Below are 56,726 nucleotides of genomic sequence, written 5' to 3' on the forward strand. Positions count from 1 at the left end.
AAGAAGTGAAACGTCGAATTATGCTTGGAACTTATAGCCTTTCAGCTGGTTTTTATGATGCTTACTTCAAGAAAGCTGGACAAGTTCGGACATTGATTGCTGATGATTTTGCTAAAGTCTTTGAAAAATATGACTTAATCTTAGGCCCAACAGCACCAACGGTTGCCTTTGATTTAGGAAGCCGTAATAATGACCCTGTCGCAATGTACTTGGCAGATATTTTGACAATTCCAGTTAATTTGGCCGGTTTGCCAGGAATTTCAATCCCTGCAGGTCAAGCAGATGGCCTTCCAGTAGGTATGCAACTTATCGGAAAACGTTATTCAGAAGAAACAATCTATCAAGTTGCAGCTGCCTTTGAAGCAACAACTGATTGGCATAAAAAACAACCTGTCATTTTCGGAGGTGCGAAATAATATGAATTTTGAAACAGTCATTGGACTTGAAGTTCACGTTGAGTTGAACACGAATTCCAAAATTTTCAGCCCAGGAAAAATTGCTTATGGAGCTGAACAAAATACATCAACATATCTCATTGATTGGGGCTTGCCAGGAGTACTTCCAACCTTGAACAAAGGCGTTGTGGAAGCAGGAATGAAAGCAGCTTTAGCGCTCAATATGCAAATCAGTCAAGACATGCATTTTGACCGCAAACACTATTTCTATCCTGATAATCCCAAAGCATATCAAATTTCTCAACAAGATACGCCAATTGGTCACGATGGTTGGATTGAAATTGAGTTGGAAGATGGAACAAAGAAAAAAATTGGTATCGAGCGTGGTCACATTGAAGAAGACGCTGGAAAGAACACACACGGAACAGACGGCTATTCTTATGTCGATTTGAACCGTCAAGGTGTGCCATTGATTGAAATTGTTTCTCATGCCGAAATGCGTTCTGCTGAAGAAGCATACGCTTATTTGACTGCTTTACGCGAAACTATTCTTTACACAGGCATTTCTGATGTCAAGATGGAAGAAGGATCAATGCGTTGTGACGCTAATATTTCGCTCCGTCCTTACGGACAAGAAGAATTTGGCGTGAAAACTGAAGTCAAGAACATGAACTCATTTAGCAATGTTAAAAAGGCGCTTGCTTTTGAAGCAGCCCGTCAAGAAAAAATCTTGCGTGCTGGTGGTGTCATTCGTCAAGAAACACGCCGTTTTGATGATAAAACAGGTGAAACAATCTTGATGCGTGTCAAAGAAGGTTCAGCTGACTATCGTTATTTCCCAGAACCAGATCTGCCTTCACACATGATTGTTGAAGACGCTTGGATTGAAGAAGTGCGTGGTCAAATGCCTGAATTTGCTAAAGCACGTCGTACGCGCTACATCAATGATTTGGGACTCTCAGAAGCAGATGCCAAACAATTGACAGTTGCTAAAGAAACTTCAGATTTCTTGGACGCTGCTGTTGCACTTGGTGCAGACGCTAAATTGATTTCAAACTGGTTGCAAGGCGAAATTGCACAATATTTGAATGCTGAAAAATTAACTTTGAATGAGATTAAACTCAGTCCAGAAAACTTAACAGAAATGTTGAGCTTGATTGCTGACGGCACAATTTCATCAAAAATTGCCAAAAAAGTCTTTATTGAACTTGCCAAAAATGGTGGTTCTGCCGAAGCCTTTGTTAAAAAAGCTGGTTTGGTTCAAATTTCAGATCCAGCAGTTTTAATTCCAATTATTCATGACGTGTTTGCCAAAAATGAACAATCAGTTGCCGACTATCGCGGTGGAAAACAAAATGCTGCCAAAGCACTTGTTGGACAGTTGATGAAAGCAACAAAGGGTCAAGCCAATCCAGCTGTCGCCCAAAAATTGCTCTACCAAGAATTAGACAAAGATTGATCTATCAAAAAGCAAGCATTCGCTTGCTTTTTTTGAAAGGATAATTCCAAGGATGACGAATAAAATAAAAGACGCGACATACTGGGCGGATAAAATCCGTCACAATGAAATCACGCCAGAAGCCTTGCTCAAATTGACAGAAGAAAAAATTGAATTGCTCAATCCAAAATACAATGCTGTCATTGCTTACGATCGTAAAAAAGCGCTAGCGGATTTGGAAAAAACGAAATCAGGATTTTTTGCGGGCGTTCCATTTGCCTTGAAAATGCTTGGGCAAAGTCATGCAGGTTTGCCAGATACAGCCAGTTCTCTCCTTTTTAAAGATAGTGTTTCCAGAACTGACAGCAATTACGTTACTAAATTGATGGAAGCTGGACTGACACCATTTGGGCAAACGGCAGCCCCAGAATTTGGCTTTAAAAATATAACAGACTCCAAACTGTATGGCGATACAAGAAACGTTTGGAACCAGGATTATTACTCAGGTGGTTCCTCAGGAGGCGCAGCTTCAGCAGTCGCTTCTGGTATGTTCTCTATGGCCGGGGCGTCTGATGGTGGCGGTTCAATTCGAATTCCTGCCAGCTTTTCAGGTCTCATTGGCTTGAAGATGACTAGAGGTAGAATGCCTCAAGGGCCCGGAGCATATCGTTCATGGCAGGGGGCGTCCATTTCTGGAAGTTTGACGGTCTCTGTGCGTGATACGGCTCGATTTGTGATGGCCATGCAAGTGGTTCAAGAAGCAGCTCCTTATCAGACGTCCTTATTGGACGTACAGGCGCTGTCAGCTCTGACAGAGGGTAAATCCAGTGAACATGATAAACGGCTTAAAATCGCTTATTCTTTAGCTTCTCCGATTGATGCAATCCCTTTATCAGCTGATGCTGTGAATGCCGTCAAAAAAGCGGTGGCTTTTCTTGAAAAACAAGGGCATGAATTGGTCGAAGTTGCATTTCCAATGAATGCGCGTAGCTTGATACAATCCTACTACGAAATGAATGCTGCGGAAACCCTTGCTATGCTTGAACCTTGGGAGCTTGCAAATGGACGTCAGTTGACTCCTGATGATGTCGAACTTTTGACGTTTGCATTGCTAGAAGCAGGACGGAAAGCTCCTGTCAGTAGTTATATCAATGCGCTAGATCAGTGGGATAATGCAAGTGCTATTTTTGAAGAAAAAATCTTCAGCCAATACGATCTCTTTTTGACACCGACGACGGCTAAGACAGCTCCAAAAATTGGCGAAGAACTTGTCAGTGCTGACACGCAAGAAAAAATGCGTCGGATTAAAAATTATGATTTTACGGAACAACTTCGGATTATCGAAACCGCATTTGAGCGCTCGCTTGCTTATACGCCTTACAATTTTATCAGCAATTTGACAGGACAGCCTGCGCTTTCGCTGCCCGTTTATGTATCTGAAGAAAGCAATTTACCGCTAGGCATTCAACTTTGGGGCAGGAAGAACTCAGAGCTTGAGCTTTTAGCCTTAGCCTTAGAATTTGAAAACGAAGGGCAATTAATCTTACCTGAGTATTATCGAAAATAAAAAAGGCCCTGGGCCTTTTTTATTTTACAGCAAGAAGTTCTAGGTCTCCTTTTTTCTTGAATTCTCGAACCATTTTTAAGGTTGTCGGAATGAGAATGGCGGTTGACCCAATCCAAGCAGCAGGATTGGAAGAAATAATCACCGTATAATTGAGCAAAAGAACACCGAAAATTGCAACGCCTGCACGCATGAATAATTCCATGAAGCCACAAATGGTTGGGATTTTCGCATTTCCCAGTCCCTGAATGGTTGAACGTGTCACAAACAAAATGGCAAGCAGCCAGTAGAAACTGCCGTTGACAACATAATAATGTCTTGCCATATCGATAACAGCCGTTTGACTTGGTGAAATGAAAGCTGTTGTGAAGTAGTAATTGAGCGAAATCAAGACAGCGGCAAACAGGATTGACCAGCCCACAGCAATCGCAAGTGAGCGAAGCAGACCTTGATTGATTCGTTTGTACTGCTGGGCGCCGTAGTTTTGGGCAGCGAAAGTCGCCATTGCAAGTCCCATTGAAATCATTGGAAGCATAGCAAATTGGTCGATTTTGCTGACGATTGCTTGAGTTGCTACCGCATTGGTTCCCATCTTATTGAGCGCAATTTGGAGCGTGATAGAACCGATAGCAATGATTGAGGACTGAAAGCCCATTGGCAATCCTAGACGGACGTGAGCATTGATTTCTTGCCGGCTCACTTTGAGCATTGAGCGGTCGATATGGAAATCTGGCACTTTCTTCTTGATATACCAAAAGAGGAACAAGACCGAGATGGCTTGTGCCAAAATAGTTGCGGCACTTGAACCAAACAAGCCCAGATGAAAGACTAAAATAGCAACATATTCCATGATAATATTGAGAATACTGGCAACAATCAAGGCGTAGAGTGGCGTTTTTGAGTTTCCTAAAGCCCGCAAGGCATTTGACAAATAGGCATATAAGTTTGAGGCAATCATTCCGCCCAGCATGACAGTTAAGAAGGTTTTAGAACCTTCAAAAATATCCGCGGGTGTTTGCATGATTTGAAGCAATTCTCCCACAAAAATGACCGAAATAACGCTCAAAACAATGGAAATGGCAATCGTAAAATAAAGTCCTGTGACAAAGGACTTCTTTACGCCTAATTTATCCTTTCCACCAAAACGTTGCGCCGTCAAAATGGTCAAACCACCCGTCATTCCTTGAGCAAATCCGACAATTAAAAAGTTAATGGATCCTGTTGCACCAACGGAAGCTAGCGCGTCCTTCCCCAACGTTTGCCCCACAATCAGCGTATCTGCTGTGTTGTAAAGCACCTGAAAAAAATTGCCCATCAAAAGTGGCAAGGTGAAAGCAATCAATCCTTTGAGGATATTGCCTTTGGTTAAATCTTTCATTTTTTCCCTAATAACATTCTAAAATTTGTTTAATTGCTTTCATTTTAGACTATTTTATACCTTTTGACAAGATAATTGTGCGGTTTTTGGCAATAAAAAAACTGTCAGAGCTGACATTTCGACTAATCGCTTTAGCGACCTATCGAGAATGTACAACTGAGTGACAGCTTCATGGAGTCATTATTATTTTGTAACGTTAACTGCTTGAGGACCACGTGGGCCTTCTTCAAGGTCAAAGTTTACTTTTTGTCCTTCATCAAGAGTTTTGAATCCGTCAGTGTTGATTGCTGAGAAGTGTACGAATACATCTTTTCCGTCTTCAGCTGTGATAAAACCAAAACCTTTAGTAGCGTTAAACCATTTAACAGTTCCTTGTGCCATTTTGAAATACTTCCTTAATATATATTTTTTTGTAAATTGTAAATCTTAATAAGGAGTGAACAAAATGTTACAGAACTAATCTTAAGACAAAAACTTACAGATTTATGATAACATAGTTATCATGGAAAGTAAAGCGGAAACAAGAAAAAATATTATAAATTTTCTGATTAAAATGTCAGAAAATGACAAAAGAATACAAACAACAAGCATTTTATCCAATCTTGTCAGCTCTGACAGCTGGAAAAAGGCCCGAGTTGTCGGACTTTATCTGCCAATGCCAATGGAATTTGATCTGACTCAACTTTTCAATATTGCAAAAAATGAAGGCAAACGTATTCTAATTCCGAAAACATTGCCCCAGCGTCAAATGATTTTTGCCGAGTATGACAAGTTGCATCTCAAAAAATCAAGTTTTGGTGTTTTGGAACCCGATGGATTGCCAGAAGAAATTCCCGATTTCATTTTGGTGCCAGGTGTTGCATGGAATTCACAAGGACATCGCATTGGCTTTGGAGGAGGCTATTACGATCGGTATTTGGCCAGTTTCAAAGGAAAGACGGCATCGGTTTATTATGATTTGCAATCAGTAGAGTTTGAAAGTGAAAGTCATGATATAATGGTAGAAGAACGTTTTACTTACACAAAAAATCAAGCAAAGACTTGAAATGGAGAACTCATGGATCATTTTGATTTAAAAAAAGATTTTTCAGAATTTAAAGCCACTTATGTCATCACAATCGTTACGATTTTGGTCTGGATTGGTCAACTTTTGGCATTTGGTAACCAAGCAACGACAGGGATTAACCTGCTCAATTCGGGCGCATTATGGGGACCAAACATTCTTGCTGATCCGACTCAACTATGGCGATTAGTGACGCCGATTTTCCTTCATATTGGCTGGACACATCTGTTATTTAATATGTTTACGCTCTTTTTTATCGGCAGACAGGTTGAAGCAGTATTTGGCTGGAAAAGTTTCACACTGATTTATTTCATTTCAGGAATTTTTGGAAATGCCATGAGTTTTCTCTTTTCACCACAAAGCTTGTCAGCGGGTGCTTCAGGTGCCATATTTGGACTTTTTGGTGCCGTCGTTGGTTTAGGCTATTTCACAGAAATGCCTGTTTTAAAACAAATCGGAAAGACCTTTGCTGTGCTGATTGTCATAAATCTTTTGCTCAATGTGTTTAATATTGGTGCGATTGGTTCACTTGGAAGCACGCAGGTCAACATCTGGGCCCATATCGGTGGCGCTATCGGCGGTCTCTTGCTCTCAGCTATCTTCCCACCTAAATCGCTCAAACGAGCAATTCCGGCACACTATAAAATCATTACAAGCATTGTTTTTGTCGGCCTACTCCTTGCTTTTATCATTTTGCCCTTTATGACCAATTAAAAAGAAATATATTTCCTATAAAAAAACGAAAAAACCTTGCAAACGTTTTCTGAACTTGCTAAAATAAATTAAAAGATTTAAATGAAAGTGTACAAAGAATGCAGATTAACAAAACAATTGACGTCCCACGCGAATTTATTTTTGAAAAAATTATTGAATCAAGCCTTTATGATATTCAGAAACAAACTGGAAAACGTCCAAAAGTGATGAATATGACAGGTTTTTCATACGTCAAAACATTTGGCAAGAATCAAAAAGGAACCATCAAATTTGACGAAGTAACTGGCCCATCAGTCTATGCTTTCACGACTTCCACACAACGTAATACTTTCCACACACGCTGGGAATTGCACAAGATTGATGACCGTTCAACAACGATTATTATTACAGAAGATCGCGTATCAAACGGCTTTATTCAAAAAATGAATGACATGGTTGTTGGTTTCGCATTGGGACGCTTCAAAAAACGCCAAATCATCGCAATTATTGATTCAATCCAAAAATCTTACATCGGGAAATAAGAGGACATCTGAATGAAAATTGATCACGTTGGTCTAATGGTTCACGACTTAGAAGGCATGCGTTCATTTTATGAAACGTATTTTAATGCGGTGGCTGGGGAAAAATATCATAATCCCAAAACGACCTTTCAATCTTACTTTCTGAGCTTTGCTGACGATACCCGATTGGAAATCGGTACAAAAGAAAGCCTGTCAGTACTGACAAAGGCCGATTTTGGCTATGCGCATTTAGCGATTGCTGTTGGAAGTAAAGAAACGGTTGATGCCATGGCTGCGCGTTTCACAAAAGACGGTTTTACGGTTAAATCTGGCCCTCGTGTGACAGGAGATGGTTACTATGAAGCAGTTGTTCTTGACCCTGAAAATAATGAAATCGAGATTACGATATGAAACAAACAAAAAACATTTCTCTCAAATGAAATGTTTTTTATTTACCAAAAATATGCTAGAATAAAAGCATGAATACGCATCAAAAACTAAATGAAGAACTTCTTGAACTGGCAAAATACGCCTTTCATAAACCTGTAACAGGTGGCGATGAAGCATTCTATGCGCTTCTTGATTTTGCGAAACCTTATTATGATAAAAATCAGCAACAACTGACATCGATGGTGATTGACATTCCTTTTGATATTCATTGGAAGGAGAACCGCTTAAAAATGGCAGGTATTGGCTACGTTGCGAGCTATCCCGAGTTTAGAGGCAATGGCGCTATCCGTCAACTGATGACAAAACTTTTGCACGATGAATATGAAAAAGGAACGGCCCTGAGTTATCTGGCACCCTTTTCTTATGAATTTTACGCCAAATTTGGTTATGCTTATAGTTTTAACCGCAAAAAATATGAAATTCCAGCTCTTCAATTTCCAAAAGGAAAGAAAACAAGCGGAAACATTAAGCGCGTCAGCCTAAAAGACGGGCAAACACAGATGCAAAAAATCCATGAACAAGCCTATAATCAAGGGAGCATAGCTCGAAATGAACAGATTTGGGACTATTATTTCAGCTTCAAATCAAAGCCAAACTTTGCGATTTATGAAGAAAATGATGAAAAAATGGGCTATCTGATTTATGAATTTGATGGTGCTGATTTTGTCATTCGTGAGCTGATTTGTTTGACGGCTTCGGCAAAAGATGCCCTTTATCGTTTCATCTACAGCCACGCCAGTTCATTTGATAAAATAATTTGGATTGCGCCAAGCCATGAAAAGCTGGAAGAAGATCTTGCTGAACCAAGTCAAGCAAATATTCAAATTCAGCCATATATGATGGCAAGAATTGTCAACCTGTCTGCCTTTTTAGAAGTCAATGGACAACCCAATTTTGCTGCACGCATTTGTGATGACCTCATTCAAGAAAACAACCAAACGGTCGGACAAGGAGAGCCAGTAGAAATGACTATCGGCGAATTTACCGCGCGTGTACTGAAAGAGCAGTCTGCTATTCTCAGAGAATACTTTTAATCAAGAAGAAACAAAGATGAAAAATGTTCCTAAATTTAGGAATATTTTTTTATTTCCAGAAATCGCTTGCATTTTAAAAATGAAAACCTTATCATAGAATAAGGCTTAAATTTGAGAAGGTCTAAAAATGGAAAGGAAAAAACAAGTTTAGCAATAAATTTGTTAGAGAAAAATGGGAAAATTAGGAATTTCAGTTTATCCAGAACGTTCAACTTTTGAAAAGGACAAAGCATATCTTGATTTAGCACATCAATATGGATTTAAACGGGTCTTTACTTCGCTTTTAGAAATCAAAGGAAACAAAGAGGAAGTCTTGTCAGGATTTAAAAAAGTTGTTGACTACGCCAACAGTTTAGATATGGAAGTCATGATTGACATCAATCCCGGACTTTTTGGACAATTAGAAATCAGCTATGATGACCTATCATTCTTCCACGAATTAGGTGCGGACGGTATTCGTCTTGATCTCGGATTTACAGGGGCAGAAGAAGCCCGAATGACTCGAAATCCATATGGACTCAAAGTTGAAATCAATATGAGTCAAGGAACAACTTATGTCGATAGTATCATGGATTATTCACCAGATACAGAAAAATTGCTAGGCAGTCATAATTTCTATCCTCATCGTTATTCTGGTTTGGATTACGAATTCTTCTTGGAGTGTACAGCAAAATTCAAAAAATACAACTTGAATACAATGGCTTTTGTTAATGCTCATGAAGCCACATTTGGCCCTTGGCCAACACAAGACGGCCTTTGCACGCTAGAAGATCACCGAGATTTAGATATTGCGACTCAAGTCAAGCATTACAAGATGATTGGTGGTATTGATGACATTACGATTGGTAATGCCTATGCGAGTGAAGCAGAATTGAAAGCAATGTCAGAAGCATTTCACGCGACAATGCCAGAAATCAAAGTGGTTCCACGTCCAACAATTTCAGAAGCGGAACGTAAATGTCTCTTTGAAGCAACGCATAGTTACCGTGGGGACCGCTCTGCTTATATTCTTCGTTCAACGATGACCCGTGTGATTTACAAAGATTTAGACTTCCCTGCTCATGATACAGACACGATTGAGGCAGGTGACATTGTGATTGACAACAATGGTTATGGTCAATATAAAGGCGAAACACAGATTGCGCTTAAAACAATGAAAAATGACGGGCGCGTGAATGTTGTTGGGCGTATTGCAGACGAAGAAGCCTTCCTGCTTGCATTCCTGAAGCCTTGGAGCAGTTTCAAAATGATCGAAAAATAAATAAAAAACAAGAAGCACTGTAAAAAGTACTTTTTGTTTTATTATCTGAAACATGTTTTTAAGATTCATTTATGTCTTGCTTTTTACTTTTGAAAGCATTATCATATAAATGTAAGCGATACAAAAAAGTTTGCTTAGAAAATTTAATAATATTTCCATTTTAATATTATTGAATTTTAAATTAATCACTTGTGTATGTGATTAGTATTTATTATTATATTTTTTTATAAGGAGGATTCCATGAACGGAATTACTGCGTGGATGGAGAAATATCTCGTCCCAGTTGCAGCGAAAATCGGGTCTCAAAAACACTTGGTTGCGTTGCGTGATGCCTTTATCGGTATGTTGCCAGCTACACTTGCTGGTGCGATGGCTGCCTTAATCTCAGCAATCGTTACAACATTCCCATCAGCTCTTCAACAAATGATTCAAGGACCAACAAAAGCAGCGGCTGCTGAAGCTGCTGGTACTGGTTGGACACTTGCAAACACACCTGTTTTCAAAGAGTTGAACAACATCTCAGGACTTGTTAACCAAGGTACTCTGACAGTTATCGGTCTTATCTTTGCCTTCTCTTGGGGTTACAACTTGGCTCGTGCTTACGGTGTCAATGACCTCGCTGGTGGTATCGTATCAACTGCCACTTTGATGATGGGATTGCCAAACCAATTTGCTCGTATTGCAACTTCACTTACTAACATCGGTGGAATGGACAAAACAACAGGTGTATCTAAAGCAAATGATGCTGTAAACACTGTTTTGTCAAATCAATTCATCGCAAGTTGGAAACCTGGATTTGCAGCAGGACAACTCGATGCTGGAGCATATTTCACAGTTATGATTATGGGTGCAGTTGCAGTCATCATCTATGCTAAATTGATGCTTGCTGACATCACAATTAAGATGCCAGAATCAGTTCCACCTGCAGTTGCTAAAGCTTTCTTGGCAATCATTCCTACAATCGCTTCACTTTACATTGTTGGTATTATCTACTACATTGTTAACACACTTTCAGGTGAATCACTTATCTTCTTGATTCAAAAATACTTGGCAGCACCATTCCAAGTGATGTCACAAAACATCTTCTCAGTATTGATTGCTACAGTCTTTGTATCTATCTTCTGGTTCTTTGGAATTCATGGTCCAAACGTATTGGCACCAGCACTCGATGGTATCTGGGGACCTCTTGGACTTGACAACATGAACTTGTGGAACAAAATCCACACTTCAGGAATTCAAGAATTGGTAGCAAAAGGCGCAACTTCTCGTGCACACGCCATTAACGGTGAATTCGTAAATATCTGGGTTCGTGGTTCTTGGGACGCATTTGCATGGTTCGGTGGTTCAGGTGGTACAATCACACTTGTCCTCGCAGTATTGATCTTCTCTAAACGTAAAGATTATAAGATTGTTGGTCGTCTTGGACTTGCACCAGGACTCTTCAACATCAATGAACCAGTTCTCTTTGGTATGCCAGTTGTCTTGAATGCAATCTTCTTCATTCCATTCCTTGTAGCTCCATTGGTAGCTGTTATCATTGCATATCTTGCAACAGCGCTTCAATTAGTTAACCCAGTCGTACTTCAAGTACCATGGGTAACACCTCCAATCATGAATGCCTTCATGGCGACAGGTTTTGACTGGCGTGCAATCGTCTTGTCAATCATTAACTTGGCTATTACATTCGTTATTTGGACTCCATTTGTTATCGCTGCTAACAAGATGGAAGAAACAGATTTTGACTGATTTTGATATAATGAAGACAAGGTTGGTTTCTCCACCTTGTTTTTATGTTTTATTTCAAAGATAGAAAGGGATAAATATTTTTTTATCTAACTGAGGTCACTAAATGAGTACATGGGGTGTTGCGTTCATCAGTTTGGGACTGCTCCTCCTTGCTTACAAAAACTGGTTCGGAATTTTGGTCATTGCATTGGGAATTGTCATGATGCTTGTGGCCAAGAAGAACAAGAAAAATGAGCAAGAAGCAGAACAAGAAAAAATTGATGCTGTAAAAAATCAAAAAATCAAATCTCGTAAATAGTTTCGTTTTTTGAAACAAAACGTTTACTTGAAAACGTTACAAAAATGATATAATAAAAAAGAAAAGTAATTGTCAGTACTGACAAAAAACTGAAATCGCGAAAGGAAATAAATATTATGCTTATCGTCAATCTTGCACAAAAACAAAAAGAAATCGTTGAACTTTTGGAAGCCAATGGCTACAAATTTGTTAAAAAACAAGCTTTGAAACACTATTTCGAAGTTCCAGAGGGCGCTGACATGAATGAAGAAGCGCAAAAAGTTAAAGCTTTGATCAAAGGAAGCGAATGGGGTCAAGTTCTATTCTTCAACGTTATCGTTGCCTAAAACAAAAGCCTGTCAGCACTGACAGGTTTTTTTATTTCGTTTATGATTTAAAAACATATTTCAAGGTATGTAACAGATAAGAGCGTTTCCATTTGATATAATAGAACTATACTAGTAAATGAAATATAAAATATAGAATGGTTCAGGAGAGTTATGGAACATAAACAATTAACATCATTTCCTAAAGATTTTCTTTGGGGATCTGCGTCAGCAGCTTATCAAATCGAAGGTGCTCCATTTGAAGATGGAAAAAAAGCGAGCGTTTGGGACAATTTTGTTCGTATTCCAGGAAAAACATTTAAGGGAACAAATGGCGATATTGCAGTAGATCACTATCATCGTTATAAAGAAGATGTTGCATTGATGAAAGAACTGGGACTTAAATCTTATCGCTTCTCAGTAGCTTGGACACGTATCTTGCCAGATGGCCGTGGAGAAGTCAACCAAGCAGGTTTGAAATTCTACGAAAACTTGATTGATGAATTGATTGCCAATGGAATTGAACCTATCGTGACGCTTTATCACTGGGATCTGCCACAAGCCTTGCAAGATTTGTATGGTGGCTGGGAATCTCGCGAAGTCATTGCGGATTTCGTGAACTACTCAGAAGTTTTATTCAATGCTTTCAAAGGCAAAGTAAAATATTGGGTTTCATTGAATGAACAAAATGTCTTTACTAATCAAGGTTGGGCAATCGCAACTCACCCACCTGGAAAGAAAAACATGAAGCTTTTCTATCAGGTCAATCACCATGCTAACCTTGCCAATGCAGCAGTAATCAACAAATTCCATGACATGAAAATGCCTGGACAAATTGGCCCAAGTTTTGCTTACACACCACAATATGCAAAAGACAGCGATCCAATGAACGTTCTTGCAGCAGAAAATGCAGAAGAAATGTATAGCCATTTCTGGATGGATGTTTACATGTATGGCGAATATCCAATCGCTGCAATGGCACTTCTTCGTGAACAGGGTCTTGCACCTGAATTTGCTGAAGGCGACGCTGAGCTTTTGAAATCAGCACACCCTGATTTCCTCGGAATCAACTATTACCAAACAGCAACAAATGCTTGGAATCCGATTGAGGGCGGTGTGGGTGCTGCTGGATTTAATACGACTGGTAAAAAAGGAACAACAAAAGAATCAGGTGTTCCTGGCTTGCATAAGAAAATCCAAAACCCATTTATCGAACGGACGAACTGGGATTGGGAAATCGACCCAGAAGGCTTACGTATTGCCCTTCGTCGTATCACTTCACGTTACCGTATTCCAGTTATGATTACAGAAAACGGCCTTGGCGAGTATGATAAATTGGAAGATGGAAAAATCCATGATGACTATCGTATTGCCTATCTTGAAAGTCACGTCAAAGCCATTAAAGAAGCAATGACAGATGGTGCAACAGTTATTGGTTATCATACTTGGTCATACACAGACCTATTGTCATGGCTCAATGGTTACCAAAAACGTTATGGTTTCGTCTATGTTGATCAAGATGAAACAATGGAAGGTAGCTTGAAGCGCATTCCAAAAGATTCATACTACTGGTACCAAAAATTGATTGCTACCAATGCTGAAGAACTATAAGCTGGGAATTTTTCTCAGAATAGCGGATTTAAATTTTACAAAAAAACGCCTTTGGGCGTTTTTTTTTATATCAAATTTAGGTGCTTGACATGAGAAATATAAAATAAGGTTTACTCCTCATTGAAAAAACGAAAGAAAAAGAATACAATGAATTTAATTAAGCAAGTGTTTGAATTGCTTCAATCTTATTAACAGAAGTAATGGAGAATGTTAATTGATATTGGTGCAGCGTGATGAAGTTCCGAGATTTCTCCACATTTAGTTATCAGAATATGACAAAATCTAGTCAGGAGAAGATTATGAAAATTTTTAAATTCGAATTAAAACGATTTATTTTAAATAAAAGAAACAGGTATTTACTAACACTTATTTCTGTTCTCGTTGTATTTTATGCCGCTTACTCGACTATTTCACTTCTTAATTTATTTAGTAGAAGTTATTTGACGGAGTTATCTCAAACGGCACAATCAAATGAAAAATCTCTCACGGATAGCATTAAAAGCTTTCAAGACTCTATACAAAGCTCAAAAAATCAATCAGAAATTTCTAACAATAATACTTCAATTTATTATATGAATAAACTAAAAATTTTGTATCATTCACAGGTTCAAGTATTAGAGACCAAAAATATCAATCGATATTATGACTTACAAAAGCAAATTGATATAATTACATTGAAGGAAAATCAAAATAGTATGCCGCAGTCGGGCCTAATTCAACAAAATTTTGAATTAAAGCAAGATATAAAATATATTCAGCTCGTTCAAAAACGACATTTAGACTTTGAAATCATGCCTTCGGTACAAGCACATGCTTTTGGAAACTTTCAGCAACAGTTTGTCCCAATCTTGTCAAGTGCATTATTTATCGTCCTTTTTGCTTCAATGGTATCAATCACGGTAGCAAGTGGCTATGAAGCAAATGAAAATAGATGGTATCGTTTTGCAGATATTGATTTAAAGAAAAATCTGATAGTCAAGGTCTTTGCAGGAACCGTCGCGACTTACGTATGGTTAGTAGTGGCAAGTATTGCTTATTTCATCGTGATTGCTACAGTTAATGGTGTAGGAAGTTGGAATTATCCAGCATATCTTGGAGATGTTAATGTTACAACTGGATTTATGTTGACGAACATTAGCATATCAAATGGAATTTTGGACATTGGTTGTGTTTTTTACCTGTTTTTTGTCTTACTATTTTTAGCATCACTAGGTGCTTTGATTTCTGTATTTGTTAAACGAAGTATGGTTGTTTTTGGTGTCATCTCACTTCTTGTTTTAGGATATTCAATGATTGAAAATATAAGTTGGCTTGTGCCTTTTCAGCCATATATTCCGATGAGCTACTTTTCTCCACTCAAACTTTTCGGAAATCCAACTAGTTTTGCAGGAAAATATTCCGTTTTAGTGGGAGTAGTGTATCTTACACTATTGAGTGTAATATTCATGCTTATTGCAGGTTTTGTTATAAAAAATCAGAGAATGAGGAAATTATAAATGGAACTTAAAATAGAAAATCTAAAGTTACCCGAAATTTCTGCTTTTGATTTTGAAATAATTGAGAATGGACTCTATGGAATAATTGGAAAAAACGGTATTGGTAAAAGTACGTTATTTTCTGTACTGTCCGATGAAGTTTCGATTTCACAAGGTAATATTAAAAAAGGTAGGGCCGCTTACTTAGCAGATATTGAAATTTTTGATAAAACACTTAAAATGGAAGATTATTTTAGTATTTTGAAGAAAAATGAGCGTGAAAATGCGGAGCAGTTATTAAAAAAATTTGAAGCAAATAAATTTGAAAAGAAAAAAATTGAAAAATTTTCTCTTGGCATGAAAGAACTTTTTGCAACAATCTTGTCCTTTTCGATTGATTGTGAGATTTTGATTATTGATGAACTTTTTAGCGGTCTTGATATTTCTAAAAAAGCAAAGGTTTACGAGGAAATTCAGAAAATTTCTAAAGAAAAAATTGTTCTTTTAACATCGCATAATTTAAAAGAAATTGAACATTTTTGTGATAAAACATATATACTAACAGAAAATGGTTTGAATTTAGTAACAGACTTTGATAAAGCCGCACGTGAAATTGGATATATGGATTTATTTTTTTAAAAAGGAGATATCGATGACAGTAATTACACCAGCACCCAAGCCAAGTAACGAATTTTTTAAGATAATCGCACAGGAGCAGGCTAGACTCAATCGTGAAGATAACAAAACTTTCGTTGATACAAATAAAGAATTTAAGCAACTAAAAGAGAAAAAGAACAAAGCAAGTGAACAAACTAAATGAAACGCCTTTGGGCAAGTCCGTTGGAACATAAAGTTTTGAAAGAAAAAGTAAATCAGTGATTTATAAATCAGCACCGAAAGGTGCTTTTTATATGGTATAATTAAACTAATTATTGAAAAGAAATGAGATAAAAATGAAATTACGTGGCTTTGAAATCGTATCAAAATATGCAGATGCAGGCTTAGAATTACCTTATCGTGCGACAGAACATGCTGCAGGTTATGACTTGGCAGCTAGCGAAAGCGTGAGTTTTGCTCCGAATGAAATTAAGTTGGTTTCAACAGGCTTAAAAGCTTACATGCAGGCGGGCGAAGTTTTGTATTTGTTTGATCGTTCATCAAATCCTCGCAAGAAAGGTCTGGTTTTAATCAACTCCGTTGGTGTCATTGATGGCGATTATTATGGAAATCCAGGAAATGAAGGCGAGATTTTTGCACAAATGATGAATATCACTGACCACGAGGTTGTGATTGAGGCTGGAGAACGTGTTGTTCAAGGCGTGTTCATGCCATTTTTAGTTGCTGATGGCGATGAAAATCGGCTCAAAGAAGTCCGTACTGGTGGTTTTGGATCTACTGGGAAATAATACAAAAAGTAGGCTGGTGGAATTGTGTGAAGCCTTGACAGGTGTGGTATAATGAAGCTATGAATAATCTGCGAATTTTGCACATCAATGATTTACACTCACATTTGGAAAATTTTCCAGTGATTGAGCGTTTTTTTGCTGATAAATCAGCTGAAATATCGCAATCTAACGATGTTTTTCGCTTTGATTTAGGCGATAATGTTGATCGTGCTCACCCTTTAACTGAAGCGACACATGGGCAATTCAATGTGTCTTTGATGAATCAGCTCTCTTTGACAGCTGCAACCATTGGCAATAATGAAGGCCTCGGCCTTACACATGACATGTTGAGTCATCTTTATGATGACGCTAATTTTCCTGTGCTTTTGTCCAATTTGAAGACGAATTTTGCCCATGAACCAATGGTTTTTACAACTTCCTTTGGACTACGAGTGGGGGTTCTTGGTCTCACAGCGCCTTATGCCTTGACCTATCCTTTGGCAGGATGGGAACTGTCGGATCCGTTTTCTGTTCTTGATGAGCTTTTGCCATTGGACTGTGATTTTATAATATTACTGTCACATCTGGGCAAAAATGTCGATGAGAAAATCGCTGAAAAATATGATATTGATTTGATTATTGGGGCACATACGCATCATTTATTTGAGCATGGGGCAAGAAGTCATGGTACTTTACTTGCTGCAGCAGGAAAATATGGTCAAAATGTTGGGCAGATTGATTTAGTCTTTAATGACGAAAAGCAACTGATTGATGCTCATATTGAGGCGCTTGCGACAAATACCCTACCCAAACATAAAACAGATGCGACACAAATCAATGGGTGGCGTGTGCAAGGTCGTCGCATGTTAGCAGGCGAAAAAATTGCAGATCTGGGGCGGAAAATTGAAAATCGCTTTCCGACTTTTGAAGCAAGTCACTTTGTGGCACAGTGTCTGCAAGAAGCCAGTCAAACGCAAGCTTGCGTTTTGAATTCTGGATCGATTGTTGGGGATGAATTACCTGCCGAAATCAGTTTGGATAGCCTCCATGAAATATTGCCACATTCGATGCGAATGATCCGATTTACTTTGTCAGGGCGTGACTTGAAGGAAGTATTAACGGAGATGATTGATGTTTCTGCTTATTTGACCACGCAGCAAATTCGTGGCATGGGCTTTCGTGGTAAATATTTCGGTCATCTGATTTTTCATCATTTGAAACTAGAAAATGGTGCGTTTTATTTGCAGGACGAAAAATCAAAGCAGTGGGCAGAAATTAAAGAAGATGATGAAGTAAAAGTGATGATGCCAGATCAGTATTTATTTACCTGGTATTTTCCACTCTTAAAGAAAGTAGCGAAGGCTGAGATTTTATTTCCGTACTTTTTACGTGAAGTAGTGGCCGATGCGCTAAAAAATGAGAAAGGACTTTGAGGCAGTATATTTACGCGTGCGATGGGGACTCATAGGAGTTACTACAGCAATCTGGTCAGCCGAGCTTGACAGATAAGGTAAATCTGCAAAAAGAAGAAGTAAATGCCAAAAGAGATAGATGAAACAAAGTTAAGTTACAACAAATATCCTGGAGAACACGTTGTGGAATTCGAAGGTGTTGTAACAATTGGTGGAGATAAAGTTTTTCACATTGTCCAAAATTTCCGTGAGGGGTTCAATGCTGAAAAATTGGAACAACGTTTTTCTGATGTTTTCGACAAATATGATTATATTGTAGGGGATTGGGGATTTGAACAACTTCGGTTGAAAGGATTTTTCTCAACCAGTCGTAAAAAAATGGATGCCGCATCAAAAATCGACCATCTGGAAGATTATTTGAATGAATTTTGTAATTTTGGTGCGCCGTACTTTGTTCTTCGTCGCATTCGTACAAAAGAAATGCGGAAGAAAGAGGCCTTCAAATCAGAACGTGCATTTGAAGATGGCGAACGTCAACCAAGACTTGATAAACCGCGCCGCCGTCGTAGTCGCAATCGAAATAAAAATCGTGAAACAGATAAAACTGAAAATGTGAACTACGAAATTCGCGAGAAAAAAGATACAAACGTCTCAAAAAATAAGCCAAATAAGCAAAATAGAACCTCGAATTCGCAGAAAAAAGGACAGGTTTTCCCTAAAGGGCCTAAAGCAGAAAAACAACCCGAAAAGAATGCGAACCGTAAGCCAAATAATAATGGCAAAGCACCGTTTAAACAAAAGCGGACAACGGATAAGGGGCTTGAAAAGACACATCAAAAAGCTGTCAGCACTGACAAAAACAAGCCAGCTAATAAACAAAAACAAACGAGACCAGACAAACAAGCAAAACAACAAACACAAACAAACAAGCCGCAAGGCTTTGTCATTCGTAAGCGCGACAATAATTAAGTCGCCAATTTCGCAGTACGAATGTTGACTTTTCATGATTGAACGACTACCTATTGGACAGAAACATGGAAAATTTTTGTTCCAATCAATTTGAAAAGAAGCAAAATAAATTTTAAGGAACGAAAATGACAACTCATACACAAACTGAATTAAGACCATCAATTTATGGCTTAACACAAGACAAACTCATCGAATGGGCGCTAGAAAATGGCGAGAAAAAATTCCGAGCTACACAAGTTTGGGATTGGCTTTATCGCAAACGCGTCCAATCATTTGAAGAAATGACCAATTTATCTAAAGATTTCATTGCTAAATTGAATGCGGATTTTATCATGAATCCGCTGGAACAAGTGGTGGTTCAAGAATCTGAAGACGGCACTGTTAAATATCTATTCATGTTGCCGGATCATATGATGATTGAGACCGTTTTGATGCGTCAGTCTTATGGACTGTCAGTATGTGTGACAACTCAAGTGGGTTGTAATATGGGCTGTACATTTTGTGCCTCTGGGATATTGAAAAAAGAGCGTGACGTAACTGCTGGAGAAATTGTATCGCAGATAATGCTCGTTCAGAAATATTTTGACGAACGTGGACTTGATGAACGTGTTTCTCACGTGGTTGTGATGGGAATTGGGGAACCATTTGATAATTATAAAAATCTGATGGATTTCTTGCACGTCATCAATGATGACAACGGTTTGGCGATTGGTGCTAGACACATCACAGTGTCAACATGTGGCTTTATGCCACCAAAAATCCGTGAATTTGCACACGAAAATTTGCAAATCAATCTTGCCATTAGCTTGCATGCACCAAATGACACTTTGCGTACCAGCCTGATGCGAATCAACAGAAGCCAACCGATAGCAAAACTATTTGACGCCATTGATTATTATACCGAGACGACAAATCGTCGTGTGACATATGAATACATCATGTTATCAGGTGTCAATGATACACCAGAAGTTGCACAAGAGTTGGCAGATTTGATTAAGCCAAGAAACAAGTTATCTTATGTCAATCTCATTCCTTACAATCCAGTTGCTGAACACATCAAATATGAACGTTCAACAAAGGAAGCAGTTGAGAAATTTTATGATGTTTTAAAGAAAAATGGCATCAACTGCGTTGTTCGTCAAGAACATGGAACGGATATTGACGCGGCTTGTGGTCAGTTACGTTCAAAACAAATCAAAAAAGAAAAAGCTGAACAAGTTAAAATTTAATCCCTTAAAAGTTATCTTTGGATAACTTTTTTTGCTAGAAAAATTGAATAAAAAAGCCTTTGTCAGTGCTGACAGACCAAATCCTGATGTTTGACCATTTTTTTAAGTTGATACTAGTTAACCTCTAAACGACTTTTCAGTCGTTTAGTAGATTGCTACGCTGTCCATTGGATGTAAATCGCTGAAGCGATAAAGCCAAATGGCAACTGCAAATATACTGCCTTGCGCTGGCCTTTTGCTCTTGTTGCTTTAGCAACTAAGCAAACCGACAAATGTTTTGTGCGTAAGACGCAAACTTTGCGACTGCGACTAACGAACTTGTTCGTGTAGCGAGCATCGACAGCGAAGCAACTTCTATGCTTTTTAGAAGTTAAACAGTATGAGATGTCAGAAAACTTTCTTAATTTGACACATTTATGGTAAAATAGGAGCAATAAGAACAATAGAGATAAGAGGGATTTAGATTATGGATTTTGTAAAATTGAACAAGTCGCGGCATGCAACAAAACATTTTGACGGAACAAAAATTCCAACAGTTGATGTAAAACAGATTATTTCTGCTGCAAGTTTGGCACCATCTGCACACAATATCCAATCTTGGCATTTCGTTATTGTTGAAAGTGATGAAAAACGTGAAGCCTTGCTTGCTGAAATGAAGCCAAGCAATGCCGAACAGGTCAAAGAAGCAGGGGCAGTGATTGTCTTATTTAGTGATACTGACTTGGTTGAACGTTCAAGAGAAATCGCGCGCTATGGGGCAGACGAATTAAACGATGAACAACTGAGCCGCTTTAACAGCCGTTATCCTCAAATGTATGAGTCTTACGATGAGTTTTATGAAAGCGACTATTTGTCAATCAATGCAGGTCTAGTGACAATGAATTTGGTTTATGCCATTAAAAATCGTGGCTACGACTCAAATATTATTTTAGGATTTAATCGGACACCAAAAATCAATGAAATCCTGGATATTGAACGTCGTTACCGTCCAGAAATGATTATTCCACTCGGAAATGCAGCTGTCAAAGGCATGCCAAGTTACCGTTTGCCACAAGAAAAAATTATTGAAATCCGTTAAAAAGTTTGTCAGTTCTGACAAACTTTTATTCATCTAATCAAAGGTCTTGTGTAATTTTATGACGAATATATATAAACTTTTACAAAGCAGAAAAGGATAATTTTTGCTAAAATAGTAATTAGTGCTAAGCATGCTAGAACCACTGAAAGTCCTGTTTTTCGGCTGGTTCTGAAAAGACTGCTTTTGAAGTTTAAGGCTCAAAAGGCGACTGTCTAACAGTTGCAACCAGTTGAAAGTGCAATTTTTCACTTGGTTCAGCATACGAGAGGATAAATATTTAATGCTCACTTTTTGGCAAGACTACCCAGAAATACAAAACAAATTGATCGCTGTGCAAGAATTGATGGCAGAGCGGTTAAAAATCAACAATTCAGATCTCAAATTGGCCCTTCAAAAGATGACATCACAAGGCGGAAAAATGGTGCGACCAGCCTTATTTTTCTTATTTGCAGGTTTAAATTCGGACGAAAAAGATGAAAAAGAACAAGAAAAGCTATTGAAAATAGCAGCTTCATTGGAGTTGCTTCATTCGGCAACCCTTATTCATGATGACATTATTGATGACTCACCTGTTCGGCGGGGACTGCCGTCAGTAGAAGCACAATTTGGGAAAGATGTTGCTGTTTATACGGGAGACTTTATCTATACCATCTTTTTTGAGCTGCTTATTGAAACCATGATTGATACACCATTTTTAGCTAAAAATGCAAAATCAATGAAGAAAATTTTGCAAGGTGAATTAACACAAATGCAATCGACATTTGACAGCCAAATTTCGATTTATAAATATTTGAAAGCTGTCAGCGGAAAAACAGCAGAACTGCTTAGTTTGAGTTGCTTGGAAGGTGCTTATTTTTCAGGTGCGGACAAAGCTGTTCAACGTTCAGCAGGTAAAATCGGCCGTGCCATTGGCCTTGCCTTCCAGATTTATGACGACATTCTCAACTTTACTGTTGGTTTGGAAGAAGAAAACAAGCCCATTTTGACAGATGTTCGTTTAGGAATTTTCACACTTCCTTTGCTAATTGCACGCGAAAATGAACCTGAAAAAATCTTGCCTTATATGGAAACACCAGAAAAATTAACCCGTCAAGAATGTCTTGAACTGGCAGATTTAGTAGCCGAAGCTGGTGGCATGACAGGTGCTTTATTTGTGGCAAATGCCTTAACTGAAAAGGCACTTGAAGAAATTGAAAAACTGCCGAAAAGTAGAAATCAAGAGATTTTAAAAGAAGCAACACACTTGCTTCTCCAACGAAATTACTAAAATGAGCATTGACTCATTTTTCTTATATCCCATCTCATTAGAAGAGGAAATAAAATGAATTTTAAGGTATTTGCGGAATTGATTGAGTTAAAAGCTAAAACAGCCAGTGTTTTTCCCTTTTTATTGGGGCTGTCTTATTCGCTTTATCATACGCAAGGCAGTCATTATGTCGCTCTATTTTTGTATTTTATTGCCATGTTTTTGTTTAATTGTTTCGTTGATATTTGGGATAATTACAATGATTATCACAACGCAGTTGATACAGACGATTACCAAAAAAAGACCAATATTATCGGGCGTGAGCAACTGAGTTTGGGCTTGATTAAACGGCTCTTGGCTTTCTTTTTCTTCTCATCAATGTTGATTGGGCTATGGGTTGCCTATTTAACCGGCTGGCAAGTTTTTGCGCTTGGCTTAATCTGTTATGCGGTTGGCATTTTTTATGCCGGAGGGCCTAAACCACTATCAAGTTTACCAATTGGTGAGCCTTTGAGTGGCTTGACGATGGGCTATTTGATTTTCTTGATTGTTGTCTTTATCAGCAGTGGGAGTGCATTCGTCTGGAATTGGGCAACGATTGGTTCTACATTTTTGGTAGCTTTGCCAAGTGTCCTTTTGATTTCAAATTTGATGTTGGCAAATAATACCTGTGACCTCGAAGAAGATGAGTCAAATGAACGCTACACGATTGTTCATTATATTGGAAAAAAAGCTGCTTTAAAATGGTGGAACATGGCAATAGTTGCAAGCTATCTTGCAATCGTTTTGGCCGTACTTTTACAATTAATTTCGCCAGTCATGCTTTTAATGCTCTTGACAATACCTTTGATTTTGAAATTTGCCAAAGCCTATCAAACGCAACAAGTTAAAAGTAAAACTTTTATCTGTTCTGTTAAAATTCTAATGGTATTCTCACTTTTTCAAGCAGTCTTGATGTATGTGGGATTGATAATAAAATAAAAAAAGTGCGTAAAAGCACTTTTTTATTTGCAACAATCGCAGGAATCATCCTTTGGCTCCGTTAGTGGAACAGCAGATTTGACTGGGCAAGTGTTGCTGCTGCAATCTTCACAAGCACCTTTGCTCCGAGCAACTTTTCGAATGGTAAAGCCAGTTGCAATCAAAATGAGTGCAAGTAAGATGAAACTAGGCAAGTTCATAGGTATTTTCCTTTCCTTTTCTAAAGATGAAATAAAGTCCAATAAACAGTACAATCAATGCAAGAAATGTCACAAATGTGAGATTTCCTGTTTGAATGGCAAGACCAAGTTGATAAATGATAAAACTCATGGTGTAAGCAACGAGTGTTTGGAAGCCGACTGCACGAACAGTCCATTTGACATCACCCATTTCCTTATAAATCGTTGAAATTGCAGCGACACAAGGGGCACACAAGAGATTAAAGACCAGCAATGAATAGGCTGAAAGTGGCGTATAAGACTCGCGGAGGACTTGCCAGAGTTGCGTTGAGCTGTTGGTATCTTGAGCGTAGAGAACGCCCATTGTACCAACGATGGTTTCTTTTGCTAAGAGTCCAGTCAATGTTGCAACGGCAGCACGCCATTCACCAAAACCAAGCGGTGCAAAGAACAATGCAATGGCACGACCGAAATCAGCCAAAATGGATTGGTCAGCGCTGACAGCTTGGAAAGTCCAGCTATAATTAGAAGTGAACCAGATAAAGACATTGGTTGCAAAAATCAAAGTTCCCGCACGTTTGATGAAATGATACGCATGCGTGAGTGCGTACTTGAAAACGGTCTTGACCTGTGGGAAATGATAACTGGGAAGCTCCATGATGAAAGCTGAAACATCGCCTGCAAACATTTTAGTTTTCTTCAAGATGATACCAGACAGAATAATCATACCCATGCCCAAAAAATAAGCACTCGGTGCGACCCAACTGGCCTGTCTAAAGAAAGCACCAGAAATCAAGGCTATGATTGGCAATTTAGCCGAACAAGGCATGAAGGTTGTGACCATGATCGTAATTTTACGGTCACGTTCTTGTTCAATCGTTCGGGTTGCCATAATTCCAGGTACGCCACAGCCAGAAGAAATCAGCATGGGGATAAAGGATTTGCCAGATAGACCAAATTTTCGAAAAATACGATCCATGATGAAGGCAACACGTGCCATATAGCCTGAATCCTCAAGAATGCCAAGCAAGAAAAAGAGAACAAAAATTTGAGGAATGAAGCCCAAAATGGCACCAATACCGGCAATAATTCCGTTAAGTACTAAATCTTGCAACCAAGGAACAATGCTTAGCCAATCCATTGTTTTCTGAGCAATATCAGGTATCCATTGACCAAACAGAACATCATTGATCCAGTCAGTTGCTGCAGTACCAACGGTTTGAATGGATAAATAATAAACCAGCCACATAATCAATATGAAAATTGGCAAGCCAAGCCAACGGTTGGTAACAATGCGGTCAATTTTATCTGTCAATTTAGCGGATTTTTCATCGCCATCTATGACACACAGCCGAACGATTTGGCTAATTAAATCATAACGTTCGTTGACAATAATGGATTCACGGTCATCAGCGAAAATCCGTTCGGAAATTTTGACGACATCGTTAATTTCTGAAAGCTGCGCTTCTGTCAGTGCTGACAGCGCCAATTTGTCCGCTTCGAAGCACTTGATTTGCTCAAATCGACTGGAAGAAGCAATGATTTTTCCAATTTCAGATAAGGCACCCTCAAGCCGATGATCATAGTCTATCGGCTGAATTTGAGGCGACTTTTTAGCAATTGAAATCAAGTCATCAAGTCCACGATTTTTTGTAGCGGAAGTCTTGACAATCGGAATGCCGAGACGGTAGCTCAATTTTTCGACGTCAATAATCCGTCCATTTTTTTCCAGCAAGTCACTCATGTTGAGTGCTAAAACCATTGGAATATTGAACTCCATCAGCTGCAAGGTCAGATAAAGCGAACGCTCAAGATTAGTACTGTCAATGATATTGATCAAGGTATCTGGTGGCGTGTGGGTCAGATAGTCACGTGTTACCTGCTCTTCGAGTGAGTAAGGCGAGAGAGAATAAAGTCCCGGCAAGTCTTGAATTGTAATGGACTTGTCTTTTTTATAGTGACCTGATTTTCGCTCAACGGTGACACCAGGCCAGTTTCCCACCTGTTGATTACTTCCTGTAATAATGTTAAAGATACTGGTTTTCCCACTGTTTGGGTTTCCAAGTAATGCAATAATTGTCATTTTTTTACCATCAATTTATTAGTTATTTTCAACAACGACTTTGATTTTTTCGGCATCAATTTTGCGCAAGGAAAGGGCATAACCGCGCAAATGCAATTCCATTGGATCGCCAAGCGGTGCCAATTTTTGCACATAAACACTGGTTCCACGCGTAATTCCCATGTCCATCAAACGACGTTTTAATTCGCCAGCGGCATCAATCAAGCGAACAATGCCCGTTTGACCAACTGACAAATGCGAAAGCCCAACAATTTCTTCTTCCGTCCGTTCATTTTTGACGAAAATCTGGCGAAGATAGTTGGAACTTAGAGCAATTCGGCTATTGTCAACTCTGACAATCGCATTTTCGCCACTGAATGCAACCAAACTAATGGTCTTATCTTTGGAAAATCCCAATTCACGTAGTTTCGCCTGATCTTTGCCAAGAATACGGTCGAGGTAATAAACTTGCCCCACATGTGTCGTATCAAGTGTTTGCATCTTTTTTTCCTAACGTGTCAAATGTATTTTACAATGATTATAGCACAATTAAATTTAAATAGCCTAAAAAAACTGGAAATTTAAATCAGCGCTACAAATGAGTCATTTGTTTTACGAAATAAAACGCTTACTTTAATTCTTTTCATGCTATAATTAAATTGAAAAAAGAAAAAGGAGACGCAATGATTAAACTAATTTTGACCGACTTAGACGGCACATTTCTCAATTCAAAGGGTAGTTTTAATCAGCCCAGATTTACAAAAGTTTTGTCAGCACTGACAGAAAAAAAGATTGCTTTTGCTGCTGTTACAGGGAAACAGACCGAGCGTGTGGAAGAATTATTTGGTGATTTGGCAAGCGAGATTTGGATTTTGGGAGACTCAGCGAGTCGGATTAAGCATGACGGACATTTTGTTTTTGAGTCACTTATCCCTAATCAAACAGGGCTTGATATGATTAAGAAGCTCGAAAAGACTCAAGCAGATCAGACGATCATATGCGAAGATGCGTGTGGTCAGAGATTTTTCAGAAATCGAAGAAGATTTTGTGAAAATAACAGTCTTTGACCGTAAAGAACGGTGTTTCGAGACCTTTGAAAAAATTAAATCTGAGCAAGAAAATTTTTATGTTGTGGCAAGTGAGAAAGCTTGGATTGACATTACTTCAAAAGGCGTTCACAAAGGGACAACTGTCAATAAATTGCAGTCCATTTTGTCTGTCACAGCTGACGAAACGATGGCATTTGGTGACGGTTATAACGATTTTGAACTGCTGGAACAAGCGAAAGAAAGCTATGCGATGGCAAATGCTTTTGCGGAAGTCCAAGAAAAAGCAAAACACCTTGCCCCAAAAAATGATGACGAAGGTGTGTTGCAAGTGATTGAAAGTGTTGTTTTGTGAGAATTAACAAAATTTAAGAATTCTAATTTTAGAGTTCTTTTATTTTTTCAAGAAAATAATCCGTATTCCAAAGATTGCGCAATAGCAAAAAATATGTTAAAATTCAATAAAAAATAAGGAGTTTCGACATGAATAAAAAATTAAGATTTGGCATAGTTCTCTTTTCGCTCATTTTATTGATATTGATTGCATATGCAGTCGCAAGCTCCTCAAATGCCAGCCAATCCAGTAAATCTAGCTCATCCAGTAGTTCGATTTCCTCTAGTTCTTCGAGCAAAAGCGGTAGCTTGAGTAGCTCCAAAAGTTCAAGCACTTCCAACTCCAAAGCAACGGTTGTCAGCTCTGACGGTGCCTTTACTATCGATAATAGTGTGGGGATTACTGAAAATGTCGGTAACAGTGTTTCAATCGATGGCCTTTTACTAGAGGTCAGCAAGGTTACATTTAAAGCCAGTCCGACAAAAGCAGGTAAAAATGACGTCATTGTCTATATCAGCATGACCAATAAAAATGTAACGCCAATGTCTTACAGCTCAAGTGATTTTGTGCTTAACGAAAATGGTAAAAAATCACAATTAACACTAAAAATTGCTGGACTATCCGAAGCCTATTTGACCAGCGGTAGCCTAGGCAAAGGCAAATCTGTCAAGGGCGTTCTCGTGGGTCGAGCAGATAAAAAGAGTAAAGTGACTCTGGATTATCTTGGCTTTAATCAAGGGCAATCCGTCAAGCTGACAGTCGTTCTCAACTAAACAAAAAAACTCCGAATTCGGAGTTTTTATTTTATTATTCAACAGAGAAGAGGTAAGGATAAACAGGTTGTTTTCCTTCGAAAACTTCAACTTCAACGTGTGGATATTTCTTTTCAACAACACGTGCTACTTTTTCAGCAAATGATTTTTTACCTTCGCTACCAACATAAATGGTTGCGATTTCGCTGTCTTCATCAATCATCTTATCGAAAACAGCCATCATTGCGTCGCCTTGACGTTTCATTGAAACAACGATTTTGTTATTCATCATGCCAAGTGTGTCTTTTTTGTGGATTTCAACACCATCAACATTTGTATCGCGAATGGCATTTGTCACTGAACCAGATTTAACTTCAGCCAAAGCAGCAGTCATGCTGGCTTTGTTTTCTTCAAGTGAATGTGTAGGGTCAAATGAAAGCAGTGATGTAAATCCTTGAGGAATTGTTGCAGTTTCAATCACTTCAACAGGAACTTCAGCAACTTCAGCGGCAGATTTTGCAGCCATGAAGATGTTTTTATTGTTTGGAAGAATAATGACTTTTTCAGCATTTACAGCTTCAATCGCTTTAACGATATCTTCAGTTGAAGGGTTCATCGTTTGTCCACCAGAAACAATATAGTTAACGCCCATTTCTTCGAAAATCTTAGCAAGTCCATCACCAGCAGTAATGGCAATCAAGCCCCAATCTTTCTTAGAAGCAGAAGTTGAAATGTTTGATTTGGCTTCTTTTTCTTTAACACCTTCATTTTGAAGACGCATATTGTCAACTTTAACCTTAATCAAGCGACCAAATTTGAGTCCTTCTTGAATGACAAGACCTGGATCTTCAGTATGGACGTGAAGTTTGATGATTTCGTCATCGTCAACGAGAACAGTTGAATTTCCGAGCCCTTCAAGAAAGACTTGGAAGTTATCGTGGCTGTATTCTGTTGCAACAGAAGGGCCTTTACCGATTTCAACCATAATTTCAGTACAGTAACCGTATTTGATGTCAGCAGTAGAAGCTGAACCAACACCAGCACTTTCGTGTTCAACGTTAACCATACGATCCATTGCACCAAGTTCAGCAACTGGAGTTTCAGGTACGAATTCGCCGTTGAGCGCCATCATGAAACCTTCATAGATATAAACGAGACCTTGTCCACCTGAGTCAACAACGCCGACTTCTTTGAGGACAGGAAGCATTTCAGGAGTCATCGCGAGGGCTTTCTTAGCACCATCAAGTGCAGCAGCCATGATTTCGACAACATCATCAGTTTCGTCAGTTTTACGGCTTGCCATTTCAGCAGCACCACGAGAAACGGTAAGGATTGTTCCTTCAACAGGTTTCATTACAGCTTTGTATGCAACTTCAACACCTGATTGAAGGGCAGCAGCAAAATGAATTCCGTCAAGTTCTTCATAATCTTTTGCATAATTGCTGAAACCACGGAAAATTTGTGATGTGATAACACCTGAGTTTCCGCGAGCGCCCATGAGCAAGCCTTTTGACAGGATTTGAGCAACTTCACCAACGGTATTTGCTGGACGTTCGGCAACTTCTTTAGCACCGTTCGTGATTGTCATGCCCATGTTTGTTCCTGTATCACCATCTGGGACAGGGAACACGTTGAGCGAATTAACATATTCAGCTTGTTCGTTCAAACGACTTGCAGCCGCTTGAACCATTTCTTTAAATTTACTTGCGTCTACATTAGCCACTTAGTCTTCAACCACCTTTACATTTTGTACGTAAACATTGATTTTCGCAACTGAAATACCAAGTTGGTTTTCCAAATTGAAACGAACACGTTCTTGAATGTTTTTTGCAACTTCACTTATTTTAACACCGAAAGAAACCACAACATAAACATCAATCGCAATTTCGTTGTCGCTGTTTGTAACAACAACACCTTTAGAATAGTTTTCTTGACGTAAAATGCTGCGGAAGTTGTCTTTGACTGCAGCTTTACTTGTCATGCCAACGACGCCGAAAATTTCAGTCGTGCTTGCACCAACAACAGTCGCGATGACTTCAGTCGCGATGTCGACATTGCCATTTGAATTGTTAATAGTAACACTCATTTTCATATATGTGCCGTTCGTTTTTTGTCAAAACGACACTTTCCTCCATATTATTTATAATATCATCACTTATTTTATCATATTTTCTTCAAATAAAACAGTCGCTTTAACCTGCAAACGCTATTTTTTATACATTTTTTTCTGTTTGTCTTTTAAGTCATCAAATGAATGCCTTTACAAATAAAAAAAGCCACAAATGGCTTTTAGATTTACATTTCAGAGGAATGTGTTGAACTGGCTTTGCTTATAATTTTTTGATTAAGTTTTTTAATTTGAATGCGATAGTAGAAAAACGAAGCAATCCAAATGAAAATAAATACAAAAATGATTTCGATTGTTGGAATTAAAACGACAAATCTAAAGACTGGAATACGTTCGTATCCTGTAAACTGATAAAGATTGAGAGAAGAAATGGCTAAAAAAGAGAGCCATGTGATAAAAAAACCAATCAATGTTGAAAACAATAAACCGTAGGTCTTGTTTTTGAAAATCCAAGGGAGGAGAACAGAGAAGAAAAGGAAGAGCAATATCCAGTTAATCAATGCAAAGCTCATATTTGTTAGTTCATTTCCACTTGCAATTCCAAAAGAAAATGGGTTAATCATGAAAAATACGGCATTTGCCTGTTCTTCAGGAGAATTTGGAAGGGTTAAAGTCAGTATCCAATTAAACAAAAGAGAAAGACTAATGCCAAAGGCGACAGCATTTGTGCTACTTTTTAAGACTTGTTTTATCATCTTCATAATCCAAAGTACTCCTTTATATTTTTTAAATAGCTACGGCTTGAGTAGGTGTAGCCGGTTGTCGTGAAAAAGATTTTGATTTTTCCGCCGAAAGTGAATTCAAAGTGTGAGATTTTATTGGCATTGACAATCTCGCTAGCTGAAATACGAAGAAAATGAGGCGGCAACTTTTCTGTCAGTGCTGACAGACTGTAAGCGACCGTAAATTCTTGCTGATCATCCATGTGAAGATAGACTTTTTTGTTTTGTGCGTAAATACTTGTGATTTTATCAAAGTCAAGTTGGTATTTTTGTTCATTTTTGCTGGCGATTAACTTGAAATTTTGGTTTTGAAGTTGACTGATGATTTTTTGTAAGTCATCGGTCAGTTCGTGCAGGGTAAAATCTCCAGTTTCTTCAGCATTCTTGTCAATATTTATCGTGATTTTCATAAGCATATTGTACCAGAAATCAGCTGATATTTTTTACTTTTGGCCACTGGTTTTCTCCTTTTATTTGATGCTTTCATTATGGCAAATTCGGCATGAAAAAAACAGGAAATTTGGATAATTGGTCAGTACTGACAGCTAGTTTGTCGAAAATGAACGACAAAAAAACCCTGCCAAAATGACAGAGTTTCCATTTTTTGCTTGCGCAAGCAAAAATTTACATTAGGCACGTTCAACGCCAGCTGGCAATTTTTTAAGTGCTTTAGCAGTAGCCCAAACAGTTTTAAGTTCGCCGTTTTCGATGATTTTAACTTTTTGAAGGTTAGGTTTAACGACACGTTTAGTTTGGTTCATTGCGTGTGAACGGTTGTTAGAAGATTGTGTTCCAACACCAGTAAAGTAACATACTTTAGACATGATTTAGCTCCTTTTTCTAGATTTTATGCCCCTAAAGGATAACATACTTATCGATTATAGCATTTTATATATGAAAAAATCAAGTTTTTGCCATTTTTTGATGATTTTTTTTCTTAAATCTGATAAAATAGGACTTATGGAAAATTTAATAGAAGAATTAACAGCGAAAAATACGGAATACGTTCACGCCGTTACAAAACAACTGATGTTGGCGGGAAAAACAGACGAAGAAGTCAAAACGATTTTGAATGAAATCTTGCCTCAAATCATCGAAGGACAAAAAACAAATGTCTTGGCACGTAAACTTTTAGGCACACCAACTGAGTTTGTGGAACAATACGCCCCTAAAAAAGTGGCAGAGAAAAAATCAAGTGCAGATGTAAACAGCAATGACAAACCAGTCTTGATGTGGCTCGACAGCACACTTTTGTTCTTTGGTTTGATTTACTTGATGACAGGAGTGATGGCTCTTTTCAATGCCAAAGGCGCACAAGCTTACGGTTTGACCACAACATTCATCATGGCTGCTTTGGCAGGACTTGTCATGTTTATGATTTACAAGTTTTACTACGCACAAGCACAAGGTAAGAGAAAATGGAACTGGAAGAGCGTATTGCTTATCGTGGTTGTCGTTTTGATTTGGTCAGCATTTACGACATTCTCACAATTCCTTCCAGCAGTACTCAACCCAGTCTTGAATGCTTACGCAACGCTTGCCATTGCGGTTATCGCCTTGCTTGCAAAATATTTGCTCAAACGCAAATTCCACATTCGTTCATCATTGGCTCCAATGTCAAACGGTCAAAAATAACAAGAAAAAGGCGAAAGCCTTTTTTGTTTTTATCAATAGATAGGCGATTTCTGTGCAAGTCGATGACAGCATATGCGATTTGTGCTATAATTAGACTGATAAACTATACAATGGAGGTTCCCATGAAAGGAATTATCTTAGCAGGCGGTTCAGGAACTCGCCTCTACCCACTTACGCGTGCAGCAAGCAAACAATTGATGCCAATTTATGATAAACCAATGATTTACTATCCACTGTCAACATTGATGCTTGCGGGGATTAAAGATATTTTGATAATCTCTACACCTAGCGATACACCTCGTTTTAAGGACTTGTTGCAAGACGGTTCAGAATTCGGTATCAATCTTCAATATGCTGTTCAACCATCACCAGATGGACTTGCACAAGCATTTATTATAGGTGAAGAATTCATTGGCGACGACTCTGTTGCATTGATTTTAGGAGACAATATCTATCACGGACCAGGAATGTCTAAACTCTTGCAAAAAGCAGCTAGCAAGGAATCTGGAGCAACTGTTTTTGGCTATCATGTGAATGACCCAGAACGTTTTGGTGTTGTTGAATTTGACGAAGATATGAACGCTATTTCTATTGAAGAAAAACCAGAAAATCCAAAATCAAATTATGCTGTTACAGGTTTGTATTTCTACGACAATGACGTTGTTGAAATTGCTAAAAACATCAAACCATCTCCTCGTGGAGAACTTGAAATCACTGATGTCAACAAAGTTTATCTTGAACGTGGTGATTTGTCAGTTGAACTGATGGGACGTGGTTTTGCTTGGCTTGATACAGGAACACACGCGTCACTTCTTGAAGCTGCTCAATACATCGAAACTGTACAACGCATGCAAAATGTGATGGTTGCCAACCTTGAAGAAATCGCATGGCGCATGGGCTATATCACAGATGAAGACATCTACAATCTTGCTCAACCCCTCAAGAAAAATGACTACGGTCAATACTTGTTGCGTTTGATTGACAAAGACTAATCAAGGTGTGAAACGCGCCACTTAAAAGCGAAAAAAATCGCGACTTGCTCTTTTGCAAAACGATTTTCTCTGCTTTTCGAGCATTGAACGTGATGGTTTTCATTTTACTATTACTATAGAGAGAAATCCCAATGAATATGATGAAATCAAAAAACAAACGAAAAAAATCTTCACCACTTGACACAGTAGTTGCCTTGCTTGCTTTTGGAGTATCCTTTTGGCTAAGTAAGACAGTTGCAAATGTAGTGGATTCGTCATTTGACTGGCTGAACTTTTTGATTTATGCCGTTGTTTTTATCATTTCATTTTTTGGTGTCCTCTTGATTTACGTTATATTAACAGAAAAAGATAAAAAGAAAAAATGAAAAAAGAAAGGTTATTAAATTGAGCATTGATTTATCTGCTTGTGACAGTAATCTTTTTGTGCATTGGGTGGATATTAGGACTTGAATCGTCTATTGTTGATGATGGAAAATTAGTTTTTAATGCCGTCTATTTATGGCCTGCCTTTTTACCATTTATTGCTATGCTTTTATTTACGTGGCGTTGGCGTTTTTCTGACTCTGATGATTCTTCCAAGAATGAAATCAGTGATAAAAATACATCAGATAAGCTTGAAGATTGATAGAAAGATATAAAAAATGACAGAAGAATTTTTTGAAAAAAAACTTGCTGCACACCAAATTGAAGCAATTCCAGGTGTGATCAAGTTTGATATTCCAGTTCACGGCGATAACCGTGGCTGGTTTAAAGAAAATTTCCAAAAAGAAAAAATGGTGCCACTTGGCTTCCCTGAAAGTTTCTTTGCGGAAGGAAAATTGCAAAATAACGTTTCGTTTTCTAAGAAAAACGTCTTGCGTGGACTTCACGCGGAACCTTGGGACAAGTACATTTCAGTCGCTGATGGCGGTCGTGTGCTTGGAACTTGGGTTGATTTGCGCGAAGGTGAAAGCTTTGGTCATGTTTACCAAACCATTATTGATGCCAGCGTCGGAATGTTTATTCCACGCGGCGTAGCCAATGGCTTCCAAGTCTTGTCTGATACAGTTTCTTATAGCTATATCGTCAATGACTACTGGGCTTTGGAACTCAAACCTAAGTACGCTTTTGTCAACTATGCTGATCCAGCTTTGGATGTCAAATGGGAAAATCTCGCAGAAGCAGAAGTTTCTGAAGCAGATAAAAACCACCCACTTCTCAAAGACGTGAAGCCACTTGATCGCAGCAAACTCTGATTTTGAAAGTTTTACATTTACGGACAAAAAAAGCGCATGACACATGGCAAATCACTGACGAAAATCAGCCTGATTGGGTCAAGAAAGCTTTCGCTGACGGCGGATTTAAGCAAAATGGCCAACGTTTACAGATTGTTAACACTTATGGCCTGACGAAAATTTCTGTCAGTAAAGACGAAGTCATTATCTTCAATGGAAAATATGCCAAGATTGTGCCAAAAGCGAAGTTTGAGCGAGAATATAAGGCTTTGTAAGCTTGTCAGTACTGACAGCGATGAATGAGAGGAGAAGTAAAATTGCTTTCAACAATTATTCAAACTACTGTTATCTATTGGGCGACAGCCTTAGACTTGCTGATTTTGATTGCCTTACTTTATTTCCGTTACGATAATAAGAGACATCGAGAAATCACAATAGGCCAAATTATCGGCTCACTTTCATTGGTGCTTGTTAGTTTTTTGTTGGCCATCGTTTTTAAGATTGCTTTACCCGAGTGGATTTTAGGTTTTCTAGGACTTGTTCCGCTTGTGATTGGAGCGAAAATCTTGATTTTCGGCGATGATGATAGCGAGGCTGCAGAGGCGCTCGAAAAGCGTAAAGACAAGAATTTGATGATAACAGCCATGTTGCTTGCTTTTTCAAGTTGCGGAGCCGATAACATCGGACTTTTTACCCCTTATTTTGCAACCATACAGAGTAAATATCTAGCACTCGCTTTGCTCGTCTTTTTTGCCAACATTCTTTTGTTCTCATTCTTGAGCGATAAGTTGGCTCACTTGACGGAATCTCTCGAATGGTTGGAAAAATATAGTCGCTGGCTCATAGGAGTTATCTTTGTTGGACTTGGCATTTATGTGCTGGTTGACGCAGGGACGCTCTCTACGCTCATGAAAATTATTTTCGGATAAACGATAAAAATTTTAAAAAATAGGAAAGGAATTGAGCTCGTTTTTCAAACTTTTGAAAATAGCTCACATCTTAATAAAATGGAATCACCATACAAACACATCGTCGTTACAGGCGGCGCAGGATTTATCGGTTCAAACTTTGTACATTATGTGTACAACAATTTCCCAGACGTGCATATCACTGTCCTTGACAAGTTGACTTATGCCGGCAATGTCAACAACATCAACATGTTGTTTGATAGTGGTCGTGTTGAACTTGTGGTTGGCGACATTGCTGACCCAGAAATCGTGGATCAAGTTGCTTCAAAAGCGGACGCTATCGTTCACTACGCAGCTGAAAGCCACAATGACAACAGCTTGATTTCACAAGATGAATTCATTCAAACCAACTTCATCGGAACTTACACATTGATCCAAGCGGCGCGCAAATATGATTTGCGTTTCCACCACGTATCAACTGACGAAGTTTACGGCGATTTGCCTTACCGTGAAGAATTGCCAGGACATGGCGAAGGGGCTGGTGAAAAATTCACACCAGAAACACCTTACAATCCAACAAGTCCATACAGCTCAACAAAAGCTGCCTCTGACTTGATTGTTCGTGCTTGGGTACGTTCATTTGGCTTGAAAGCAACCATTTCAAACTGTTCAAACAACTATGGACCTTTCCAACATATTGAAAAGTTCATTCCACGTCAAATCACTAACATCTTGTCAGGCATTACACCAAAACTTTACGGCGACGGTAAAAACGTGCGTGACTGGATTCACACTGAAGACCACTCTTCAGGTGTTTGGGCTATTTTGACAAAAGGACGTTATGGTGAAACTTACCTTATCGGTGCTGATGGCGAAAAGAACAACAAAGAAGTGCTTGAAGATATCTTGACTCGTATGGGCAAAGGTGCTGACGCTTATGACCGTGTCATCGACCCACGTGGCGATGCTCATGACAAACGTTATGCCATTGACAATACAAAACTTCGCACAGAACTTGGTTGGGAACCTAAACATACTGACTTTGAAAGTGGACTTCAAGCAACGATTGACTGGTACGCAGCGAATGAAGACTGGTGGAAAGCTGAAAAAGACGCTGTCGAAGCAAAATATGCTAAATCTCAAACGGTGATTAAATAATAAAAATTTAATCTTGTTTACATGCTAAAAGTTTATTGACGAGTAATATATTTTTTTGTCAGGGCTGTAGAACTGACAAAATAGAAAATGTACAAAGATGATTAATCATACTGGTGGGTTTCCAGTCAAAGACATTGAGGAATCAATTCAATTTTATGAAGCAGTACTTGCACCATTAGGCTATAAAATTCATCATCGCTCGGACAAGTCTGCCAATTTTTCGGACGGGATTTCGACTGACCCATTTGGGGACTTTGCCATTTATGAGGGAGAACCGTTTCCATTTCATTTTGCTTTTCAAGCTGAAAACAATGAAGCTGTTGATCACTTTAATGAAGCAGCTGTTGCGTTGGGAGCTAAAGGTTATGGTCGACCTGGCTATCATAAACATTTTCATGAAAATTATTATGCTGCGTTTATTTATGACCCAAGTGGTTATGCGATTGAAGCTGTATATCACAATGGGCAACCGCACTAATTTGTAAAATAAGCCCTGTCAGCTCTGACAAGCAGAAAATGTAAACGATGATTAAAATAATCAACGAGAAAAATAAAAAAGTTCATTTTTTGAAAGATGAACACGACACGCTTTGTGGCATGAATGACAAGGGTGTTGAAGGCTATGCCAAACCAGTTTGGACGCCGACCGAGCTTGAAGTGAATTGCAAGCTTTGCCTGAAAAAATTGGAAAAAATAAAAGAGACCTCTGAAATCAGCCAAATCTGAACATTTAGAGGTAACCTAAAATCTTAAAGAATAGCTGTCTCACTGCAAATGGCATGTGCGATTTTGTGAGTATTGAGACTCAAACGGGCTTTTTAAAGCGATTGTCGGATAAAATATTCTTCATGTGCTTTAAAGTCTAGCTGAGTATCAACAATTAACTAAAAATGATTGGACATTTAGTTAAAACAGTTTAGAAAAGGAAAAACAATGATTTTAATTACAGGAAGTAATGGTCAACTTGGAACAGAACTTCGCCATTTATTTGACGAACGTGGTGTTGAATACACTGCGACTGATGCTGGTGAGCTTGACATTACAGATAAAGCAAAAGTTGATGCCTTCTTTGATGAAAACAAACCAAGTGTTGTTTACCACTGTGCAGCCTATACTGCTGTTGATAAAGCGGAAGATGAAGGAAAAGCACTTGATGAACTCATCAATGTCAATGGAACTGAAAATATTGCAAATGCTGCTGCTCGTGTAGGTGCAACACTTGTTTATATCTCAACTGACTATGTTTTCGGTGGCTTTTTGCCAGTCGGTAGCGAACGTAACATTGATGACCCTAAAGGCCCAGAATCTGAATACGGACGTACAAAATATCTTGGCGAAGAAGCTGTTAAAGCTTCTGGCGTTAAACATTACGTGATTCGTACAGCTTGGGTATTCGGAAATTACGGACCAAACTTTGTCTTTACCATGCAAAAATTGGCTGAAACACACCCAACTTTGACAGTTGTTAACGACCAACATGGTCGTCCAACATGGACACGTACTTTGGCAGAATTCATGACTTATCTTGTCAACAATGACAAAGAACAAGGCTTCTACCACTTGACAAATGATGCTGCACCTGGTGAAGATGTAACTTGGTTTGATTTTGCAACAGAAATCTTGAAAGACACAGAAACTGTAGTCACACCTGTTGACAGTTCAACATTTGTTCAAAAAGCTAAACGTCCATTTAATTCAACGATGAATTTGGACAAAACAAAAGCAACAGGCTTTGTCATTCCAACATGGCAAGATGCGCTTGCGCAAATGATTGCCAAAGGCGACAAACGTGCGGATAAGAACAAAATTAAAGGCGAAAAATCTAAATAATTTTGTAGAAAATGCACGAGATTAAAGAATAAGGTTTAGATTTAAAATAACGCAGAATCCTGTCAAATTCATCAAATTTGACAGAATTCTCGTTTTGAGAGGGAACATGTTGAAACACGTTTTTATCATCGGAAGTCGTGGGCTTCCTGCGAAATATGGCGGTTTTGAGACATTTGTCGAAGAACTTGTCAAACATCAAATCAATAAAAATATTAAATATCATGTGGCCTGTCAAAGCGAGAATTCAGATTTGGCACAAGCTGGGCAACATTTTGAGTATCTTGGAGCGGACTGTTTCGCTGTCAAGGTTCCAAATATTGGTCCAGCTCGTGTCATTGCTTATGACATTCTTGCAATCAATCAAGCACTTGAGCAAATCAAGGTTGAACACATTGAACATCCCGTTTTCTGTATTTTGGGAAATACCATTGGCGGTGTCATTTCACATTATGCCAAGAAAATCCACAAAGTAGGTGGCACATTGTTTGTCAATCCTGACGGACTTGAATGGCGTAGAACCAAATGGGCAGCTCCTGTTCGCAAGTATCTCAAATATGCTGAACGAAAAATGGTTGAGCATGCGGACATGATTGTTTCTGACAATCAAGGCATTTTGGATTATCTCAATCAAGAATACAAAAATGTGACGTCAGAAGTCATTGCCTATGGAACCGAGCAAGTTCAGTCAGATTTGACAAAATCTCCTACTTTGGTAAAATATAATATTGGTAAATATTTTCTTATCGTAGGTCGTTTTGTGCCTGAAAATAACTATGAAAGCTTGATTACAGGCTTCATGGCAAGCAATAGCACGCTTGATTTGGTGATTATCACTAATTATGAAGGCAACAGCTATTACGAAACTTTGCGCGAAAAAACGCATTTTGATCAAGATCCCCGTATCAAGTTTGTCGGTACGGTTTATGACCAAAATGAATTACGTTTTATTCGAGAAAACGCCTTTGCATACTTGCATGGGCATGAAGTTGGCGGAACCAATCCTGGCCTCTTAGAAGCCATGTGGTCAACACCTGTCAATGTGGTTTTAAATGTCAATTTTAACCGCCAATCAGCTGGAGATTCTGTCATCTATTTTGATAAAGAAAAACTTACCCAAGTGATTGAAAGTCTGTCAGCACTGACAGTTGAGGAAAAGGCAACATTGCACGAAAAAGCGCAAGGCCTTATCCAAGAAAAATACACATGGGAGCACATTTGTACTCAATATGAGAGCTTGTTCCTAAAGGAGTTTCTTCTTGAACGTTAATATTTTAATGTCATCTTATAATGGCGAGAAATATATCGCTGACCAAATCAAGAGCATTCAAAATCAGACTTATTCTGATTGGAAGTTGATTGTCAGAGATGATGGATCTAAAGACGCCACTTGTGACATTGTTGAACAATTTGTCAGCACTGACAGTCGCATTAAACTTGTCAAAGCGAACAATGTTGGAGTAATTGCTTCATTTTTTGAGCTGACAAAAATGGAAACAGCGGATTTTTATTTCTTCGCTGACCAAGATGATATTTGGTTGCCTGACAAATTGGAAGTGGTCTTAGCTGAAGCGGAACAACATGACAATGAACAGCCAATCTTGTATTATACTGATTTGAAAATTGTTGACCAAGACCTCAAGGTTTTGAACCCATCAATGATCCGTTTTCAGTCCGATCATGCCAACACAAAACTTGTGCAAGAGCTGACAGAAAACACGGTGACTGGCGGCACAATGGCTGCCAATCATGCCCTAATGGAAAAATGGACATCAACAAAAGATGTCATCATGCACGACTGGTGGCTGGCTGTTTTGGCAGCTGGACTTGGTGAGCTTGTTTATATTGACAAGCCAACCGAACTTTATCGGCAGCATGAAAACAATGTTTTGGGGGCAAGAACCTTATCCAAACGCATGAAAAATTGGTTTAACCACTGGCTTAAAAAATACTGGTGGCTCATCAATTCGAGCCAAAAACAAGCTCAAAAATTACTGGCATTTGATGGACTTTCCAAAGAAAATCAAACGCTCGCTCAAGATTTTGTTACTATTTTAGAACAGCCCTTGCCAACGCGCGTGAGCCTGTTGAAAAAACATCACTTGAGAAAAAATAAAACACTTCATACTATCATTTTTAGAACATTGATTGTCACTAAACTTGGTTATAAAAAGGAAAAACAAGAATGAACTTTTTTAATCGTAGAAATCAAATTCTACTCAAAGAACTTATCAAAACGGACTTTAAACTTCGTTATCAAGGTTCAGTCATTGGCTATTTGTGGTCAATTTTGAAACCTGTGATGCTCTTTGTTATCATGTATCTGGTTTTCGTCCGCTTTTTGCGTTTTGGGAATGCCGTACCTCACTTTGCCGTTGCTCTTTTGCTGGCGCTGACCTTGTGGAATTTCTTTGCTGAAACAACAAACATGGGGATGGTTTCGATTGTTTCTCGTGGAGATTTGCTCAGAAAAATCAGTTTTTCTAAGCCAATCATCATTTTCTCAGTTGTTGCAAATGCATTTATCAACTTGATTATCAGTTTAATTGTCGTGATTATCTTTGCCTTGATTAGTGGCATCCACATGTCTTGGAATGTGATTTTCGTTGTTCCATTGCTTTTGGAATTGGTTTTATTGGCGACAGGAATTGCCTTTCTTTTGGCAACAGCCTTCGTGAAATTCCGCGATTTAGGTCCGATTTGGGAAGTCGGTATGCAAGCTGGTTTATACGGCACGCCAATCATTTACCCAATCATTCAAGTGTCAAATACGCACCCAACCGTTGCGAAAGTTTTAATGCTTAATCCGATGGCACAAATCGTGCAAGACATGCGTTATATTTTGACCTTTAGTAACAACGCCAATCCAACCTTATGGCAAATGGTGCATAACCCATACATTATTGTAATTCCTTACATTCTTCCAATTCTCATTTTCGGACTTGGTTTGTGGGTTTTCACTAAACATTCTAATAAATTTGCGGAGATTATCTAATGAATGACAATATAGCAGTAAAAATAGATCATGTAAGTAAGTTTTTTAGACTGCCTACTGAAGCAACAAGTAGCTTAAGAACAACCCTTGTCAACCGACTTCGTGGAATTAAAGGCTACAAAGAACAACATGTGCTGAAAGATATTGATTTTGTCGTTGAAAAAGGCGACTTTTTCGGCATTGTCGGAAGAAATGGATCAGGTAAATCAACCCTACTCAAAATCATTTCACAAATTTACACACCTGAAAAAGGACAAGTGACGGTCAACGGAAAACTTGTTTCTTTTATTGAACTCGGTGTTGGTTTTAATCCAGAATTAACAGGAAAAGAAAATGTTTATTTGAATGGTGCCATGCTTGGCTTTTCACGTGAAGAAATTAGTGCCATGTATGATGAAATCGTCGATTTTGCAGAACTTCACGAATTCATGAACCAAAAATTGAAAAATTATTCTTCTGGTATGCAAGTGCGTCTTGCATTTTCCGTTGCTATCAAAGCGCGCGGCGATGTTTTGGTGCTTGATGAAGTACTAGCAGTTGGTGATGAAGCCTTCCAAAAGAAATGTAATGATTACTTCCTTGAACGCCAAAAATCAGGCCAAACTACGATTTTGGTAACGCACGATATGGGCGCTGTCAATAAATATTGTAACAAGGCAGTTTATATCAAAGACGGAATCATTGAAGAAAGCGGTAGTCCTGAAAAAGTAGCCATGCGTTATTCGCTTGACAACATGAGCCGTATTGCTGAATTGACAAAAGCCCAAGAAGCAAAAGCCGCCAAAGAAGAACAAGCTGCCAAAGATGAGACGGTTGAGTCACATCAATATGTGGATAATCTCGAATTGAAATTGCTCTCTGATAATATTGTCAAAGAGGGTGAAACTGTTAAATTCGAAGTCAGCTATCGTGTGCTTGAAAATATGAGAACACACGTTGTCTTTTCATTGATGGAATTGGATCATAATTTCTGGCTTTACAATGATAATTCGACTGAAAATATGACAGATGGCAAGGGAACATTCCGCTATGTCTATGAATTTAAACTTGAAAACATTAATAAACAAAAAGTAAAAATTCAAGTTTCAGTCTTTAGTGAAGACGATTTGGTGGCATACGTGTCAGAAGTAGATTCGCCTCGTCTAATTGTCGGTGTCAGAACTGACGATGAAAAATTAAGTCGCCGTGAACAACACGCAAGCACTGGTGTCATCAAGCGTAACGGTGACTGGAGGTTAGAAAGTATCTCATGAGTCGTATTTCATTTTTTGTTCATTTTAATAAATTCAATCAACTCTCAGACCATGTCATTTATACATTGACAGAAATGAGAAAAACATTTGAAAAAGTGGTTTTCATCACGAATAGTGCTGTCAGCGCTGACGATCAAGCAAAGCTAGAGAAGCTTGGGCTGATTGACCTTTTTATCCAGCGTGAAAATAAAGGCTTTGACTTTGCAGCTTGGCATGACGGAATGAAAGCAGTTGGTTTTGACCAACTTGAAAAATTCGATTCAGTTACATTGATGAATGATACTTGTTTCGGTCCTCTATACGACATGGAGCCAATCTATAAGGCTTATGAAGATAAAGGAACCAACATTTGGGGCATCACTAATCACCGCGCTTATCAAGAATCACGAAAACATTACTTTCAAGAACACATTCAATCGTATTACAAAGTGTTCAGCCAAGAAGTTGTTAAATCTCAAGTTTTTAAAGAATTCTGGGGCAATATCATTAGCTATGAAAAAGTCCAAGAAGTTATTGATAACTACGAAATTCAGTCAACGACTGTCTTTTTGGATGCCGGCTTCACTTATGAAACCATTCTTGACACACGAGAATTAGATGCCAGTCATTTGCGACATCCAGATTTTTCATATTATGCGCCAGACGTGATTTTACAAAACAAAGTACCATTTATCAAGATTAAGGCTTTCCAAAGTCCTGATAATGATGGCATTGGCTATTACATGTTGGATTATATTGAACAACATTCAGATTATCCAACGGACTTGATTGTCAATCATTTGAGTAAGGTAGATTATCCAGATTCAAATTTCTTGATTCCACGCAAAATGTTGACGACAGCTCCAACTGTTGAAATCAATCAAAGCGTTGCAGTTCATTTGCATGTTTACTATCCAGATTTGCTTGAAGAATTTTTAGAAGCTTTCAAGAGTTTTAATTTTAAGTATGACTTATTCCTGACGACAAATACGGATGAAAAAGAACAGATTATCAAAGAAATTTTGGCAAAACATCAGGTTGAAGCTGAGTTGGTTCGCACACCAAATCGTGGGCGTGACATTGTGCCTTTCTTGTCATTGAAAGACAAACTTTTAAAGTATGATCTTGTTGGACATTTTCACACCAAACGTTCACTCGAAGCAGCCTTTTTTGCAGGTGAATCCTGGCGGACAGAATTGATTGAGATGCTGATTACACCAGCAGATAATATCATGGCTAACTTCCAATCCAATTCAAATTTAGGAATTGTCATTGCTGACATTCCAACATTCTTCAGATTTAATAAAATCGTTGACCCTGACAATGAAAATAAACAAATTGCACCAATCATGAATGATGTTTGGAAACGCATGAAAATGAATAAGAAAGTGAATTTTCATGATTTTAAAACATTCACTATGAGTTATGGGACATTTTTCTGGGCCAAAACTGAAATTTTAAAACCTTTATTCAATTTAGAAATTATGGATCGTGAAATTCCAGCAGAACCATTGCCACAAAATACGATTTTGCATGCCATTGAACGCATGATGATTTATTTGGCATGGGACAAAAATATGGATTTCAGAATTAGTCCAAATCACTCAAACCTGTCGCCATTTATTGACGCAAGGACTTTGGATCAACGCTTCCATATCACAAATGAAAATGCAGATGATATTCGCTTGAGATATATCATCCGACTGATGTTTAAGAAAAGCATTCGACTTGTGAAATACAGAATTTATATCATTTTAGGAAAAGATACCGATGAATTATAGAAAATTAAACTTGGAAAACCCCGAACGCAAAAATCGCCATAAAGATGTAAATGTAGAACGCTTATTTTTGAAATTAGCGCTCGTTTTTGGGCTTCTGACCATGTTTATTCAACCCCTCTTTTCTGCACCAGATGAATATGTTCATTTTTCTAGTGCTTATAGTATGTTCCACACCAGTCGGGACAATGCGATTTACCAAGAAGGGAAAGCACTGAATGCTGTTGACCAAAATGTAACAGATACAGCCAGTGGTTACTTGAAAGAATATCGTGAAGGAACCTTTATACAGACTTATTTTGACCAAAAAGCAAATTTTGCTGAAGGACAAAAGCTGGCGTTTAATGTTACTTTTGGAAATCTGAAAAGATTACCACAAGCGATTGGGATTTTGATTGCAAGTTTAATTTATCCAAGTTTAGGATTGATGTTTTTACTGGGCCGTTTTGTCAATTTGATGCTCTATATTTTTGCACTTTACTTCTGCATTAAGAAGGCAAAATTTGGCAAATGGGCAATGGCTGCAGTCGCTTTACTGCCAGTCAGTATCCAGCAAGCCGCTTCGCTGTCTTATGATGTCATGACTTATATTGCTATCTTTGCAGTATTCTCGCTGCTGACAAATCTATGGACAAGAGAAGACAAATTAAATCTAAGGTGGATTGCTTATACCATTCTTGTCTTACTTGTTTTGCTAATTCCGAAAGCTTCTGTTTTGGTGGTTGGGATTTTCTTCCTTACCTTACCGACACGTTTGTTTGGCGATAATGCTGTGACAAGGATTCTTGACAAGTTTTGGGCTTTTTGTTCAAGGTTCAAATGGCTTGTTGCCCTCGTGATTTTGGGCTTATTCGTCTTTTATCTGAAGCATGAATTTGCTTATTATGATGGCTTCGTCAATGGACTGCAAATCCTCTTTAATACTTTCTTCAGACCAGATATTTACACTAACCTTGACAATGTTTTGGTAACAGGTATGATTGGTAATTTTGGTCAAATGACCTATCGTTTACCAGAATGGTTGATTGTTTTTGACTTTATTTTCTTATTCATCTTGATGACCAGAGAAAAAGAAGTAACTTTGGATACGCGTGTCGCGGTTTCAGGTGTGATTGCTTTCATGGCAAATATCTTGATGACTGCGGTTGCTGTTTATATCACATGGACAGTTCCTAAGTTACCAGGCTATCTTCCAATGATGGTCAGTCTCGGTAATCAAGGACGCTACTACACACCTTTGCTTATTTTGTTAATTCCAGTTGGAATTTATTTGAACAAGTACATCAAAGTAGAAATGTCTGACAAATCAACCCATCGCATGTTTAATTTCATGATTATTTTTAACCTCATTTATTTCTTATTCTTGACAATCATGTATTACTACACAAAGGATTTGGGAAGAAATATTATTTTAGAAACGGTTCAAAATCTTAGACATTTGTTCTAAAAATGAAAAAGTTCGGAGTACTTACATGGAGAAAAAAATACTTCTCATTATTCCTGCCTACAATGAAGCAGAAGGAATAGTAGAAAATATAAATAGAATTGAACAGTATCGCGCGACCTGTCCTTATCATCTCGATTATGTTGTCATCAATGACGGATCAACAGATAACGAGGAAGAAGTTTTGCGCGCGCATCAGATTAACCATGTTGAACTTATTCAAAATTTGGGAATTGGTGGTGCGGTTCAGACGGGCTACAAATATGCCAAACAAAACAATTATGACATTGCTGTCCAATTTGACGGCGATGGTCAACATGATATTGAGTCCCTTCCCAATTTAATTACGCCTATCATCAATGACGAAGTTGATTTTACGATTGGTTCTCGATTTTTGGAAGAAAGCAATTCCGAATTCAAGTCGTCATTTTCAAGACAATTAGGCATTAAAATTCTTTCATTTCTGATTTATAGCTCCTCTAAAATTAGAATTAAAGATGTGACAAGTGGTTATCGTGCGGGGAACAGAAAGGTCATTGACCAGTTTGTCACGCGTTATCCAAGACAATATCCAGAGCCAGAAAGTTACATGCATCTCTTTTCAAAGAAAATCACAGTCAAAGAAGTCGGTGCGAGAATGTTTGAGCGGACAACAGGTGTCTCAAGTATCAATTTCGTTAAAGGAATTAATTACATGGTTAGCGTGTCGCTCTCGATTTTGGCCTCATCACTTGTAGGAAAGGAAAGATAATGCCTGTACAATTAAGAATTCTATCGATTGTTTTAGCACTGGCCTTTTTAGCTTTTACGGTTAGACTGGTCAGAAAAGACCGAGCAGAAATCAGACACATGCTCAAGTGGCTATTTCTAGCTATTGTCATTCTTTTAGGTGCGATTTTCCCTGAAATTGGCTCGAAAATTGCTCGCTTCATGGGAATTCATACCTTAGCGTCATTGACTTTGTTTACTTTGGTTGGGATTTTGATTATTATTTCGATCCTCTTCCAACTTTCGCTTGTTTCAGCAGAAAAACAAATCACAAATTTGGTGCAAGAAATCTCGCTTCTCAAAAAAAGAGTGAATGAACTAGAAGAAGAAAAATCTGAATAAGTGCAAGTTGTCCGGCCCTCGTAGATGACAAATATCAAAAAAGGAAAATAATATGTCTAAAACAGTTGCATTCTTTAATGGCTTCTATCTTCCTCATCTTGGAGGAGTGGAAAGATATACCTACAACATTGCGAAAAAATTGCTTGAAAAAGGCTACCGTGTCATCGTTGTAACGACCCAAGACGATGAAACACTCAAGAATGAAGAAGTTCTTGAGGGAATAAAAGTTTATCGTCTTCCTATTAAAAATATATGGAAAAGTCGTTATCCATTTTTTAAGAAAAATAAAACTTATCATGATTTGATTGCCAAAATCGAAGCAGAACAGATTGATTATTTTGTTGCCAATACGAGATTTCATCTGGCAGCGATTTTGGGAACAAAAATGGCTAAAAAACAAGGTAAAGAAGCACTTGTTTTGGAGCATGGGACAACTTACCTGACACTTAACAATCCTGTCTTAGATTTCTTTTTGAAACGTATTGAGCGTGCTTTGATAGGGCAAGTCAAGAAAAACAGTTCTATTTTTTACGGTGTTTCGAAAGAAGCAGCTGATTGGATTAAAGTTTTTGGTATCCAATCCAAAGGCGTACTTTACAATGCCGTTGACTCAGACGACCTAGCCAAGTATTTAAAAGAAGAAAAGAAAGATAAAATCGTTATTTCTTACTCTGGACGCTTACAAGCAAAATTCAAGGGCGTTGAAACATTGCTGTCAGCTTTTACAAAAATCAGTCAAGAATTTCCCAATCTCGAATTAGTTATTGCAGGAGATGGACCGATTTTTGAAGAAATGAAAGCAAGCTATCCGCAAGAGAACATCAGCTTTTTAGGCTATGTTTCTCATGATGAAGTCATGAAATTAAATAACAAATCAGATATTTTTGTCTTGTTATCAAAAATCGAAGGCTTCTCAACATCAATGATTGAAGCAGCACTCCTAGAAAATGTCGTTATTACGACAAATGTTGGTGGTGCACACGAACTTATTCCGTCAGACGAATATGGCTTTGTCATTGAAAACAGTGAGGAAGCGTTACTTACAAGTTTACGCCAACTCCTGAACCAACCAGAAAAAATCAAATCCATCCAAGAAAATGTCTCAAAAAGAGTGCTTGAAAACTTTACTTGGGACAAAACAGCAGAAGCATTTATTGATGCGTTTGGAGAAATGAAATGAAAGAACTGACAGACAAAGAATTAAGAACACTTCAACTTGAAATGACTTCTTATATCGATGAAATTTGTAGAGAAAACGGAATTGAATATTCACTCGGCGGTGGTTCACTGCTCGGTGCCATTCGTCACAAAGGTTATATCCCTTGGGACGATGATATTGATTTGGTTTTAACACGTGCAAATTACGAAAAACTTTTGTCAGTGCTGATGGAAAATTGTCCGGAACATTATTCATTGATTTATTATCAAGTGCGTCCGACTTATCTCCCTTTTGCAAAACTTTATGACAACCGCACTTATTTTACAAGTAAACTTGATAATTTGAATAAGGGAACAGGTGTCTTTGTGGACTTATTCCCAATGGATGTCATGCCAGAAAATGCTGAAGAACGAGATGAATTTAAGAAAGAAATTCAACAATCAGCCATAAAATTAGCATCCTCAGCACCAGGACTGGTTTATGCCAGCGCATCAAAATGGTACTATTTCTTAGGGAAAATGATTTTGTGGTTCCCACGTCATTTGGCAAATATGGGCAAAAATAAAAAAATTGCACAAGAAGTGGATCAACAGATGCAAAAATACAATGCAACTGATGAACAACTTGTGGGCTATGTCTATTCAGGTTACAAAACGGAGTATTTTAAACGCGAAATTTTTGACAGCTACGAAGACGTCGCCTTTGAAGATTATACATTTAGAAAAATCAAAAATCATGACGGCTATTTGTCAATGCTTTATGGTGACTATATGACTTTGCCACCAGAAAACAAACGGGTCAATCATAGTTATTATCACTGGTATTGGAAAACGGAGAAATAAAATGAGATTAGCATTATTAACTGCTGGCGGTATCGGAAGCCGAATGCAACAAGAAGTTCCAAAACAATTTATTCATGTCAATGACAAACCATTGATTATCTATAGTTTGGAAGCATTTCAAAAGCATCCTAACATCGATGTGATTGCTATTACTTGCTTGGAAGGTTGGGAAAATGTCCTGAGCGCTTATGCTAAACAGTACAACATTACCAAACTTAAACATATCATTCCTGGTGGTGCAACGGGTCAAGAATCAGTCACGAAAGGACTGACGGAGCTTGAAAAACATTATGGGCCAGATAATACAGTTTTGGTTCACGATGGTGTTCGTCCACTCGTTTCGCAAGATATTATTTCAGATTGTATTGTCAAAGCGGAAAAATTTGGTTCAGCAATCGCTAATGTCCCAACTTTTGAGGCTGTTCTGTACAGTGATGATGGTCAAAAATCAAACGTTTCTTACGATCGAACAAAATTATTTAGAACGCAAACACCACACGGTTGGCAACTTGGAAAATTGCTTGGGATGTACCAAACAGCAGTTGAAAAAGGCATCACTGAAACAGTAGCTTCTTGTACTTTGGCTATCGAATTGGGTATGGATGTTCAATTTTCATTGGGTTCAGAAAAGAACTTCAAAATCACAACAGCAGAAGATTTGGAAATTTTCAAAGCCTTGTTAAATGCAAAAAGGGAGAAACAATGACATTCTTTGACTCAGCACTTTATCAATCAGAATTAGAAACAGCAATCAATGGCATCGTTGATGTCCAAAAATTGTTTGGTAAAAAAATCTTGATTACAGGAGCTGCTGGATTTGTCGGGTCATTTTTAGTTGAAACACTGGTCAAACTCAATCGAGAGCAAGACGCTCAACTTTCAATTTTTGCACTTGGTCGAAATGAAAGCAGATTGAAGGCTCGTTTTAGTAGCATTTTAGATGAGGTTCATTTGGTCATTCAAGACGTCAGTAATCCGCTTGTCCTTGATGACAAGATGGATATGATTATCCATGCTGCATCAAATGCCAATCCGCGTGCTTATTCGGAAGATCCCGTTGGAACCATTCAAGGAAATATTGCGGGCGTAAAAAATCTGTTGGATTATGCACGAGCAAATTCGGTAGAACAATTTCTTTTCATCTCAAGTGGTGAAGTTTATGGCGAATTACCTAAAGAAGCTGTTCCATTTTCAGAGACAATGGCTGGATTTATTGATCCGATGAACGTACGTTCATGCTATATGCTCAGTAAAAAAATGTCTGAAAACATGTGCGTATCATACGAAAAACAATATGGTGTCGCTACGAAAATCGTCAGACTCTCGCATGTGTTTGGGCCAAATTATACTGACAAGGACAATCGCGTGAGTGCGACCTTTGTTTCTGACGCACTACAAGCTAAAGACATTGTCCTAAAAAGCCTTGGTAATCAACAACGCAGTTATGTTTATATCAGTGATTGCGTTTCAGGAATTCTGTCAGTACTGACAGCAGGTCAGTCAGCCAATGCCTACAATGTAACGCGGACAGCCAATGCGATTAGTTTGGCAGATTTTGCACATTATGTTGCAGCAGAAGCTGGAGTAAAAGTCTTGTTTGATTTGCCAGAAACGGTAGATGCATCAGTCACGACACCGATTAGTTTTGCTATTCTTGATGATCAAAAATTAAGAGCAATAGGCTGGCAACCTCAAGTGGATATGGCACAAGGTATGCACCGAACAATTAGTATTTTGAAATGAAAGCAAAGCGAGTCGCTGCTTATCTCTCCAACCAAGTGAGAGGGAAGCAGGAGCTCACTTGGTTAAAAAGGAAGTAAAAATGAAAACAGCAGTATTGATGGCAAGCTACAATGGTGAAAAATTCATTCAAGAACAATTAGATTCAATAAAAAACCAAAGCCTCAAGCCTGACTATGTTTTGATCAGAGATGACGGATCAACCGACCAAACGGTTCAAACGGTTGAAAAATATATCGCAGACAATGAGCTGCAAGGCTGGTCAATTAAACGCAACGAAAAAAATCTCGGTTGGCGTTCAAATTTTAGAGCGCTGCTCTTTGATAGCCTCGAACTTGAAACAGACTATGTTTTCTTTTCAGACCAAGATGACACTTGGAAACTAGATAAGAATGAAAAACAAGTATCTATAATGGAAGAAAACGGCAATATTGAAGTCTTGAGTGGCGATTTGGAAATCGTCAAACTTGACGAAGATGCCATCATTCCGCATTTCTTTGTCTTTGATGACAAGGATAAGGAAATCTCTAAGTATCCAAAACGCGTAGAATATTTGTCAGGTTTCCGCCAAGGCATGACTTTGGCAATTAAAACGACTTTGGTCAAAGACATCATGGCTTACTGGGAACCAAGATTTGATATTTTAACACATGATATTTTGTTTGAAGGACTGTCTAGTTTGTTGGAAACAGGATATAATTTCAATCATATCGTTGCCAATCACAAACGTCACTCAGGTAATGCAAGTGGTGGTAAAATTATTAGTGTTGGCGATCCAAAAGAAAAACATGTTTATGATTTAGAACACAAAATTTTAGGTTATCATTATATTGCCTATCATGTGCTTCAAAAACGCAATGATCCACAAGCAAGTGTTCAAAAAGATTATTATGATTTTGTCAGTCGTCGGGTTGAAAATGCGAAAGCTGATAAATTCTTTCCAGTATTCAAACAAGTACTGACAGATTGGTCATATTATGCAAACATGAGCGGGCGAATAAGAGATTTATTATTTGCATTGAAGAAAATGAAATAGGAAATGAAAAACATGAAAAGAATAAATTTTGTTTTACCAGCAAATTTTGATATTCCCGTTGGCGGTTTCAAGATTGTTGTTCAATATGCAAATGAATTAGTAAAACGTGGCTACGAAGTAAAGATTACATTTTTGTTTAACATGAGAGGAAAATCTTTCAAAGTGGCTAAGTTGGCTCGTTTTGTCAACAATCATCTTTATCACCGTGTGAAACACTATAAACAAGTGACTTGGATTGATCTTGATGAGAGCATTGAAGTTTTCTACGATGTAACATCCCCAAGTGAATTTCCAGATGCGGACTTTGTAGTTGCTACAGCAGCTCCGACGACACACCTTGTTTCAAGTTTGCCTATGAGTAAAGGGAAAAAGTTTTATTTCATTCAAAACTTTGAAACATGGTCTTATGGCGGATCAGTTGAAAAACTCAATGAAACATTTAATCTAGGCCTAAGCAATATTGTAATTTCTCAAGAATTACGTCAAAAAGTGGTTGAAGGTTCAGGTATTGAGCCTCATTATCTCCCTAACTTTTACAATCCAGATGAATTTTATCTAGCAAAACCAATCGAAAATCGTGAAAATGTTGTTTGTTTGATTAATCATACGCATGAAGTCAAACGTACAAAACTTGGACTTGAGATTATGGCAGAAGTGAAAAAACAAGTGCCTGATTTGAAAGTTGAACTTTTTGGTGCTTATGAGCCTGTAATGCCACTTGAAGATTATGTGCATTTTACATTCAAGGCAAATCCTGACCAACTCCGTGAAGATATTTATGGGAAATCAAAAATCTACCTTCTACCAAGCGTTCTTGAAGGATGGGTTTTGACAGGTATGGAAGCAATGGCGTGTGGCGCAGCGGTCGTTTCAAGTCGAATTGGCGGAATTGTTGATTATGCTAACGATGGAAACAGTATTTTAATCACACCAGATGATAAAGCTGCTTTTGTTGCAGCGATTGTTGACTTGTTGACACATGAAGAAAAACAAGTTGCCCTTGCTAAAAAAGCTTATGAAGAAGTTCAACAATATCGAATTGAAAAATCAAGTGATATCTTAGAAACGATATTAAATAGCTAATATCCCTTACCATTTTTAATATTCGTGCCTTTTGCTCTTGTTGCTTTAGCAACTAAGCAAACGGACAAATGTTTTAAGCATTTTGCTCTTGCCACTATCGTTGCAACTTTAGCCTTTTTATCAGTTGCTTCAGCGACTAGAAAAAAACGGACAAATGTTTTATGTTGCTTACGAGTAGTGGACAAGTGTTCTATGTTGCTTTAGCAACTAGCTGCGCATGTCCATTGGCTGTAAATCGCTGAAGCGATAACGCCAAATGGCAAGCAAACGGACAAATGTTTTAGGCGACTAGAGAAAATGGACAAATGTTTTAAGCATTTAGGCAAACTTTAAAATTTAACGTATTTTTAAAAGATAAATAGCTAATAGCGCCTTACCATTTTTAATATGCGTGAAACTGGAGAAAATAATGACGAAACTAATTACGATTTGGGACACGTCCGTTGGGACACTCAATGTCGGAGACGAAATAATCAATGAAAGTGTAAAAAGAGAACTATCAAGCATTTATCAAGATGGCTATCAATTTTTCACAGTTCCTACACATGATGTCGTTGGACGCAGAGGAAAACTCATTTTAAATAAGAGTGAAGCTTCATTTGTCGCTGGAACAAATATTCTTTCTTCTAGATACAAACACTTTAGATCAAGCAATGGTTGGAATTTGCGTTATCGTGATGCTTTTCTTGTGCGTGATGTAATCTTGTTTGGTGTTGGTTGGGAAAATTACCAATCAAAACCATCATTTACCAATAAATTCTTGTATCAACACATTCTCAACAAAACGGTCATTCATTCTGTTCGTGATAACCACACGAAAAAAATGTTAGAAAGTATTGGCATTACTAATGTTGTCAATACAGGTTGTCCAACCTTGTGGCGTCTTGTTCCTGAACATTGCAAAACAATTCCTCATACAAAAGCAAAAAAAGTTATCACTACTGTTACAGATTATCGTAAAGATAAGGCAGCAGATGAACTCATGCTTAAGAGCTTGAATGAGAACTATGAAGAAGTTTATATTTGGCTGCAAGGTGCAGAAGATGAACCTTATTTTGACGGTTTAGATGCTTCAATCATCAAAAACATTAAAAAAATTCCTGGTTCACTTCAAAAATATGATGAATACCTTGAAGACCCTGATTTTGAATTTGTTGGAACACGACTTCATGCAGGTATTCGTGCCATGCAAAAAGGACGCCGTGCTGTTATCATCGGTGTAGATAACCGTTCAATCGAAATGAAACGAGACTGGGACTTGCCAGTGTTAGAGCGTGAAAATATTGCTCAACTATCTGAATACATCAATCACGACTTTGAAACCAAAATCAATCTTGACTTTGATTTGATTGAAAAGTGGAAAGCACAATTTAAACATGAATAAAACCTCAACAAATAAAAGCTTGGTTATCAATCTTGTGTCGGCATTGGTTGTTTTTGCAATCAATTTGCTGATTAGCTTTCTTTTGACACCTTATATTGTTAAAACGTTAGGTGGCGATGCCAATGCCTTTGTCACGATGGCAAATACTTTTGTATCCTACATCACTATTATCACAGTAGCACTCAATTCGATGGCTTCACGCTTCATTACGATTGCACTGGTCAATGGAGATAAACAAGAAGCTGACGAATTTTACTCATCAACTTTTGCAGGAAATGTTGCCTTGATGGCAATTTTGTCAATCCCAGTTACCTTAGGGATTGTCTTTCTGGATAAATTTTTGAAAATATCTCCTGATTTGGTCATGCCCGTCAAGCTTTTATTTATGTTTGTGTTCATCAGCTTTTTCATCTCGACAGTCATGCCTGTCTGGAATGTCGCTGCTTTTGCGACCAACAGAGTGTATCTGCAATCTATTGGAAATATGATTTCAAATGGAACGCGGGCTTTGGTCATTGTACTCTTGTTTGCTTGTTTTCCTACCAAGCTTTGGTATGTTGGACTTGCCGGAGTTGTATCAATGGTGGCACTACAGATTTGGCAATTTAGTTATAAGCGGCGCATTCTCAAAGACTTGAGAGTGAAGGTGAAAAACATTCATTTTTCAAGAATCAAAGAACTACTTGCAACAGGAATTTGGAATTCGGTCAACCAACTCGGTGTTTTACTGTTTGGCGGATTGGATTTGATTTTGGCAAATGCTTTTGCGACAGAATGGATGAAAATCATTGCTGTTGCACAAGTCGTCCCTAACTTTTTGGGCTCATTGCAAGGAACAATCACGAGTGTTTTCACGCCGAACATGACAATCTTGTATGCCAAAGGTAAGATTGATGAGTTAAAGCAAGACTTGTTTCGAGCGGGTAAAATCAATATTGCCCTCCTCGGCATTCCATTTGCAATTCTTTTAGCATTTGGACATGATTTCTTTGCACTTTGGCTACCTGAGATGGATCCGACAAATCTGCAAATTCTATCCATACTGTATTCGTTAAGTTATGCAGTGGTTGTAGGAACAGCACCATTGTGGAATTTGTTCATCATTGTCAACAAGACAAAAGCAAATTCGAATTCGGTCATCATTAGCGGTGTGATAAGTGTAGCAGCAACTATTGTTGCACTCGAATATACACATTCTTTAGGTGCCGCAATCGCCATTTGTGGTATCAGTTCAATCATTAGTATTTTGAGAAATGTCGTATTTGTTATTCCAGTATCAGCAAAATATCTCGGTTTAAAGTGGACAACATTTTTCCCTCTTTTGGGATATACCTTGTTAAACTTTGGGGTAGATATTTTGATAGGTTTAATTATCAGACACTTTATTCCTGTTCATAGCTGGTTAACACTAGCTTTTGCAGCCATATTACTGATGATTTTCAGCTTAGGTTTTGGTCTGTTTGGTATTCTTAACAAGTCCGAACGTACGTTTGTCCTCAAGAAATTTATAAAATAAAAAGGGAATTAATTATGAAAGTCAGTATTTTGATGCTTACATACAATGCTCCAAGATATGTAAAAAAATCAATTCAAACATTAAAGAAAAACACAGAAGGCATTGACTATGAACTCATTGTTGTCGATAATGCTTCTGAAGAAAAAACTAAAAAATTGTTGAACAAGCTCAAAGAAAAGGGCATGATTGACAAACTTGTCTTTAATGACAAGAATGAATTGTTTGCAGGCGGAAATAACATCGCAGCAAAATATGCGGATAAAGATGCAGATTTTTATTTGTTGCTTAACAGTGATGTCAAAATCAAAAACAAAAACTGGCTCAAACGTTTGGTTAACCTCCACCCAGGACGAGGGATTTCAAGTTATGGTGCGGTGCTTTCTGAACCTGTCTGAGCTGACGGTTACTGCCTACTAATCAATAAAGATCTTTATGATGCCCACCAACTTGACGAAGAATTCCAATGGTGGTGGAGCGTGACTAAGCTTGAAGCAGAAATCCTGAACGAAGGCAATAAAATCATCGCTGTACGCAATCACGAAAACGATATCCACCATTATGGCGGTAAGAGTGGTAAAGGCTTCAAAGATGCTAGCGGACTTTATCCAGATATGGACAAAGTTAAAGCATGGTTCAAATCAGGAAAAGTTGAAATCCTTGATACTTATGAATAAAAAATAAAAAAAGCAGCTCTTGTCAAGAAACTGCTTTTTTATCTTGCTTGTGTTATAATCGTTGACGGCGCACCTGAACTGGAAGCAATTCGGCCATAGGGAGGGGGTGAGTTTTATGCTTCAACTTATATTCGTAACAGTAGCCGCCCCTATCGTGGTAGGGGCAGTCCTTGAACTGTTCAAGGACTGGTTAAAAAATAGGAATCAAAAGCGCCACTAATTCCACATTTTTAGAAACGTTCTC

At 38.2% G+C, this 56,726-nt stretch carries 64 protein-coding genes and 1 pseudogene (1 of these 65 cut by a window edge); 55 read left to right on the forward strand and 10 right to left on the reverse strand.

All coding sequences use genetic code 11. The features are described from left to right. The 3 genes in view from gatA to GHI45_RS04205 are tightly spaced (at most 52 nt apart) and all read left to right on the forward strand, a layout consistent with a single transcriptional unit that may run on beyond the window. On the forward strand, positions 1–416 hold the end of the coding sequence (gene gatA / locus GHI45_RS04195) for an Asp-tRNA(Asn)/Glu-tRNA(Gln) amidotransferase subunit GatA (RefSeq protein WP_147779571.1). It extends 1,051 nt beyond the left edge of the window; the window shows 416 of its 1,467 coding nt (coding positions 1,052–1,467); its start codon lies off the left edge, out of view; it ends in the stop codon at positions 414–416. Position 417: 1 nt separating this feature from the next. Beyond that, positions 418–1,854 (forward strand): Asp-tRNA(Asn)/Glu-tRNA(Gln) amidotransferase subunit GatB, encoded by a 1,437-nt coding sequence (gene gatB / locus GHI45_RS04200; RefSeq protein WP_147779572.1) that lies wholly within the window; start codon positions 418–420, stop codon positions 1,852–1,854. Positions 1,855–1,906: 52 nt separating this feature from the next. Next, the gene (locus GHI45_RS04205) at positions 1,907–3,400 is read left to right on the forward strand and encodes an amidase family protein (RefSeq protein ID WP_147779573.1); all 1,494 of its coding nucleotides are present in this window, start codon (positions 1,907–1,909) and stop codon (positions 3,398–3,400) included. A gap of 19 nt (positions 3,401–3,419) precedes the next feature. Here the strand turns inward: GHI45_RS04205 and GHI45_RS04210 are convergent, their stop codons facing one another. Continuing rightward, complete coding sequence (locus GHI45_RS04210) at positions 3,420–4,775, reverse strand: MATE family efflux transporter (RefSeq protein ID WP_147779574.1); 1,356 nt, start codon at positions 4,773–4,775, stop codon at positions 3,420–3,422. Positions 4,776–4,958: 183 nt separating this feature from the next. Beyond that, positions 4,959–5,156, reverse strand: coding sequence for a cold-shock protein (locus tag GHI45_RS04215; protein ID WP_147779575.1), 198 nt, complete (start codon positions 5,154–5,156; stop codon positions 4,959–4,961). Between the two features lie 121 nt (positions 5,157–5,277). Between GHI45_RS04215 and GHI45_RS04220 the strand changes: the two genes are divergently transcribed. The 20 genes from GHI45_RS04220 (at position 5,278) to GHI45_RS04310 (ending at position 23,532) form a co-directional block, all read left to right on the forward strand. Continuing rightward, positions 5,278–5,820: a 5-formyltetrahydrofolate cyclo-ligase gene (locus GHI45_RS04220; RefSeq protein ID WP_147779576.1), complete on the forward strand. Its 543-nt coding sequence runs from the start codon at positions 5,278–5,280 to the stop codon at positions 5,818–5,820. A 12-nt stretch (positions 5,821–5,832) separates the two neighbouring features. Continuing rightward, positions 5,833–6,552 carry a rhomboid family intramembrane serine protease gene (locus GHI45_RS04225; protein WP_147779577.1) on the forward strand — a complete coding sequence of 240 codons (720 nt, stop codon included), beginning with the start codon at positions 5,833–5,835 and terminating at the stop codon, positions 6,550–6,552. Between the two features lie 98 nt (positions 6,553–6,650). Beyond that, positions 6,651–7,073, forward strand: coding sequence for a DUF3284 domain-containing protein (locus tag GHI45_RS04230; RefSeq protein ID WP_147779578.1), 423 nt, complete (start codon positions 6,651–6,653; stop codon positions 7,071–7,073). A 12-nt stretch (positions 7,074–7,085) separates the two neighbouring features. Further along, a complete protein-coding gene (locus GHI45_RS04235; RefSeq protein ID WP_147779579.1) occupies positions 7,086–7,463 on the forward strand; it encodes a VOC family protein in 378 nt (125 codons plus the stop codon). 68 nt (positions 7,464–7,531) lie between these two features. After that, positions 7,532–8,536 (forward strand): enhanced intracellular survival protein Eis, encoded by a 1,005-nt coding sequence (eis, locus tag GHI45_RS04240; RefSeq protein ID WP_147779580.1) that lies wholly within the window; start codon positions 7,532–7,534, stop codon positions 8,534–8,536. Between the two features lie 172 nt (positions 8,537–8,708). Further along, positions 8,709–9,797: a DUF871 domain-containing protein gene (locus tag GHI45_RS04245; protein ID WP_147779581.1), complete on the forward strand. Its 1,089-nt coding sequence runs from the start codon at positions 8,709–8,711 to the stop codon at positions 9,795–9,797. A gap of 240 nt (positions 9,798–10,037) precedes the next feature. Beyond that, entirely contained in the window at positions 10,038–11,543 is a 1,506-nt protein-coding gene (locus GHI45_RS04250) for a PTS sugar transporter subunit IIC (protein WP_147779582.1), read from the forward strand. Positions 11,544–11,646: 103 nt separating this feature from the next. Continuing rightward, positions 11,647–11,841: a hypothetical protein gene (locus GHI45_RS04255; RefSeq protein ID WP_147779583.1), complete on the forward strand. Its 195-nt coding sequence runs from the start codon at positions 11,647–11,649 to the stop codon at positions 11,839–11,841. 116 nt (positions 11,842–11,957) lie between these two features. After that, positions 11,958–12,167 carry a hypothetical protein gene (locus GHI45_RS04260; protein ID WP_147779584.1) on the forward strand — a complete coding sequence of 70 codons (210 nt, stop codon included), beginning with the start codon at positions 11,958–11,960 and terminating at the stop codon, positions 12,165–12,167. A gap of 153 nt (positions 12,168–12,320) precedes the next feature. Then, positions 12,321–13,757: a glycoside hydrolase family 1 protein gene (locus GHI45_RS04265; protein ID WP_147779585.1), complete on the forward strand. Its 1,437-nt coding sequence runs from the start codon at positions 12,321–12,323 to the stop codon at positions 13,755–13,757. A 299-nt stretch (positions 13,758–14,056) separates the two neighbouring features. Then, positions 14,057–15,253 carry an ABC transporter permease gene (locus GHI45_RS04270; protein ID WP_147779586.1) on the forward strand — a complete coding sequence of 399 codons (1,197 nt, stop codon included), beginning with the start codon at positions 14,057–14,059 and terminating at the stop codon, positions 15,251–15,253. Next, positions 15,254–15,871: an AAA family ATPase gene (locus GHI45_RS04275; protein WP_147779587.1), complete on the forward strand. Its 618-nt coding sequence runs from the start codon at positions 15,254–15,256 to the stop codon at positions 15,869–15,871. Between the two features lie 13 nt (positions 15,872–15,884). After that, complete coding sequence (locus GHI45_RS11245; protein ID WP_187230067.1) at positions 15,885–16,052, forward strand: hypothetical protein; 168 nt, start codon at positions 15,885–15,887, stop codon at positions 16,050–16,052. 133 nt (positions 16,053–16,185) lie between these two features. Continuing rightward, on the forward strand, positions 16,186–16,638 hold the full coding sequence (locus GHI45_RS04280; protein ID WP_147779588.1) for a dUTP diphosphatase: 453 nt from the start codon (positions 16,186–16,188) through the stop codon (positions 16,636–16,638). A gap of 59 nt (positions 16,639–16,697) precedes the next feature. Next, positions 16,698–18,050, forward strand: coding sequence for a bifunctional UDP-sugar hydrolase/5'-nucleotidase (locus GHI45_RS04285; RefSeq protein WP_147779589.1), 1,353 nt, complete (start codon positions 16,698–16,700; stop codon positions 18,048–18,050). Positions 18,051–18,152: 102 nt separating this feature from the next. Continuing rightward, positions 18,153–18,998, forward strand: coding sequence for a YutD-like domain-containing protein (locus GHI45_RS04290; RefSeq protein ID WP_147779590.1), 846 nt, complete (start codon positions 18,153–18,155; stop codon positions 18,996–18,998). Between the two features lie 125 nt (positions 18,999–19,123). Beyond that, positions 19,124–20,227, forward strand: a complete 1,104-nt coding sequence (gene rlmN, locus GHI45_RS04295) for a 23S rRNA (adenine(2503)-C(2))-methyltransferase RlmN (RefSeq protein WP_147779591.1) — start codon at positions 19,124–19,126, stop codon at positions 20,225–20,227. Between the two features lie 466 nt (positions 20,228–20,693). Next, on the forward strand, positions 20,694–21,305 hold the full coding sequence (locus tag GHI45_RS04300; RefSeq protein ID WP_147779592.1) for a nitroreductase family protein: 612 nt from the start codon (positions 20,694–20,696) through the stop codon (positions 21,303–21,305). Between the two features lie 280 nt (positions 21,306–21,585). After that, positions 21,586–22,572, forward strand: coding sequence for a polyprenyl synthetase family protein (locus tag GHI45_RS04305; RefSeq protein ID WP_147779593.1), 987 nt, complete (start codon positions 21,586–21,588; stop codon positions 22,570–22,572). A 54-nt stretch (positions 22,573–22,626) separates the two neighbouring features. Then, entirely contained in the window at positions 22,627–23,532 is a 906-nt protein-coding gene (locus GHI45_RS04310; RefSeq protein WP_147779594.1) for a prenyltransferase, read from the forward strand. A 23-nt stretch (positions 23,533–23,555) separates the two neighbouring features. Here GHI45_RS04310 and GHI45_RS11250 read toward each other — a convergent pair whose 3' ends face one another. Genes GHI45_RS11250 through GHI45_RS04320 form a run of 3 tightly spaced genes read right to left on the reverse strand, consistent with a single transcriptional unit; the run spans position 23,556 to position 26,274 of the window. Next, complete coding sequence (locus GHI45_RS11250; RefSeq protein WP_187230068.1) at positions 23,556–23,732, reverse strand: hypothetical protein; 177 nt, start codon at positions 23,730–23,732, stop codon at positions 23,556–23,558. Next, the gene (feoB, locus tag GHI45_RS04315) at positions 23,719–25,794 is read right to left on the reverse strand and encodes a ferrous iron transport protein B (RefSeq protein ID WP_147779595.1); all 2,076 of its coding nucleotides are present in this window, start codon (positions 25,792–25,794) and stop codon (positions 23,719–23,721) included. The genes GHI45_RS11250 and feoB overlap by 14 nt, the downstream gene beginning before the upstream one ends. An 18-nt stretch (positions 25,795–25,812) precedes the next feature. Further along, positions 25,813–26,274: a ferrous iron transport protein A gene (locus tag GHI45_RS04320; RefSeq protein ID WP_147779596.1), complete on the reverse strand. Its 462-nt coding sequence runs from the start codon at positions 26,272–26,274 to the stop codon at positions 25,813–25,815. A 182-nt stretch (positions 26,275–26,456) separates the two neighbouring features. On the opposite strand from GHI45_RS04320, the pseudogene GHI45_RS04325 reads away from it, so the two are divergent. Next, a pseudogene (locus GHI45_RS04325) lies at positions 26,457–27,174 on the forward strand (Cof-type HAD-IIB family hydrolase). 128 nt (positions 27,175–27,302) lie between these two features. Next, positions 27,303–27,926 carry a DUF4352 domain-containing protein gene (locus tag GHI45_RS04330; RefSeq protein ID WP_147779597.1) on the forward strand — a complete coding sequence of 208 codons (624 nt, stop codon included), beginning with the start codon at positions 27,303–27,305 and terminating at the stop codon, positions 27,924–27,926. 34 nt (positions 27,927–27,960) lie between these two features. On the opposite strand, the gene GHI45_RS04335 is transcribed toward GHI45_RS04330, so the two are convergent. The 5 genes from GHI45_RS04335 to rpmB all read right to left on the reverse strand — a co-directional run bounded on the left by GHI45_RS04335 (position 27,961) and on the right by rpmB (position 31,579). Continuing rightward, entirely contained in the window at positions 27,961–29,628 is a 1,668-nt protein-coding gene (locus GHI45_RS04335; protein WP_147779598.1) for a DAK2 domain-containing protein, read from the reverse strand. After that, positions 29,629–29,991: an Asp23/Gls24 family envelope stress response protein gene (locus GHI45_RS04340; RefSeq protein ID WP_187230069.1), complete on the reverse strand. Its 363-nt coding sequence runs from the start codon at positions 29,989–29,991 to the stop codon at positions 29,629–29,631. It abuts the gene before it with no gap. 209 nt (positions 29,992–30,200) lie between these two features. Then, positions 30,201–30,734 (reverse strand): DUF3021 family protein, encoded by a 534-nt coding sequence (locus GHI45_RS04345; protein ID WP_147779600.1) that lies wholly within the window; start codon positions 30,732–30,734, stop codon positions 30,201–30,203. After that, positions 30,731–31,165 carry a LytTR family DNA-binding domain-containing protein gene (locus GHI45_RS04350; RefSeq protein WP_147779601.1) on the reverse strand — a complete coding sequence of 145 codons (435 nt, stop codon included), beginning with the start codon at positions 31,163–31,165 and terminating at the stop codon, positions 30,731–30,733. The genes GHI45_RS04345 and GHI45_RS04350 overlap by 4 nt, the downstream gene beginning before the upstream one ends. Before the next feature lie 219 nt (positions 31,166–31,384). Further along, entirely contained in the window at positions 31,385–31,579 is a 195-nt protein-coding gene (rpmB, locus tag GHI45_RS04355; RefSeq protein WP_147779602.1) for a 50S ribosomal protein L28, read from the reverse strand. A gap of 136 nt (positions 31,580–31,715) precedes the next feature. Here rpmB and GHI45_RS04360 point away from each other — a divergent pair, with 136 nt between their 5' ends. From GHI45_RS04360 to GHI45_RS04505, 30 genes are all read left to right on the forward strand, one after another. Further along, the gene (locus GHI45_RS04360; RefSeq protein ID WP_147779603.1) at positions 31,716–32,390 is read left to right on the forward strand and encodes a DUF1129 domain-containing protein; all 675 of its coding nucleotides are present in this window, start codon (positions 31,716–31,718) and stop codon (positions 32,388–32,390) included. A 122-nt stretch (positions 32,391–32,512) separates the two neighbouring features. Further along, positions 32,513–33,382, forward strand: a complete 870-nt coding sequence (rfbA, locus tag GHI45_RS04365; protein WP_147779604.1) for a glucose-1-phosphate thymidylyltransferase RfbA — start codon at positions 32,513–32,515, stop codon at positions 33,380–33,382. A 131-nt stretch (positions 33,383–33,513) separates the two neighbouring features. Beyond that, positions 33,514–33,747, forward strand: coding sequence for a hypothetical protein (locus GHI45_RS04370; protein ID WP_194285089.1), 234 nt, complete (start codon positions 33,514–33,516; stop codon positions 33,745–33,747). Between the two features lie 41 nt (positions 33,748–33,788). Beyond that, positions 33,789–34,007 carry a hypothetical protein gene (locus GHI45_RS04375; RefSeq protein ID WP_147779606.1) on the forward strand — a complete coding sequence of 73 codons (219 nt, stop codon included), beginning with the start codon at positions 33,789–33,791 and terminating at the stop codon, positions 34,005–34,007. 16 nt (positions 34,008–34,023) lie between these two features. Next, complete coding sequence (locus tag GHI45_RS04380; protein ID WP_147779607.1) at positions 34,024–34,617, forward strand: dTDP-4-dehydrorhamnose 3,5-epimerase family protein; 594 nt, start codon at positions 34,024–34,026, stop codon at positions 34,615–34,617. Between the two features lie 2 nt (positions 34,618–34,619). Continuing rightward, positions 34,620–34,871, forward strand: coding sequence for a hypothetical protein (locus GHI45_RS04385; protein ID WP_147779608.1), 252 nt, complete (start codon positions 34,620–34,622; stop codon positions 34,869–34,871). Positions 34,872–34,913: 42 nt separating this feature from the next. After that, positions 34,914–35,525, forward strand: a complete 612-nt coding sequence (locus GHI45_RS04390) for a cadmium resistance transporter (RefSeq protein ID WP_147779609.1) — start codon at positions 34,914–34,916, stop codon at positions 35,523–35,525. Between the two features lie 78 nt (positions 35,526–35,603). After that, the gene (gene rfbB / locus GHI45_RS04395; RefSeq protein ID WP_147779610.1) at positions 35,604–36,662 is read left to right on the forward strand and encodes a dTDP-glucose 4,6-dehydratase; all 1,059 of its coding nucleotides are present in this window, start codon (positions 35,604–35,606) and stop codon (positions 36,660–36,662) included. Between the two features lie 97 nt (positions 36,663–36,759). Next, entirely contained in the window at positions 36,760–37,140 is a 381-nt protein-coding gene (locus GHI45_RS04400) for a VOC family protein (RefSeq protein WP_147779611.1), read from the forward strand. A 47-nt stretch (positions 37,141–37,187) separates the two neighbouring features. Then, a complete protein-coding gene (locus GHI45_RS04405; RefSeq protein ID WP_147779612.1) occupies positions 37,188–37,388 on the forward strand; it encodes a hypothetical protein in 201 nt (66 codons plus the stop codon). A gap of 207 nt (positions 37,389–37,595) precedes the next feature. Then, entirely contained in the window at positions 37,596–38,492 is an 897-nt protein-coding gene (gene rfbD, locus GHI45_RS04410; RefSeq protein ID WP_147779613.1) for a dTDP-4-dehydrorhamnose reductase, read from the forward strand. Positions 38,493–38,598: 106 nt separating this feature from the next. Beyond that, positions 38,599–39,759, forward strand: a complete 1,161-nt coding sequence (gene cps2T, locus GHI45_RS04415) for a beta 1-4 rhamnosyltransferase Cps2T (protein ID WP_147779614.1) — start codon at positions 38,599–38,601, stop codon at positions 39,757–39,759. After that, entirely contained in the window at positions 39,749–40,678 is a 930-nt protein-coding gene (locus GHI45_RS04420; RefSeq protein WP_305061043.1) for a glycosyltransferase family 2 protein, read from the forward strand. Before cps2T ends, GHI45_RS04420 begins: the two co-directional genes overlap by 11 nt. After that, positions 40,675–41,484 carry an ABC transporter permease gene (locus tag GHI45_RS04425; protein WP_147779615.1) on the forward strand — a complete coding sequence of 270 codons (810 nt, stop codon included), beginning with the start codon at positions 40,675–40,677 and terminating at the stop codon, positions 41,482–41,484. The genes GHI45_RS04420 and GHI45_RS04425 overlap by 4 nt, the downstream gene beginning before the upstream one ends. Next, entirely contained in the window at positions 41,484–42,737 is a 1,254-nt protein-coding gene (locus GHI45_RS04430) for an ABC transporter ATP-binding protein (RefSeq protein WP_147779616.1), read from the forward strand. Before GHI45_RS04425 ends, GHI45_RS04430 begins: the two co-directional genes overlap by 1 nt. After that, entirely contained in the window at positions 42,734–44,497 is a 1,764-nt protein-coding gene (locus GHI45_RS04435; protein ID WP_147779617.1) for a rhamnan synthesis F family protein, read from the forward strand. Before GHI45_RS04430 ends, GHI45_RS04435 begins: the two co-directional genes overlap by 4 nt. Continuing rightward, on the forward strand, positions 44,487–45,941 hold the full coding sequence (locus tag GHI45_RS04440; RefSeq protein WP_147779618.1) for a DUF2142 domain-containing protein: 1,455 nt from the start codon (positions 44,487–44,489) through the stop codon (positions 45,939–45,941). Before GHI45_RS04435 ends, GHI45_RS04440 begins: the two co-directional genes overlap by 11 nt. A 25-nt stretch (positions 45,942–45,966) precedes the next feature. Beyond that, positions 45,967–46,689, forward strand: coding sequence for a glycosyltransferase family 2 protein (locus GHI45_RS04445; RefSeq protein WP_147779619.1), 723 nt, complete (start codon positions 45,967–45,969; stop codon positions 46,687–46,689). Beyond that, positions 46,689–47,048, forward strand: coding sequence for a DUF2304 domain-containing protein (locus GHI45_RS04450; protein ID WP_147779620.1), 360 nt, complete (start codon positions 46,689–46,691; stop codon positions 47,046–47,048). The genes GHI45_RS04445 and GHI45_RS04450 overlap by 1 nt, the downstream gene beginning before the upstream one ends. A 52-nt stretch (positions 47,049–47,100) precedes the next feature. Next, the gene (locus GHI45_RS04455) at positions 47,101–48,228 is read left to right on the forward strand and encodes a glycosyltransferase family 4 protein (RefSeq protein ID WP_147779621.1); all 1,128 of its coding nucleotides are present in this window, start codon (positions 47,101–47,103) and stop codon (positions 48,226–48,228) included. Continuing rightward, positions 48,225–49,049 carry a phosphorylcholine transferase LicD gene (locus GHI45_RS04460; RefSeq protein ID WP_147779622.1) on the forward strand — a complete coding sequence of 275 codons (825 nt, stop codon included), beginning with the start codon at positions 48,225–48,227 and terminating at the stop codon, positions 49,047–49,049. Before GHI45_RS04455 ends, GHI45_RS04460 begins: the two co-directional genes overlap by 4 nt. Before the next feature lies 1 nt (position 49,050). Beyond that, positions 49,051–49,755 carry a 2-C-methyl-D-erythritol 4-phosphate cytidylyltransferase gene (locus tag GHI45_RS04465; protein WP_147779623.1) on the forward strand — a complete coding sequence of 235 codons (705 nt, stop codon included), beginning with the start codon at positions 49,051–49,053 and terminating at the stop codon, positions 49,753–49,755. Further along, positions 49,752–50,792 (forward strand): NAD(P)-dependent oxidoreductase, encoded by a 1,041-nt coding sequence (locus GHI45_RS04470; RefSeq protein ID WP_147779624.1) that lies wholly within the window; start codon positions 49,752–49,754, stop codon positions 50,790–50,792. Before GHI45_RS04465 ends, GHI45_RS04470 begins: the two co-directional genes overlap by 4 nt. Before the next feature lie 79 nt (positions 50,793–50,871). Continuing rightward, positions 50,872–51,825 (forward strand): glycosyltransferase, encoded by a 954-nt coding sequence (locus GHI45_RS04475; protein ID WP_147779625.1) that lies wholly within the window; start codon positions 50,872–50,874, stop codon positions 51,823–51,825. 12 nt (positions 51,826–51,837) lie between these two features. Further along, positions 51,838–52,908, forward strand: a complete 1,071-nt coding sequence (locus GHI45_RS04480) for a glycosyltransferase family 4 protein (protein ID WP_147779626.1) — start codon at positions 51,838–51,840, stop codon at positions 52,906–52,908. Between the two features lie 409 nt (positions 52,909–53,317). Further along, a complete protein-coding gene (locus GHI45_RS04485; RefSeq protein WP_147779627.1) occupies positions 53,318–54,292 on the forward strand; it encodes a polysaccharide pyruvyl transferase family protein in 975 nt (324 codons plus the stop codon). Then, a complete protein-coding gene (locus tag GHI45_RS04490; RefSeq protein ID WP_147779628.1) occupies positions 54,285–55,808 on the forward strand; it encodes a hypothetical protein in 1,524 nt (507 codons plus the stop codon). Before GHI45_RS04485 ends, GHI45_RS04490 begins: the two co-directional genes overlap by 8 nt. A 14-nt stretch (positions 55,809–55,822) precedes the next feature. Continuing rightward, on the forward strand, positions 55,823–56,203 hold the full coding sequence (locus GHI45_RS04495; protein ID WP_147779629.1) for a glycosyltransferase family 2 protein: 381 nt from the start codon (positions 55,823–55,825) through the stop codon (positions 56,201–56,203). Positions 56,204–56,284: 81 nt separating this feature from the next. Next, entirely contained in the window at positions 56,285–56,482 is a 198-nt protein-coding gene (locus GHI45_RS04500; protein WP_147779630.1) for a hypothetical protein, read from the forward strand. Between the two features lie 115 nt (positions 56,483–56,597). Further along, positions 56,598–56,702 carry a type I toxin-antitoxin system Fst family toxin gene (locus GHI45_RS04505; RefSeq protein ID WP_147779631.1) on the forward strand — a complete coding sequence of 35 codons (105 nt, stop codon included), beginning with the start codon at positions 56,598–56,600 and terminating at the stop codon, positions 56,700–56,702. Positions 56,703–56,726 lie beyond the last annotated feature (24 nt).

The sequence above is a fragment of the Lactococcus sp. dk101 genome (assembly GCF_009601055.1).
Lineage (GTDB): Bacteria > Bacillota > Bacilli > Lactobacillales > Streptococcaceae > Lactococcus.

Excerpts from the sequence above, each read along its gene's own strand:
- gatB (WP_147779572.1), top strand. The coding sequence starts at position 418 with ATGAATTTTGAAACAGTCATTGGACTTGAAGTTCACGTTGAGTTGAAC.
- GHI45_RS04205 (WP_147779573.1), top strand. The coding sequence starts at position 1,907 with ATGACGAATAAAATAAAAGACGCGACATACTGGGCGGATAAAATCCGT.
- GHI45_RS04210 (WP_147779574.1), bottom strand. The coding sequence starts at position 4,775 with ATGAAAGATTTAACCAAAGGCAATATCCTCAAAGGATTGATTGCTTTC.
- GHI45_RS04215 (WP_147779575.1), bottom strand. The coding sequence starts at position 5,156 with ATGGCACAAGGAACTGTTAAATGGTTTAACGCTACTAAAGGTTTTGGT.
- GHI45_RS04220 (WP_147779576.1), top strand. The coding sequence starts at position 5,278 with ATGGAAAGTAAAGCGGAAACAAGAAAAAATATTATAAATTTTCTGATT.
- GHI45_RS04225 (WP_147779577.1), top strand. The coding sequence starts at position 5,833 with ATGGATCATTTTGATTTAAAAAAAGATTTTTCAGAATTTAAAGCCACT.
- GHI45_RS04230 (WP_147779578.1), top strand. The coding sequence starts at position 6,651 with ATGCAGATTAACAAAACAATTGACGTCCCACGCGAATTTATTTTTGAA.
- GHI45_RS04235 (WP_147779579.1), top strand. The coding sequence starts at position 7,086 with ATGAAAATTGATCACGTTGGTCTAATGGTTCACGACTTAGAAGGCATG.
- eis (WP_147779580.1), top strand. The coding sequence starts at position 7,532 with ATGAATACGCATCAAAAACTAAATGAAGAACTTCTTGAACTGGCAAAA.
- GHI45_RS04245 (WP_147779581.1), top strand. The coding sequence starts at position 8,709 with ATGGGAAAATTAGGAATTTCAGTTTATCCAGAACGTTCAACTTTTGAA.
- GHI45_RS04250 (WP_147779582.1), top strand. The coding sequence starts at position 10,038 with ATGAACGGAATTACTGCGTGGATGGAGAAATATCTCGTCCCAGTTGCA.
- GHI45_RS04255 (WP_147779583.1), top strand. The coding sequence starts at position 11,647 with ATGAGTACATGGGGTGTTGCGTTCATCAGTTTGGGACTGCTCCTCCTT.
- GHI45_RS04260 (WP_147779584.1), top strand. The coding sequence starts at position 11,958 with ATGCTTATCGTCAATCTTGCACAAAAACAAAAAGAAATCGTTGAACTT.
- GHI45_RS04265 (WP_147779585.1), top strand. The coding sequence starts at position 12,321 with ATGGAACATAAACAATTAACATCATTTCCTAAAGATTTTCTTTGGGGA.
- GHI45_RS04270 (WP_147779586.1), top strand. The coding sequence starts at position 14,057 with ATGAAAATTTTTAAATTCGAATTAAAACGATTTATTTTAAATAAAAGA.
- GHI45_RS04275 (WP_147779587.1), top strand. The coding sequence starts at position 15,254 with ATGGAACTTAAAATAGAAAATCTAAAGTTACCCGAAATTTCTGCTTTT.
- GHI45_RS11245 (WP_187230067.1), top strand. The coding sequence starts at position 15,885 with ATGACAGTAATTACACCAGCACCCAAGCCAAGTAACGAATTTTTTAAG.
- GHI45_RS04280 (WP_147779588.1), top strand. The coding sequence starts at position 16,186 with ATGAAATTACGTGGCTTTGAAATCGTATCAAAATATGCAGATGCAGGC.
- GHI45_RS04285 (WP_147779589.1), top strand. The coding sequence starts at position 16,698 with ATGAATAATCTGCGAATTTTGCACATCAATGATTTACACTCACATTTG.
- GHI45_RS04290 (WP_147779590.1), top strand. The coding sequence starts at position 18,153 with ATGCCAAAAGAGATAGATGAAACAAAGTTAAGTTACAACAAATATCCT.
- rlmN (WP_147779591.1), top strand. The coding sequence starts at position 19,124 with ATGACAACTCATACACAAACTGAATTAAGACCATCAATTTATGGCTTA.
- GHI45_RS04300 (WP_147779592.1), top strand. The coding sequence starts at position 20,694 with ATGGATTTTGTAAAATTGAACAAGTCGCGGCATGCAACAAAACATTTT.
- GHI45_RS04305 (WP_147779593.1), top strand. The coding sequence starts at position 21,586 with ATGCTCACTTTTTGGCAAGACTACCCAGAAATACAAAACAAATTGATC.
- GHI45_RS04310 (WP_147779594.1), top strand. The coding sequence starts at position 22,627 with ATGAATTTTAAGGTATTTGCGGAATTGATTGAGTTAAAAGCTAAAACA.
- GHI45_RS11250 (WP_187230068.1), bottom strand. The coding sequence starts at position 23,732 with ATGAACTTGCCTAGTTTCATCTTACTTGCACTCATTTTGATTGCAACT.
- feoB (WP_147779595.1), bottom strand. The coding sequence starts at position 25,794 with ATGACAATTATTGCATTACTTGGAAACCCAAACAGTGGGAAAACCAGT.
- GHI45_RS04320 (WP_147779596.1), bottom strand. The coding sequence starts at position 26,274 with ATGCAAACACTTGATACGACACATGTGGGGCAAGTTTATTACCTCGAC.
- GHI45_RS04330 (WP_147779597.1), top strand. The coding sequence starts at position 27,303 with ATGAATAAAAAATTAAGATTTGGCATAGTTCTCTTTTCGCTCATTTTA.
- GHI45_RS04340 (WP_187230069.1), bottom strand. The coding sequence starts at position 29,991 with ATGAGTGTTACTATTAACAATTCAAATGGCAATGTCGACATCGCGACT.
- GHI45_RS04345 (WP_147779600.1), bottom strand. The coding sequence starts at position 30,734 with ATGAAGATGATAAAACAAGTCTTAAAAAGTAGCACAAATGCTGTCGCC.
- GHI45_RS04350 (WP_147779601.1), bottom strand. The coding sequence starts at position 31,165 with ATGAAAATCACGATAAATATTGACAAGAATGCTGAAGAAACTGGAGAT.
- rpmB (WP_147779602.1), bottom strand. The coding sequence starts at position 31,579 with ATGTCTAAAGTATGTTACTTTACTGGTGTTGGAACACAATCTTCTAAC.
- GHI45_RS04360 (WP_147779603.1), top strand. The coding sequence starts at position 31,716 with ATGGAAAATTTAATAGAAGAATTAACAGCGAAAAATACGGAATACGTT.
- rfbA (WP_147779604.1), top strand. The coding sequence starts at position 32,513 with ATGAAAGGAATTATCTTAGCAGGCGGTTCAGGAACTCGCCTCTACCCA.
- GHI45_RS04370 (WP_194285089.1), top strand. The coding sequence starts at position 33,514 with ATGAATATGATGAAATCAAAAAACAAACGAAAAAAATCTTCACCACTT.
- GHI45_RS04380 (WP_147779607.1), top strand. The coding sequence starts at position 34,024 with ATGACAGAAGAATTTTTTGAAAAAAAACTTGCTGCACACCAAATTGAA.
- rfbB (WP_147779610.1), top strand. The coding sequence starts at position 35,604 with ATGGAATCACCATACAAACACATCGTCGTTACAGGCGGCGCAGGATTT.
- GHI45_RS04400 (WP_147779611.1), top strand. The coding sequence starts at position 36,760 with ATGATTAATCATACTGGTGGGTTTCCAGTCAAAGACATTGAGGAATCA.
- GHI45_RS04405 (WP_147779612.1), top strand. The coding sequence starts at position 37,188 with ATGATTAAAATAATCAACGAGAAAAATAAAAAAGTTCATTTTTTGAAA.
- rfbD (WP_147779613.1), top strand. The coding sequence starts at position 37,596 with ATGATTTTAATTACAGGAAGTAATGGTCAACTTGGAACAGAACTTCGC.
- cps2T (WP_147779614.1), top strand. The coding sequence starts at position 38,599 with ATGTTGAAACACGTTTTTATCATCGGAAGTCGTGGGCTTCCTGCGAAA.
- GHI45_RS04425 (WP_147779615.1), top strand. The coding sequence starts at position 40,675 with ATGAACTTTTTTAATCGTAGAAATCAAATTCTACTCAAAGAACTTATC.
- GHI45_RS04430 (WP_147779616.1), top strand. The coding sequence starts at position 41,484 with ATGAATGACAATATAGCAGTAAAAATAGATCATGTAAGTAAGTTTTTT.
- GHI45_RS04435 (WP_147779617.1), top strand. The coding sequence starts at position 42,734 with ATGAGTCGTATTTCATTTTTTGTTCATTTTAATAAATTCAATCAACTC.
- GHI45_RS04440 (WP_147779618.1), top strand. The coding sequence starts at position 44,487 with ATGAATTATAGAAAATTAAACTTGGAAAACCCCGAACGCAAAAATCGC.
- GHI45_RS04445 (WP_147779619.1), top strand. The coding sequence starts at position 45,967 with ATGGAGAAAAAAATACTTCTCATTATTCCTGCCTACAATGAAGCAGAA.
- GHI45_RS04450 (WP_147779620.1), top strand. The coding sequence starts at position 46,689 with ATGCCTGTACAATTAAGAATTCTATCGATTGTTTTAGCACTGGCCTTT.
- GHI45_RS04455 (WP_147779621.1), top strand. The coding sequence starts at position 47,101 with ATGTCTAAAACAGTTGCATTCTTTAATGGCTTCTATCTTCCTCATCTT.
- GHI45_RS04460 (WP_147779622.1), top strand. The coding sequence starts at position 48,225 with ATGAAAGAACTGACAGACAAAGAATTAAGAACACTTCAACTTGAAATG.
- GHI45_RS04465 (WP_147779623.1), top strand. The coding sequence starts at position 49,051 with ATGAGATTAGCATTATTAACTGCTGGCGGTATCGGAAGCCGAATGCAA.
- GHI45_RS04470 (WP_147779624.1), top strand. The coding sequence starts at position 49,752 with ATGACATTCTTTGACTCAGCACTTTATCAATCAGAATTAGAAACAGCA.
- GHI45_RS04475 (WP_147779625.1), top strand. The coding sequence starts at position 50,872 with ATGAAAACAGCAGTATTGATGGCAAGCTACAATGGTGAAAAATTCATT.
- GHI45_RS04480 (WP_147779626.1), top strand. The coding sequence starts at position 51,838 with ATGAAAAGAATAAATTTTGTTTTACCAGCAAATTTTGATATTCCCGTT.
- GHI45_RS04485 (WP_147779627.1), top strand. The coding sequence starts at position 53,318 with ATGACGAAACTAATTACGATTTGGGACACGTCCGTTGGGACACTCAAT.
- GHI45_RS04490 (WP_147779628.1), top strand. The coding sequence starts at position 54,285 with ATGAATAAAACCTCAACAAATAAAAGCTTGGTTATCAATCTTGTGTCG.
- GHI45_RS04495 (WP_147779629.1), top strand. The coding sequence starts at position 55,823 with ATGAAAGTCAGTATTTTGATGCTTACATACAATGCTCCAAGATATGTA.
- GHI45_RS04505 (WP_147779631.1), top strand. The coding sequence starts at position 56,598 with ATGCTTCAACTTATATTCGTAACAGTAGCCGCCCCTATCGTGGTAGGG.